The following is a 45,460-nucleotide window of genomic DNA, read 5'->3' on the forward strand; positions in this document are numbered from 1 at the left end:
GGAAGGAGCACGGTGCTCTTGCCTACGTCGAATGCGTCGGCGACGACGTCCCTTATGGCGAGCTCACCTCGTTCCCGCGCGCCGTACAGGCCAAGGACGACGAGGTCGTCATCTTCTCATGGGTGGTCTACGAATCGCGCCAGAGCCGCGACGCGGTGATGGCCAAGGTGATGGCCGACCCGCGCCTCAAGTCGGACTGGGAGACCATGCCGTTCGACGGCAAGCGCATGATCTTTGGCGGTTTTCAGCCCTTCATCGAGCTGTAGGCGCCCCTCGATCAAGTTTGTCGTGCAGCGGCTTCAGCCGGTCGCCATAGCGCTTCCACAGGTCGACCGAGCCCTGATACATCGGCTGGCGCACTTGCGCAGCCGACGCCGTTCGCACCGGCCGGTCGGTCTGGTGGAACGACAGCACGGCGTCGTCCCACGGCAGGCCGAGATGGGCGATCAGCGCCCGCGACTGGCCTTCCTGGTCGGCGACGAAATCCTCGTAGCGAACGTCGTGCACGACATCAGGCAGCACGGCGTGCCAGTGCGCCATGATGTCGGTGTACAGATTGTGGAAATCGGCGAGCTCGTCGAGATCGTAGCCGTAGCGATGGCTGTCGCCTCGGAAGTGCACCTTGTAGATCGACAGGCAGGTCGCCGCCGCATCGCGCGCGCAATGGATGATCTTGGCCTTCGGCAGCATCAAATGGATGAAGCCCACCAAGAGGAAATTGCCGGGCATCTTGTCGGTGACGTGCCGAGAACCCGGATAGCGGGCGTGCAGCATGTCGAGATAGGCCTGGCCGGCCTCGGCATAGGCCTTGTCTGGCATGTCGGCGATGCCCCAGGGAAAGCCGCCCTTCATGCTGAGCGGAAACTGCTTGCCGACCGCCGTCTTCAATATGCTGAGCTCGCCGGCGCCATAGACCTGCGGATGGCTGGCGATGATCTGCTCGACCAGCGTGGTGCCGGAACGCGGCATGCCGACGACGAAGATCGGCGCATCGTCGGCTATCCCGCTCGGCCTGTGCCTTTCAAAAAAGGCCTTGTCGAACACCGCCTTCATCGCCTCGAACTCGCCGCGCGTCTTGCCGGCGTCGTAGTCGATGCCCTGGCGGCGGATCGCGTTGCCTTCGGCGAAATAGTCGAAGGCGCGGCCATACTCCCTGAGATCGTCATTGGCCTTGCCGAGACCGAAGGAAAGCTGCATGCGCGCCAGGCTGCCTTGCGGCGCCTTGGCGTGCTCCGCCTCCATGCGGGCAAGCTCGGCGTCGCGCTCCTTCTGGCGCTTGACCTGGGTAAGCATCAGCCAGGCCCTCGCCATGCCGGGGTCCACAGCCAGCGCCTGCCTGAAAAGATCCGCAGCCTCGTCGAGATTGCCCTTTTCCATCAGCCCGACACCCAGGCCGTGCAAAAGATCGGCATCCTTCGGCCGGATCGTCAGCGCCTCGCGAAAAACAGCCAGTGCCTCATCCAGCCGGCCCGCTTCCTGCAGCGTTTCGGCAAGCCCGACGCGGGCGCGGACATGGAACGGGTTGCGGCCGATCGTGCCGCGATAAATATCCTCGGCGCCTTCGAATTGGCCGAGCTGCTTCAGCGACGAGCCGAGATTGTCACGCGCCGCCAGCTGGTCCGGCCGAATCGCCACCACCTTGCGGAAGAGATCGGCGGCGGCCGCGACCCGGCCGAGGTCGCGCAGCACGGTGCCGAGATTGTTGAGGAAATCCGGATTGTTCGGTTGCAGACGCACCGATTGTTCGATCAGCGCCAGCCCCTCGGCGCTGCGCCCGGTCTGGTGCAGCAGAAGCCCGAGGAAATGCGCAGCAGCCGGGTGGTTGGCCTTTTGCGCCAGCACCTGTCGGTAAAGCGCCTCGGCTTCCTGCCGGCGCCCGGCCTGGTGCAGCTGCAGCGCCTGCTGCACGTGCTGGTCGAGCCCCAGCGGCGGCTGTCCGCCTGAGCCGTAACGTGCGCCTGCCGGTTGTCTCGGATCTCTGTTGATGGGAAACCTGCCGTGTTGTCCGCCTGCCGCGATCTAGGCCATCGCTGCGGCGCGTGCAAGAGCAGACGGCGGTCGCTACGATGCAAAACTTCGAACCCGGGGGAGCCTACCGAAAGTCGGCCGGCGTCAGCACATACATGTTCCTGCGGCCGTGCGAGTAGGCTTGGCGCGCAATCTCGTGGATCGACGAACGCTTGGCATCGAAGGCGCTGAGAAATTCGGCCTCGGCTCCGCTTGCAGCCGGGTTTGCCGCCGAAAGTGCCGCGACCTCGACAAAGAACGGGACTTCGAGCATGCCGTCATGGCCGACGAAACGAATGCGCTTGGCCGCCGGGTCATAGGAGCGGCTGGGATTGGGAAAATTGAGCGTCATGGCTTGCGCGTCAAATCAGGCGGTTGCTTTCGGCAAGCTGGCGCGCCCGCCGCGCCGTGCCGTCGGTGTCGGCAATCCTTCGCCTTGCCGCCTCGTCGCTTCTTATCGTGAGACGCGGCGACAAGACCTTTATCGGCTTTGCGACAGGACTGACTGCAACTGTCGGGACATCCGGTGTTCTTGCGGAGTTCATGACTCTCTTCCTTCCATTGCTAGATAAATACAAATGCCGGAGGAATTTTTTCGGAAGTTCTTCAAACAATTTTTGAGGTGCACCGGGACCGTATCATCGTTCTGCGGATAACTATAGAAAAGTAATTTGGCGTTGGTAGGGGTAAGAGGCCGAAAACTTCTTGAATAAGCCGTATTTTCAGACTAATGGTATGAAACCGTTTTGGGTCATGCTTGGCCCCGCGGTGTCAGGGATTCTCGGCCCGCCAAACTTATCCAAATCGCCGACACCTGGTACCGCAATGCAGGCTCCGCTTCCGGGGCAGGCCGGAAAGAAACTTCAAGGCACGAGAACTTCAAGGCACAAGCGAGAACTTCGAGGCACAAGAATGTCTGCTCGCACCACCCATTCCATAGCGCATTTCGCGGCACCTTTCGTGCTTGGCGGGCTGGATGGCGTGCAGCCGGCCGGCGACTATGACATCGACCACGACGAAGAACTGATCGACGGCATGTCCTGGCCTGCCTGGCGCCGCGTCGCCACTTTCATCCATCTGCCGGCAAGGACAGTGAAAAGCGCGACCAGCCAGCTTGTCGCCATTGACCATGCCGAGCTCGACGCAGCGCTTCGGCACGACCAGGAGAATGTCACATGATCCGCTTCCAGCAGAATGCGCGGCGCACGGACACGCCGGCGCATATCTTCACCGTCGGCCAGACCGTCCGCATGAAGAGCCGCACCGGCCTTGCCCAAAAGACTGCGGAGCTGTTCCAGATCAAGAGCCGGCTGCCGGTCAAGGACGGCTCGCCGCAATATCGCATCCGCAGCGATCAGGAGACCTATGAGCGGGTCACCACGGAAGACAATCTCGAACCGGTCGACAACCCGGCCAACTGAGCCGACGCGCCGCAACGCTGCTTCACATGCTGATGATGCCGCAGATTCGCATCTCCAACGGGAACGGCGCTGAGCTCTACGCCGGCCCCCAGATGGTGCTTATCCGGCCAGGCTGTAGGTCGGTGCGCTAGCAGGGCCCGTCATCGACGACGCGATAATCCGCCGCGCGGGCTTCGCATTCGTTGGGGAATGTGCGCAGTTCGCCATGGCGACGGGCACAGACTGGGCGGTATTCGCGGGTGCAGAATGTCTGCTCCTCACCGCCACCACCACCGCCGCCGCACTCGCCCTCGCGAATGATGCGGTATCCGGCCCGTTCGGCAAGGCAGGCATTGGCAAAGGTCTGGCGGTCGCCGCCGCGCCGGGCACAGACCGGGTCATATTGCCTAGTGCAGAATTGCGGCCCCGGCCGTGGCGGGCGCGGCCCCGGCCCCTCATCATCCACCACGACGGTGCAGGCTGCGAGAATTACCGACAGGAACAGGATGGAAAAAACCTGCCGCGGAAAGATTGCCGCAAGAAACCGCATGAATGTTCCCTCCCTCGAAACTCCTGCCTGCACAAATGGTGCCTGGGTCAGGCCGATCCTCGTCATTCCGCTGCCAGATGCAACCCCTGTTTGCAACTGGCGAGCCAGGGCGGTATGCCGGCGCAAGCCAAGACAGCACCTGCCCCGCTGGCTGGACCATGTCTGGGTGAAGTCTGGCCGATGACCGCGCAGAGAACCGGGACTATCGGTGCGATGCGTCGGGATGCGCCTGTTGGGGCCGCCCGCGGCTGTGTCTTGCAAGCATCACGTTTCCGTGCGATAAATTTTGTGTTCGGGCATTTGCGACCCGGAGAGCGGAACGTTTTGGACGACCTTTCCCCGATACTGTGAATCTCTGACAGCCCCGTTTTCGGCGGGGGGTTTTACCATGCGCCAATGCATGACTGCCGAAGCAACCACCGGGACTTGCCCACGGCGCCAGGCGGCGGGCGGAACCACCAAGACTGACACGGGTGAAGGAGTTTCCCCAATGGCCCAGACCGGCACCGTTAAATTCTTCAACGCTACCAAAGGCTTCGGCTTCATCACGCCCGATGGCGGCGCCAAGGATGTGTTCGTCCACATCTCGGCGATCGAGGCTTCCGGGCTGCGCACGCTCGTCGACGGTCAGAAGGTCACCTTCGATGTCGAGCCCGACCGTATGGGCAAGGGTCCGAAAGCGGTCAATCTCCGCGCTGCCTGAAACCACAGCGTGCCGCGCGTCCTTTCGGGGTGAGGATGCTGCAAGGCTTTTGGAGTGAACTTGAATTCTGTAAAGGCGCGGCGGTTTTCGTCGCGCCTTTTGTGTTCCGGGATGCTTGCCCGCACCCGCAAAACTTTCTCTTGCCGATGGCACTAAAATAAAGGACAAATTTCCGTCCGGGCATTTGCCGGCCCGAGACTGGACTTGTGGGATCAAAGGAGCTTCCCATGCCGCAGACCGGCACCGTCAAATTCTTCAATCACGCCAAGGGCTTCGGCTTCATCACGCCGGACGACGGGGCAAAGGATGTCTTCGTCCATATTTCGGCCGTGCAGGCGTCGGGTCTTCCCGGTCTTGAGGATGGGCAGAAAGTGACATTCGACACCGAGCCGGACAAGCGCGGCAAGGGTCCGAAAGCCGTCAACCTGTCGATCGGCTGAACCACCCCCGGACAGAATGGACGTGGGCCGGTCTGGCCTGCGGTGTTTGCCGCACGCTTGAACCGCCCAGTTAGATGAACCGCCTGGTCAAATTTCGTTCAGCCCCCGTTCAGCCACGGTCGCATATTAATCTTCGTTAAAGCCGGACCGCATCCCCCGAAAACGACCCGGGCCGGCACGAAGGAGACCGACATGAACCGAATTTTCAAGACTGCCATCCTGTCCGCCGCGGTCGTTGCGACCACGCTGGCGACCTTGCCCGCGGCCAATGCCGACGAATGGCGCCATCACCGCCGCCACCACGGCCACGGCGACGCCGTTGCGGCCGGCGTGCTCGGCCTTGCGGCCGGTGCCCTGATCGGCGGTGCGCTCGCCAGCCCGCAGCCCCGCTATTATGACCCGGCCTATGATGATGAATACTACAGGCCTGCCCCGGTGCGCCGTTATTACGTGCAGCCGCGAGTGGCCTATGCCGAAAGCTATGCGGAGCCGTGGACCCGCGGCTGGTACGAATACTGCTCGGACCGCTACCGGAGCTTCAACGCCCGTACCGGCACGTTCACCGGCTATGACGGCGAACAGCATTTCTGCACCGCCAATTAGCGGAGGCAGTTCCCGTCGGAAAAAAGCGCGGTCGCACAGGCCGCGCTTTTTGTTTCCGGCAAGCGGTTTCAGACCAGAAAAGGATTGCTCCGCCGCTCCTCACCAAAACGGCCGCCGGGACCATGGCCGCAGATGAAGCCGATGTCGTCGCCCAACGGCAAAAGCTTCTCCTTGATCGAGGCGATCAGCGCGGCGTGGTCGCCGCCCGGCAGGTCGGTGCGGCCGACCGAACCGCGGAACAGCACGTCGCCGACATGGGCGAACTTCGCCGCCCGGTTATAGTAGACGACGTGGCCGGGTGCGTGGCCCGGACAATGGAGCACCTCGAACTCGTGCGAGCCGAACGAAACGGTCTCGCCTTCGGCAAGGAACCGGTCGGGGACACAGTTGCGCACGGGATCGGTGATGCCGTAGCGCTTTGCCTGGTTCTCGAGATTGGCGAGCAGCGGCCGGTCGGCGGCATGCGGACCGATGATCTCGATACCGAGCGCCTCCTTCAGTTCCATGGCCCCGCCGGCATGGTCGATATGGCCATGCGTAATCCAGATCGCGCCGGCAGTGATCGCATTGTCCTCGAGCGCCGCCAGCACCTTGTCGATGTCACCGCCCGGATCGACGACAACGCCTTGTCTGTCGTCCATGTCGAAGAGGATGGTGCAGTTCTGCTGGAACGGCGTGACCGGCACGATGCCGGCGTTGAGCTGACCCATATTCGTCCTTTCACGCTGTCGGAGTGCTGCGCGTCCCCTCGAACGCGTCAGGAGAGCTCCAACCTTGAACCAGGCCTTGATGTAGAGACACACGCGAACGGCGTCCACCGCTCCCACAAACGGCAAACGAAATGGGCGGCCGAAGCCGCCCATTTGAAAACCTGAAACGTCGAAGCTTATTTCTTCATCGCGTTCATGACCGCACCGATGATGCCGGTCAGGATGGCGCCGCCGCCGGCACCGCCAACGATATTTGAAATGTTCAACGCGCTGCCGGCCCCTGCCGCCGTGGCGGCTGCTGCCGGATCGACCGCGCCACCCAGCAGACTGTTGAGGATGGCCGCACCGCCGACGCCGCCGACAGCGCCACCCAGGATTTTGGTAAGCTGCCCCATCGCCGCAGTCTTGATAGCCGCACCCACCGCCTGGCCACCGATGATACCCGTAATCACCTGAATAATGATCGGAAGAAGCGTGTTCATATCCATATTTCCAGTCCCTCCATAGCTGCCAGCCTCCCAGGCCGACGCCATCATGAGACGCCGAATTGAATGAAAGTCAAATGCGCAAACGCTTAAATAAAAGGGGCGGCCCGAAAACCGCCCCTACTTGATAAAAAACCTGTGACTTTCGTTATTCTGCAGCAATCGCGTGGTTGGGTTGAACCGCCGCAGAATAGTCGTTCATCAATGTCTTGGCGATATCGCCGACCTCGAATCGGTACGGACCGATCTCCGAAACCGGTGTCACCTCGGCCGCCGTCCCGGTGAGGAAGCACTGGTGGAAGCCTTCAAGCTCCTCCGGCATGATGGCGCGCTCGATCACCTCCAAACCGCGGTCCTTGGCAAGGTCGATGACCGTGCGGCGGGTGATGCCGTCGAGGAAGCAATCAGGCTTGGGCGTATGGATCTTGCCGTCTTTGACGAAGAAGATGTTGGCGCCTGTCGCTTCCGCCACCTGGCCACGCCAGTCGAGCATCATGGCGTCGGCATAGCCCTTGGCCTCGGCGGCGTGCTTGGACATGGTGCAGATCATGTAGAGGCCGGCCGCCTTCGATTTCGACGGTGCGGTGCGCGGGTCGGGGCGGCGCCATTCGGCCATGTCGAGCCGGATGCCCTTGAGCTTCTGCGCCGGGTCGAAATAGCTTGGCCACTGCCAGATGGCGATGGCGCAGTTGATCCGGCTGTTCTGTGCGGAAACGCCCATCTGTTCACTGCCGCGCCACGCGATCGGCCGGACATAGGCGTCCTGGAAACCTTGCTTCTTCAACAGCGTGCGGCAGGCGTCGTCGATCTCGGCGACCGAGTAGGGTATCTTGAAGCCAAGCAGGCGCGCCGATTCATGCAGGCGTTCGGTGTGGTCGGTCAGCTTGAAAATTTCGCCGCCATAAGCGCGCTCGCCCTCGAATACCGCGCTGGCGTAGTGCAGCCCGTGGGTCAAGACGTGGATCTTGGCGTCGGCCCATTTGACGAACTCGCCGTTCATCCAGATAAAGCCGTCCAGTTGGTCGAAGGGAACGGATGCCATGGTAACCTCCCGCGGGCGGCGGCCCGCACATCATTGTGTCGTTGCGTGTTTCGTTTCGGCCGCTGTGGGCGGCCATTGTCTCAAAGCGTAGGCGGATATTTAAGGTCTGGCAAACTCAGGAAGTTCCGGAAAAAACGGCTTCGCTTGCCTTTTCGTTCGCAATCCGCCGAAAAGCTTGCCAAAAATTACCATCGCGCGGAAAATACGTCAATAGTGCTGACATAATTTCCTGCCACACACGGAGAAAAGATGACGAGCCATGCAGCCGCAGAACCGATCAGGACGGCGATCACCGACGAGGACGGCATCGATTTCGCCATCATCGAGTTGTTTTTCTTCGCCTATCGCGACTTTACCTCCGATCCGGACCAGATCCTGGCCGAATACGGTTTTGGCCGTGCCCATCACCGGGTTCTGCATTTCGTCAATCGCCGGCCCGGGCTGACGGTCGCCGAGCTCCTCGACGTGCTCAAGATCACCAAGCAGAGCCTGGCGCGCGTGCTCAAGCAACTGATCGACACCGACCATATCGTGCAATTGCAGGGCCCCCGCGACCGCCGCCAGCGCGAACTCTACCCGACGGCCAAGGGCCGTGCCCTGGCGCTGGCGCTGGCGCGGCCACAGTCGCGCCGCATCCATGCTGCATTGGAAGATTCCGGAGCCACCGAACGCGCCGTTATCGAACGGTTCCTTGAAGCGATGGTCAATCCGGAACTAAGGGCGCAGATCGACATTGTGCCCGCAAAGATGTCAGGGAAAAACCATGGAGACCATTGAGAGGGTTGATCATCCGACAGCACCGGAAGACGACGCGCCGCATCTGCTGGTGGTCGACGACGACACCCGTATCCGCAATCTTCTGAAACAGTATCTGACCGAAAACGGCTTTCGCGTCACCGTCGCCGGAAATTCCGGCGAGGCGCGGCGCAAGCTCGCCGGCCTCGACTTCGATCTGATCGTGCTCGACGTCATGATGCCGGGTGAAAGTGGCGTCGACCTCACCAAGGCGCTGCGGGCGGAGAAAAACGTGCCGATCCTGATGCTCACCGCACTGTCCGAAACCGACAGCCGGATCACCGGGCTCGAGGCCGGCGCCGACGACTATCTGCCTAAACCGTTCGACCCGCGCGAGCTGATCCTGCGTATCAACAATATCCTGCGCCGCGGCGGCCCCGCGACAACGCCTAAGGTCGAACAGCTGGTCTTTGGCCCCTATACGTTCCAGATCGCTAGGCGTGAGCTGAAGCGCGGCGGCGAGGCGCTCAAGCTGACCGACCGCGAGCAGGAAATCCTGGCGATCTTCGCTGCGCGTGCCGGCGAAACGATACCGCGGCATGAGCTTGTCGGCGACGAGTCCGAGGTCGGCGAGCGCACGATCGACGTCCAGATCAACCGGCTGCGCCGCAAGATCGAACGCGATCCGTCCAATCCGGTCTGGCTGCAGACCGTGCGCGGTATTGGGTATCGGCTCAGCGTGGAATAGAATGCCGCCGACAGCGGTCCTTTGCCGGGCCGCCGGTGAGCGAAAAGACGAATGGCGACCACGCAACTCGAACGGCCGGAAGATGGCGGCTTGAGCGCTCGCGCGACACGGGCGCTGAAGGCCGTGCCGCGCGCCTGGAACCGTTTCTGGCGCCTGGTGTCGCTTTACATGCCGAAGCGGCTCTATGCCCGCTCGCTGATCATCGTCATCGCGCCAATGATCATGCTGCAGTCGGTCGTCGCCTTTGTCTTCATGGAGCGCCATTGGCAGACCGTGACGCAGCGCCTGTCGCAGGCCACGGTGCGCGACATCGCCGCCATCATCGACCTGATAGAGACCTATCCGCACGACGCCGACTACGCCAACGTCATCCGCATCGCCCAGGATCGCATGCAGCTGAAGGTCGACCTCCTGCCGCCCGACCCGCTGCCGCCACCCGGGCCAAAGCCGTTCTTCTCGATCCTCGACGAGATCCTCTCGTCCGAGATCACCCGCCAGATCAACCGCCCGTTCTGGATCGATACGGTCGGCAATTCCAACATCGTCGAGGTCCGCGTCCAGCTTGAGAACAAGGTGCTGCGCGTCTTCGTGCGCCGCAGCCAGGCCTATGCATCGAACACCCATATTTTCCTGATCTGGATGGTCGGCACCTCGCTGGTGCTGCTGATGATCGCCATTCCCTTCCTGCGCAACCAGATCCGGCCGATTCTGACGCTGGCCGAGGCGGCCGAGAGCTTCGGCAAGGGCCGGCCGATGCCGCGCGATTTTCGCCCGCGCGGCGCCGAGGAAGTCCGCCGCGCCGGTTTTGCCTTCATACAGATGCGCGAACGCATCGAACGCCAGCTCGAGCAGCGTACCGCCATGCTGAGCGGCGTCAGCCACGATCTGAGGACCATCCTCACCCGCTTCAAACTGCAATTGGCGCTTGCCGGGACCAAGGCGGCCGATACCCAGGCACTCGACCAGGACATCGACGACATGCAGTCGATGCTGGAAGGCTACCTTGCCTTTGCACGCGGCGAAGCTTCGGAAGACGCCGGTCAGTTCGATCTCGAAGCCTTCTTCGACAAGCTTCGCGAGGAAGCCGCGCTGCGCAAGCGCAAGTTGTCGACCGTGCTTGTCGGCGATCCGCATGTGCACGTGCGCCCCAATGCCTTTGCCCGGCTGCTGTCCAACGTCGTCGGCAATGCATTCCGCTATGCCAAGACGGTGGAGATCAATGCCAATCATGGGCGCGGTTCGCTGCTCGTCACCATCGACGATGACGGCCCGGGAATTCCGCCCGAAAAGCGAGAGGATGTATTCAAGCCGTTCGTGCGGCTGGACGAGGCCCGCAACCTCGACGCCAGCGGCACCGGCCTTGGCCTCTCCATCGCACGTGACATTGCCCGCAGCCATGGCGGCGACATCGTCCTCGAACGCAGCCCGCTCGGCGGCCTTCGGGCGGTGATCAAGGTCCCCGCTTGACGGCAGCGACACCCGGCCTTCATCGGCCCGTCATGAAACCATGGTGAAGAGCGCCAATGAAGCGCGCGATCCTGATTGATTCGGCCCTGCGGCCTCATTTCGACCCCGCGCCTGCCCGGGTGCGCCGGTGCGACGCCAGAGCTGCGGCGTGGTCGCCGCTCAGGCATCGCGGCGAGGCAATCAAGCTTGCCGCCAAGGGACCGCCATGCGCATCCTGATGGTCACCGACGCCTGGCGCCCGCAAGTCAACGGCGTCGTCCACACGCTGGAGCGCCTCTCGGAGACCCTGAAATCCTTCGATGTCGAGACGGACTTCCTGACGCCGAATATCTTTCGCACCCTGCCTCTGCCGACCTATCCCGATATCAGGCTGGCGCTGACGACACCGCACCGCGTGGCGCAGCTGATCGAGGCACGCAAGGTGGACCACATCCATATCGTCACCGAAGGACCGCTCGGCATTATGGCCCGGCGCTACTGCCGCAACGCCGGCCGCCCGTTCACGACCAGCTATCACACACGTTTTCCGGAATATCTGAGCGCGCGCCTGCCGGTGCCTGAAGCATGGGCCTATCGCTGGCTGCGTGATTTCCACAATTCAGGACAGGGCACGCTGGTTGCCACCCAGTCGCTTGCCGTCGATCTTGCGGCGCGCGGCTTCACCAAGCTCCGGCCGTGGACGCGCGGCGTCGACACCGATCATTTTCGGCCGGACAAACGAAAGGACCTGGGATTTCCCGGACCGATCTTCCTCTGCGTCGGCCGCGTCGCGATCGAAAAGAACCTGCCGGCCTTCCTAGACCTCGACCTGCCCGGCAGCAAGTTGGTCGTAGGCGAAGGGCCGGAATTGGCGAAGCTGAAGGCCAGATATCCCGATGCCCATTTCCTTGGCCATCGTCCGAACGACGAACTGGCCGAGATCTACGCCTCGGCCGATGTTTTCGTCTTCCCCAGCCGTACCGACACGTTCGGCAACGTCATCATCGAGGCGCTGGCCAGCGGCACGCCTGTCGCAGCCTATCCCGTCACTGGACCGATCGATATTGTGGGTGACGGCATCGGCGGCGCGGTGTCGGACGACCTGCGGCAAGCAGCGCTCGCCGCCCTTCACGTCGACCGCGCCGAGGCGCGGCAACGCGCGATGCGCTACAGCTGGAAGGCCTGCGCGGAAATGTTCATGGAAACGGTCGAAGAGGCGCTGGGTACCACGCGTAAACTGGCTGCGTGAACAACAGCGCAGCTAGAACAACCTGCCGCCGTCCGGCACCTTGCGCTCGATCGCGCCAAGGACGACGGCGCCCTCCTCGTCAGGAAAGCCGAGCGTCAGCACTTCCGACATGAATGGCCCGATCTGACGCGGCGGGAAATTGACCACAGCGAACACCTGCCGGCCGATTAGGGTTTCGGGCGTATAATATTTCGTGATCTGGGCCGAGGATTTCTTCACCCCGATCACGGGACCGAAGTTGATTTTCAATTTGATCGCCGGCTTGCGCGCCTCGGGAAAAGGCTCGGCCTCGACGATCGTGCCGGCGCGGATGTCGACGCGGTCGAAATCGGCAAAGCTGATCTCGGGTTTTCGCGCGTTGCTCGAAACCATCGACGGTCAGGCGTTTCCGTAGGTTTCGAACAGCACGCCGGCCAACGCATCCTTGGCCGAAGTTCCCGACCAGACGACGAACTGGAACGCCTGGAAATAGCATTCGCAGGCTTCCAGCGCCGACGACAGCAGCACCTCGACCTGCTGGCTCGACGGCTCGACCCCACCGGCCAGCAGCAGCGACTGGCGGAACATGATGGCGCCTTCCTGCTCCCAGAGGTCGAAATGGCCAAATAGCATCTGCTCGTTGATCAGCGAAAGCAGCCGCATCACCTCGAGCGCGCGCGCCTCCGGGACCTTGATGTCGAAGGCGCAGGCCAGGTGCAGCGCCTCGTAGTCCTCCATCCAGGAGAATGAAACGTGGTAGTCGGTCCAGCTTCCGGCAACCGAGATCGAGATCTCGTCGTCGCCGGCCCGCTCGAAGGACCAATCGTTGTTGTGCGCCACCTGCTCGATAACATCCACCGGATGGATTTCGCGGGAGAATTCGAGTTCGAGAAGTTCCATGAAATGCTTCCTGTCGTTCTGGGAGCGCCACCACACGCTCCGCGGGAGAGGCACACTCGAACAATTCTGCCTAGAACTCGGACGGCCAGGACTTCGTCAACGCAAAGACCCCGGACCGGACCCCACCGCCCGGCGCATGACCCTGCTCCGAATCATGCAACAAATTCAGTCTATTGATCGGGAGTCGCGTGACCAGCCAAATTTTTCGCACTGCGTCATTCGCATGTGGAAAGGCGCTGTCACAAAGATTCACGCAGTACCGGTAAGCGATTCACGACAAAGCGCTTTTTGCGATCCGGCTTTGTGGAAAAGTTTAACAATTTATTTCTTGTTATTTTTTTACACGCGGCTTTGACGCAGCCGCAGGCGCTGCTTGACCGGTCAATTCGGCAAGCCTGGCCTCGAGCGCCTCGATGCGAGCGGCGAGGCGGGTGTTTTCTTCCCTGGCCTTCGCCGCCATGTCGCGAGCGGCCTCGAATTCCTCGCGCTGCACCACGTCCATGGAGTTGAGTATGCGCTCGGCCTGGCCCCTGAAGGCGGTCTCCACCTCGCGCCGCACGCCTTGCGCGGCACCGGCTGCATCGGTCATCAGCTTGGCGAATTCATCGAGAATGCGGTTCGGTCCGGTCGCCATGGCAAATCCTCGCTTGGTCGAATTGACGTAGTGGCGCACGATTCGGAATGCAAGCATATGCTTGCCTTGACCCCGCCAAAAGCCTGCCGCATGGTCCGCGCCCGAACCTGATTGGGAACCCGGAGACCCTGTTGAGCGAATATTTGCTGCCGCTGGCCGCCCTGCCCTTTCCCAACATCGACCCGGTCATCGTCCGGATCGGACCGCTGGCGGTGCATTGGTACGGCGTCGGCTACATCGTCGGCATTCTGTTCGCCTGGTGGTATGCCAAGCGCCTCGTCACCAACCCAAAACTGTGGCCCGACGGCACCCTGCCGATGAAGCCCGTCGACCTCGATGACTTCATCGTCTGGGCAGCCATCGGTGTGGTGCTCGGCGGACGCACCGGCTACGTGCTGTTCTACGACCTGCCGCGCTACATTGCCAATCCGCTCGATATCGTCGCCGTCTGGCAGGGCGGGATGTCGTTTCATGGCGGCCTGATCGGCGTCATTCTCGCCATGACGCTGTTTTCCCGGTCTCGTGGCATCCGCACATGGTCGCTGTTCGACGTGGTTGCCGCCGGCGTGCCGGTGGGGCTTGGCCTCGTTCGCCTGGCAAACTTCATCAATTCCGAACTATGGGGCCGGCCGACCGACGTTCCATGGGCATTCGAATTCCCCAATGGCGGCCCATTTGCACGCCATCCGAGCCAGATCTACGAGGCGCTCCTCGAAGGGCTGGTGTTGTTCCTTGTCCTGCGCTTCCTCACCCATTCGCGGCTCAAGCTGAAGGCGCCGCGCTTCGTCGGCGGCGCGTTCATCGCCGGCTATGGCGCCTCGCGCATCTTCGTCGAATTCTTTCGCGAGCCCGACCAGCAGCTTGGCTACCTCCTTGGCACGAGCTGGCTGACCATGGGAATGGTGCTGTCACTGCCGATGGTGCTGGCCGGCATCTGGGCGATGGCTACAGCCAAGCCGGTGACAAAACCGCAGCCGGCATGACGCGGCTGAAGACCCGCATCGCCGAGCTGATCGGTGCCGTGGGACCGATCCCTATCAGCGAATACATGGCGCTCTGCCTGTTCGATCCGCAGGACGGCTATTATACGACACGCGAGCCGTTCGGCGCCGCCGGCGACTTCGTCACCGCGCCGGAGATCAGCCAGATGTTTGGCGAACTGGTCGCCATCTGGCTCTACCAGGCGTGGCTGGCGATCGACCGGCCGACGCCGGTCGCCATCGCCGAAATAGGCCCCGGCCGCGGCACGCTGATGAGAGATATGCTGCGCACGCTTTCGCGGCTCGATCCGACGCTTACCGCCAGCGCATCGTTCGCCTTGATCGAGACCAGTCCGCGGTTGACCGAGGTCCAGAAACGAACACTTGCCGGGACGTCGGCCACCATCGTCTGGCATGAGGCCGTCGACACACTACCGCAGGCGCCGCTTCTGATTGTTGGTAACGAGCTGTTTGACGCGGTGCCCATCCGCCAGTTCGTCCGCGCCGGAGCCGGCTGGCGCGAGCGGATGATCGGTCTCGACGATGCGAACCGGCTGCGCTTTTTCGTCGGCGCCGGCTCGCTTGACCCGATGCTGCTGCCGGAGGGTGCCGAGAATGCGCCGCAAGGTGCCATCGTCGAGGTGGCGCCAGCCCGCGCCGCCCTGATGGCGGCCATCGCCGGGCGACTTGCCGGATTTGGCGGCGCCGGCCTGTTTCTCGACTACGGTCACCTCCAGCCCGGGATCGGCGACACCTTGCAGGCCTTGCGCAAGCACGGTCATGAGGACGTGCTGGCCAATCCGGGGCAGGCCGATCTCACAGCCCATGTCGATTTCGCTGCCCTCGCGGCAACCGTTCGGGCACACAGCCTCGATGCCCACCTCTCAACGCAAGGTGAATTCCTGCTCACGATGGGGCTTCTCGAACGAGCTGGCCGGCTCGGCGCCAATGCCGATGAGGCAGCTCGCGAAAAGATCGCGGCCGACGTCGAGCGCCTCGCCGGCCCGCTGGCCATGGGCGAACTCTTCAAGGTGCTTGCCGTCCTCCCCGCCGGCATTGCCGTTCCGCCGTTTCCAAGCACGGATTGACTTTTCGCTGCCGCCTCTCCCACTCTCCCGTCTCCGACTAGCGCCCGACATCAACTGCGCCAGCCTTAAACTGACCAGCCTTCAACTGCGCCCTTCAACTCGCTTGACGAAATCGCCCATACGGACAACAAAGCCGCCATGCTGAATCAGACCAAACCGGATCCCGTTCGGTCGCCCTTGCTGGAAACGGCGCAAGGCATCCGCCACGGCTACTTCACGCGCGTCGGCGGCATTTCCAGCGGCATCTACCGGGGCCTCAACATCGGCACCGGCTCGAACGACGACCAGACGCTGGTGCGCGAGAATCGCCGCCGGGTCGCCGAATGGATGGGCGTGCCAGCAAACCATCTGCTGACCGCTCACCAAGTTCATTCGCCGGACGTCGTCATTGCCAGGGAGCCTTTTGCCGGCGAGCGGCCCAAGGCCGACGCCATTGTCACCGACCGGCCGGGCATTGCCGTCGGTGCCTCGACCGCCGACTGCGGACCGGTCCTCTTCGCCGACGCCGAGGCGCGCATTATCGGCGCCGCCCATGCCGGCTGGAAAGGCGCCTTCACCGGAGTGCTGGAAAACACCATCGCGGCAATGGAAAGCCTCGGCGCCCGGCGCGACCGCATCGTCGCAGTGCTCGGTCCTTCGATCGGCCCACGGAATTACGAAGTCGGACCGGAATTCGTCGCCCGTTTCGTCGACGCCGATGCCGGCAGTGCCCGCTATTTCGCGCCCTCCGCAAATGCCGGACACGCGATGTTCGATCTCAACCGCTACACGGTCGACCGGCTGACCAAGGCTGGCGTCAATGCCGAAGGACTTGGCCGCTGCACCTATGCCGAGGAAGAGCTTTTCTACTCCTATCGGCGCAGCACGCATCGCGACGAGCCCGACTACGGGCGGCAGGTTTCGGCAATCGTTTTGGAGGCTGACTGATGGCTCTGCATTTCGAACGCTCGGAATTCGACGCGCGGCGCGATCGACTGATGATCGAGATCGCCGAAAAGAAGCTCGACGCCGTCCTGCTGTTTGCCCAGGAAAGCATGTATTGGCTGACCGGCTACGACACCTTCGGCTTCTGCTTTTTCCAGTGCCTGGTGGTCAAGGCCGACGGCTCGATGGTGCTGCTGACGCGTTCGGCCGACTTGCGCCAGGCGCGCCACACCTCGATCATCGACAACATCGTTTTGTGGACGGACCGCAACGGCGCCAATCCGGCGGTAGACCTGCGCAATCTGCTCAACGAGCTTGACCTGCTCGGCGCCCGGATCGGCGTCGAATACGACACCCACGGCCTGACCGCCTATAATGGCCGGCGCCTCGACGAGCAGTTGCAGACCTTCGGGCAGATCGCGGATGCCTCCGGCATTGTCAGCCGGCTACGGCTGTTCAAGAGCCCGGCAGAAATCGCCAAGGCGGAAAAAGCCGCAAATCTGGCCGACGACGCGCTGGACGCAGCACTGCCGCTGATCAAGCAGGGTGGCGATGAGGCGCTGATCCTCGCCGCCATGCAAGGTGCGATCTTTGCCGGCGGCGGCGACTATCCGGCCAACGAATTCATCATCGGGTCCGGAGTCGACGCCCTGCTTTGCCGCTACAAGGCCGGTCGCCGCAAGCTCACCAAGAACGACCAGCTGACGCTCGAATGGGCCGGTGTCTTCCACCACTACCATGCGGCAATGATGCGCACGGTGTTGACCGGCAAGGTATCGAAACGCCACCAGGAATTGTTCGATGCCGCCCGCGCCGCGCTACTTGCAGTCGAGAAGGCGATGACGCCCGGCAATACGTTCGGCGACGTGTTCGACGCCCATGCCCGCACCCTCGAAGCCCACAACTTGACCAAGCACCGGCTCAATGCCTGCGGCTATTCGCTCGGCGCCCGCTTCACCCCGTCCTGGATGGATATGCCGATGTTCTATCAGGGTAATCCCGAACCGATTGCGCCGAACATGACGCTGTTCGCCCATATGATCATCATGGACTCCGAAACCGAAACCGCGATGACGCTTGGCCGCACCTATCTGACCACCGAATCCCAGCCGAAGCCGCTGTCCCGCCATGATCTCGACTTGATCGTGCAGTGAATCCATAATGGAAAGAGTGTGAGGGGCGTTCGTCGCCAAGGAGTTTTCAGGCTAATGAGACGATCGCATGTGACGACCGTGTCATTGCTCGTGGCGCTGGCACTGGCGGCCTGCACCAATGCGAAGGACGTTCTCGAACCCTCGGCCATTGCCCCGCAATCGACGCAATCGCTCTCCGGAGCCGGAGGGGCCGCAACGCCCCCCGCAACTCCGGCTCAGCCTGCCGGCACCGCGCAAACTGCAGATACAGCGCAGCCTTCCGCTGCAGCAGCCGTGCCGCCCGCCAAAAGCGCGGCTGCCATTGCGCGGACCCGGCTGCAGGTGGCGCCGATCGTCGGCGCCTCGGTAGAAGCCGCGACACCGCTGACCGCCGAGCTTCAGACACGCGCCAGGCAGCGCGGCATCACCTTGGCCGGCAGCACCGACCAGACCCCAACGCATGTGCTCAAGGGCTATTTCTCGACCATGACGGAAGGCAAGGACACTACCGTCATCTATGTCTGGGACATCTATGACCCGGCCGGCAACCGGCTGCATCGCATCAACGGCCAGCAGAAGGCGCCGTCCGTTGGCGGCGGCGAAGGCTGGACGGCGGTCGCGCCGGCGACCATGCAGGCAATTGCCGACCAGACAATCGACCAGTTCGCCACCTGGCTTGGCGGCGGCGCCGGCTGACCTGGAGCATAATTCCGAAAGCGGAATCCGGTTTTCGGAAAAGATCATGCTCAGACTGAAAGTTAGAAGCTGTCCCGATTCCGTCGGCATGGAACTGCCTCTATCGCCGCATGCTCAAGCCGTAAGCGTTTATTGAGATTAGCCGGCGGATTCCCATTCACGACGCTTGCAATACCGGCGCGGGCCGCTAAAAGCCCGACTAAGAGGCTGGAGTGCTATCGGAGTCTCTCAATCCTTCGCCAGGAACGGTGCATGAAGCTCTTCGCGGGCAATTCCAACAGGGTGCTGGCTGAATCAGTCGCCCGCTACCTCAACATTCCGCTGGGCAAGGCCAGCGTCAGGCGCTTCGCCGACCAGGAAATCTTCGTCGAGATCCAGGAGAACGTGCGCGGCGAGGACGTCTTCATCCTGCAGTCCACCTCGTTCCCGACTAACGATCATTTGATGGAACTGCTCATCATGATCGACGCCTTCATGCGCTCCTCGGCCAAGCGCATCACTGCAGTTATTCCTTATTTCGGCTATGCTAGGCAGGATCGCCGCGCCTCGGGCCGCACACCGATCTCGGCCAAGCTGGTCGCCAACATGATCACCAGGGCGGGCGTCAACCGGGTGCTGACCCTGGATCTCCATGCCGGCCAGATTCAAGGCTTCTTCGACATCCCGACCGACAATCTGTTTTCCGTGCCGGTCATGGCCCGCGACGTAAAGGCGAAATACAAGCAGCTTGCCAATGTCATGGTGGTGTCGCCGGATGTCGGCGGCGTGGTCCGCGCCCGCGCGCTCGCCAAGCGCATCGACGCCCAGCTTGCCATCGTCGACAAGCGCCGCGAGCGCCCCGGCGAATCGGAAGTCATGAACGTCATCGGTGACGTGCGCGGCAAGGATTGCCTGTTGATCGACGACATCATCGATTCGGGCGGCACGCTGTGCAATGCGGCCGATGCGCTGCTTGCCGACGGCGCCACCAGTGTCACCGCCTATACTACCCATGGCGTTTTGTCCGGCGGCGCCATCGCCCGCATCGGCGCCTCGAAACTGCAGGAACTGGTCATCACCGATTCCATCCAGCCGACCCAGGCAGTGCTGGACGCCGCCAATATCCGCGTCATCTCCATCGCCGAACTGATGGGCGAGGCGATCTCGCGCACGGCGACCGAGGAATCGGTGTCGAGCCTGTTCGATTAATGCGTGTCGCGCAAAGTGCAGCGGTTTTGCGATAACGACATGCATAAATCAAGAACCCAAAGCGCCTCGCATGAGGCGGGTCGAACGCGACGCACTTCAGGGCTGCGACTCAGGCCGAGCCGGACCGCTTATTCGTCGCACACCTTCGCCAGCATCACGGGCGCCCCGCATGTAACCGCGTGGCGAGGCTCCCAGCATGCGCTTGAACATGGTGATGAACGCCGGCACGCTATCATAGCCGAGATCGAGCGCCACCCTCGTGATCGGCTCCCCGTCGGCCAGCCGTGGCAGCGCCGCGAACAGACAGGCCTGCTGACGCCAGGTCGACAGCGACAATCCGGTCTGGCGGTGGAACGCGCGGGTGAACGAGCGGCGGCTCATGCCGACGATAGCGGCCCACTCGTCGATCGTCGCATGCGGTGACGGTGCCGAGACGAAGCGCCGGCACAGCGTCGCCAGCCTTGCATCGGACGGGAACGGAAGGCCGAGCGGCCGTTCCGGCAGGTTCGGGATTTCGTGCAGCAGGAGCTTCATGATCAGTCCGCCCCGCCCCTCCAGCTCGGCGCCTTGCGGCAGCTTTTCCGATTCCACGATCAGGCTGTGCATCAGGTCGGTGATGCCGACGACACGCAACCCGTCCGGCAGGCCGGGAATGGCCTCCGGCATCACATAGACGGACCGCATGCTGACGTCGCCCAGCATCTCGACGGAATGTTCGGTGCCGGCGGGGATCCACATCGCGTGGTCCGGAGGCACCATCCAGCGCCCATGCCGCGTCGTCACCAGCACGACACCCACCAGCGCGTGCAGCAACTGGCTGCGGCTATGATGGTGCCGTGGCACATGGTAGCCGTCCGGATATTCGGTCGGCAGCGCCACTGCCGGCCCTACGGCCTGCTCCAGCCATAGCCAGCGACGCTCATGCAACAGCCCGAGATCGGTGTCGCCCGCTCTGAACATTTCCCTGCCATGCGGCATCAGCTATGGCCCACTTGCGAAACTATTGGACCAAACCACGAAAGAAGTCGCGTGACAAGCAACGTATAAGGCTGCGGCCTATAACACCGCCTGCGGGAGCGCCCGCCAAAAAGACCACGGAGCCTGCCTTGACCGATACCACAGCAACCGCCGACGCCAAGCCGGCAGCGGCCAGCCACATTTCAGCTCAGGCGACGGCCTTCACCGTCATCCTGGCGGTGAGCTTCTGCCATTGCATCAACGACATCATGCAGTCGCTGCTGTCGGCGATCTATCCGCTGCTGAAGGACAATTACGGTCTCGATTTCTGGCAGATCGGCCTTTTGACTTTCACCTTCCAGGTGACGGCATCCTTGCTGCAGCCGGTGATCGGCATGATTACCGACAAGCGGCCGATGCCTTATTCGCTGCCCTACGGCATGGCTTCTTCGCTGATCGGGCTGGTCGTGCTGGCCTATGCCGGACATTACTCGCTGCTCCTCATCGGCGCCTCGCTGATCGGCATCGGCTCGGCGATCTTCCACCCGGAATCCTCGCGCATCGCCCGCTTCGCCTCTGGTGGCAGGTTCGGTCTGGCACAGTCGCTGTTCCAGGTCGGCGGCAATTTCGGCCAGGCTATGGGTCCGCTGCTGGCAGCTTTCATCGTCGTGCCCTTCGGCCAGACCAGCATTGCCTGGTTCGCCGGCGGCTCGCTGATCGGCATCATCGTGCTGTGGCAGGTCGGCGGCTGGTACAGCCGCCTGCGTGCCGCACAGGGCATCCGCAAGGCGGCAGGTTTCGTCTCGCCCTTCCCGCGCCGCAAGGTGATGGGAGCGCTGCTGGTGCTGACGCTGTTGGTATTGACCAAGAACGCCTATATTTCCAGCCTTGCCAGCTATTACACCTTCTATTCCATCCATAAATTCGGCGTTTCGGTCCAGATGTCGCAAGTCATGCTGTTTCTGTTCCTCGGCGCCTCGGCCCTTGGCATCCTGCTCGGCGGCCCGTTCGGCGACCGCTACGGGCAGAAGGCGATGATCTGGTTCTCGATCGTCGGCGTGCTGCCCTTCACGCTGGCCCTGCCCTATGCCAATTTCGAGTGGACGATGGTTCTCACGGTGCTGATCGGCCTGATCCTGTCCTCGGCCTTCTCGAACATCGTCGTCTTTGCCCAGGAACTGGTGCCCGGCCGCGTCGGCATGATCGCCGGCATCTTTTTCGGCTTCGCCTTCGGCATGGGTGGCATCGCGGCCGCCGTGCTTGGCGTCGTCGCCGACATGAAAGGCATCGATTTCGTCTTCCAGGTCTGCTCGTATTTGCCGCTACTCGGGCTGCTGACGGTTTTTCTTCCCAACATGAAGGAGGCGAGGAAGCTCAAGGCGGGGACCACGATCGGGTGAAGTTTGGGTTGGACTTCGGCTTCCCCGCCCACCGGGCAGCGCGAAATTCGGTTCTCGACATAGACTTCGAGCCGGTCAGGGCCGCCGCGTAGCGACATCGCGGCCATTGGCTGACACGCTCCGTCATCTGAACTTGAAAGCACGCGTCGCCCGCATCAGCCGGAATGCCTGCTCGGCAGCGTTCGCCAGCAGCGTGTCGGCGTCACGGATCGCGTCTTCGAGGGAACACGGTCGGCACAGAATGCTGAAGAAGGCATCGATGCCGATGTCGTGGGTCGCCTCTGCACCTGCTCCGATCGTTCCGGCCAAGGCGATGACAGGCAGATTGTGACGTTTCGCGCGCCGGGCAATCTCGGCTGGTATCTTTCCAAAGCTCGTCTGACCATCCAGGCCACCCTCGGCTGTCATGACGATGTCGGCGTTTGACAGCCGATGATCGAGATCCATATACCGCAGGATCAGGTCGAAGCGCGGATGTAGCCGGGCCCCAGCAAAGGCGTGAAGTCCGGCGCCGAGTCCCCCGGAAGCTCCTCCGCCGACAAGCGGCGTCACGTCGACGCCGAGGTCGCGGCGAACGACGTGAGCGACATTTTCCATGCCCTGCTCGAGCAAAACCACCTGGTCAGGTGTTGCACCCTTTTGCGGGCCGAACACCCGGGCGACGCCTCTCTCGCCGAGCAGCATGTTGTAGGGATTTACCGCGACGTCGACACGAACATTCGAAAGGCGATGATCACGACTGGAAAGATCGACACGAGCTAGCGATGAGAGGGCCGAGCCGCTCCCCGAAATGGGACGGCCGCCGCCATCGAGCAGACGCACGCCTAATGCTTGGGCCATGCCGGTTCCTGCATCGTTGACACCCGAGTCACCGCAGCCGATCAGAATTCTTTCCGCGCCAAGATCGAGCGCAAAACGAATCAACTCACCAACCCCATAACTTGTAGTGCGGGTCGGGTCACGCATGTCCGTGGGGACGAGCCGGAGCCCGGCAGCCGCCGCGATTTCCAGAACTGCTGTCCGTTTCTTTCTTCGCCCGAGAAAACCGACATCGGCCGCCACGGGTTGTCCCACCGGTCCCGTCACTGTGACGGAATGCAGCTCGCCATCAGACAATTCAACAAGGGTCCGCGTAAAATCCTCGCCACCATCCACCATTGGAAGGCCCAGGATCTTTGCTGTCGGAACGGCATTGCGAACGCCCCGCGCCAATGCAGCGATGACATCACGAACGCCGAGGCTCTCCTTAAAGCCGGAGGGTGCGACCAATACTCGAAGCCGTCTTCGTTTCGTCAATCCTTTCTTTTTCGACATTCTACGGCTCTCCAGCAAGTTGCAGATGGAGCGTGTTGAGCAGGGCTCCGGTGGCTGGCCACACGGCGACCGCGAACACGACGATGAGGATGAACTGCATCGGCAGCAGGATTGAGCTGAGCAAGGCGAGGTCTTTCGGGCCGTAGCCTTCCTCGTCGACCCCCGCGAAAAGCGCCACCGGTTTCGCGCAGATCGCGAGGGTTTGGCAAAAGCCAGTCGCCGAGACGAGGACAAACATTGCAAGGAGAGGGTCGAGCCGCGCTGTTGATGCGAGCATCAGCGCCGGGGGCAGCAGCACCGAGACACGCGCCGTGCGACTGTGGATCACGAGATGACTGAAAAGCCCAAGCAAGGCTAATAAGGAGATAAGCGCCAACGGGCCCAAGCCGGTGCCGCGCAGTGGATCGACAGTGGTCTCGATCAACCACCGATTGAGGCCTGATGCCGTCAGGCCGTCTGCCAAGCAGATCGTCGCCGCCAGAAACAAGAGCAGCTTCCACTCCGCACTCTTGATTGCATCGCCAAACGCCACGGAGCCGACTCCAGGAAGCGTGGCCAAGAGAGCGCCGCCAAGAGCGATAACGGTGGCATCAAGTCCGTGGACAGGTTCGGTCAGCCACGCGATGACAACCCCGCCGGCGATCCAGAGTATCGGCTGCCGTGCCAATCCGGCACCGCCACTAGTCACCGTCGTTGGCTGCAAAAGGGTCATCCGCCGTTCGACCGGCGACAGGAAAAGCCGGAGCAGGCATTCGACCGAAAGGAAGGTGCTCACGGCCGCAAACGGCAGGCCGAAAGCGATCCATTCCAGATAGCTTACTTTCACACCCGAGAGGCGGCCGACCATTTCGATCGCCAGCAGATGGGCACCGGCGCCGACGGGCGATGCAATGGCCGAGAGCAGGATAACAGTGGGGAACAGCAGCGCGAAGGCCCTTCGCAACCGGGCGCTTCCACAGCGTCCCGCGATCGCCTGATAGGCGGGGATCATCAAAGCTGCGCGACCTGAGGTCGACGGAATGACGAAGGCTGTGGCGATCATGACGGCCGTCAAAGAATAGGCGATTGTGCGAACCGATCGCATGCGCCCCGTCACGAGGCCGAGAACGCGATCTGCGACCCCACTCGCCTTGAAGGTGGCCGCCAATATGAAGGAGGCAAGCAATAGCCAGATCAACTCATCGCCGAGCGCATGAAACAGCGCGCCTGGATCACGGTTGACCAGCAGCGCCATTGCCAATCCGGCGGCGATTGCAACGAAGGCATCGTCGAACCGCGTTAAGGTCCACCCGATGATCGCGACAAGCAGGATCTCGAGCGCTCGCCGGGCGTCGGACGGGAGCGCGGGGAGGCCGAATTCAATGATGGCCACACACAGGGATGCACAGGTTCCGATCAGTGCGGCTCGCCATATCGGCCAGAGCACCGGCGGTGTCCTTTCCCGAAGGGTGGCGTCACTGTCGGTCCGAAAATCTACTTGTGCCAACCGAAACCTCGTCTAGTTCGTCGCCAACGTGGCGATGAGGGCGTCGCACACCCTCCGCTCGAACTTAGGAGGTTCCGATTAGACGCTTGGGAGGGCTCCGGTTAGAATTTGGTGAGAGGCATTATCCGATCGCCGGCAGGATTACCGCATGACCGTTCGAGGCCGCATCTTCCTATTTCAAATCGTCATTCTCGCCCTTGTCGGACTGATTTCAGGACTGGCATTCGCAACACTCCAGCTGACAGAGGAATTCGTCCGCCGAATCGACAGCGTCCACGGGCGGTTCGAGGCGCTCGCCGAACTCAATGGGCATGCCAACAATTACACCGAGCAACTCGCTGAAGTCTTGCTGCTTGGGCCCGAGCAAATGCCGGATTTCGAAGCGGCACGAGAAGCAGTGAAATCCGGATTCTACAAGCTGGAGGGCGCCACTCGCGAGGAACTCGGCGCTCTCGGATATTGGAGCGATAGACGCCAGGAGGAGGCCGAACTCAGATTCGTCGGCCGCATCAAGGCGCTGTTTAAGGCGATCGATCGGGCCGCCCAGCGACTGTTTAGCCAGCGAACAAAGGGGGATCCAAAGGGCATCGTAGACGCCTTCCGCAACGATGTGGAGCATCGACTAGAGAGCGATCTCGAAGAAATGATCGAAGCCGCTTTGCACGATGAGCGCAGGGAGGTTGGAGAGGAACTCGCCCGCGTCCGTGGCGCACAATGGCGACTGCTGCTGCTGACCGGCGGCTTCGCTGCGTTGCTCATGCTGGGCAGTCTAGGGTTCGGCCTCGTCCTGCGACGATCAATCGCCACACCTGTGCGTGAACTGAACGAAAGCGCCAAAGCCATCGCTGCAGGCAAGCTCGACCATCGCGTTTCCGCGACCGGACGCGACGAGTTCGCTTCCCTCTCGCGAAGTTTCAACAGCATGGCCGAGGCCCTCGAGATCGAACGTGCTGCTCTGATTTCGGTACAGGACCGCTTGGAGGCGGAGGTTCAGTTGCGCACCCGTGAACTGCGGAAAGCCAATGAGCAACTGAGAGCTATCGATAGCCGACGCACACAATTTTTTGCGGAGGCAAGCCACGAACTCCGCACGCCGTTGACGATTCTCCGCGGAGAGGCCGACGTTGCCCTCCGCGGCCAACCGCGTGTTCGACCTTACCGCGAAGCTCTGAGCCGAATCCGCAATTACGCTGAAGATATGGCTCGCAACCTGGGGGACCTTCTGGCATTCGCCCGCTCCGAAGCCGAAAATTTCAGGTTCTCCTTGCACAACATCGATACCGGTGAGGTGGTGAAGGCGGCCGTTCAGGAGGCTTCCGTACTCGCAGGTCCCAAGCAGATTTCCGTTGATCTGTCGCTCAACCCAGACCATTGCCTCATTCGGGGTGACGCCCAGCGCCTAAAGCAAGCGCTGCTGATCGGCTTCGACAACGCCATAAAGTACTCAAAGCCATATCAGACGATAGCAGTCGAGATGGCTGAGCGTCATGGAATGGTTGAGATCGCCATCCGCGACAACGGTTCAGGGATCGATGTCAACGATCTCCCGTTCGTGTTTGACCGTTATTATCGCGGGCGTGTCGGCGGGAGGTCCGCAGCCGACGGCCTTGGTGTTGGCCTCGCGATCGCCAAGGAGATTATAGACGGGCACAATGGCACAATCGGCCTTGAAGGAATTGAACCTTCGGGAACCCTCCTCAGAATCAGACTGCCGCTGGTACATCGCACCCATGATTCGAATCCTGATCGTTGAAGACGACCGGCGTGTCTCCGACTTTCTCCGCCGGGGGTTGGAGGCCGAAGGCTTCCACGTGAGTGTCGCGGAGGACGGTCGCGAGGGATTAGCCATTATTCGTACGGATCCATTCGATCTCGTGATCCTGGACCGTCTGCTTCCCTACCTGGACGGCCTTGAGCTGTGCCGGATCGTGCGATTGGAGCAGTGGCCGGTTCTCATCCTGATGCTGACCGCGAAGGAGACAATTCAGGATCGCGTAGATGGGCTCAAGGGCGGTGCCGACGATTACCTGACGAAACCGTTTGCGTTTGATGAACTAGTGGCCAGGATTGACGCGCTGCGCCGACGCCGTCAGGGTGCAGTGGATCGGCAGTTGCTTCGAGTGAGCCGCCTCAATCTCGACACGAGCGCTCGTCGTTTTGCGGACGGCGACCGGGAAATCAGCCTTACCCGACGTGAATTCGACCTTCTGCATTTTCTCATGCTCAATGCGGGGAAAGTGGTTAGCCGCGAGCGCATCCTCAACAATGTCTGGTCATACAGCTTCGAACCCGGGACGAAGATCGTGGAGGTATACATTCGCTATCTGCGTGCGAAGCTCGGGCCGGATGCATCGGCCAGCATTCAGACGGTTCGTGGGATCGGCTACATGCTGGTCGAGCGGAAGCCATAGAAGGTAGAGCGAAACTCTTTATCGCACCGTTCTCGCCACTCGCTGGAAACCTTCCCTTCCGCAACGCCGGTTCCACCGCTTGTTTCCGAATAGGTGTTCATTGGCTCCCTTCCATGCTGCCGGCGCGCGCCGTCCACCCGCCGTGGGCATTGCCCCGCCGCGGTCCCACCTTTCCATTTGTGTTCGGGCTTGGCCGGCGACGCCGATTTGGCGGCCGTTAACCGCTTTCGTAATTCACGCCCTCTACCCCCAGGCCTGCAGCCACCCAGTCGGGGAAGCCGCCTTCGAACCGGCGCGAGGCCCAGCCTCGTGCCCTGAGGATTGCCAAGGCGTCGGCCGACAGAACGCACTGGACTCCACGACAATAGGCGACAACGACCTTTTCCCGTGGGAGCGCCGCAAGCCGCTGCTCCAACTCGTCAGCGGGAATGTTGATCGCACCCGGCAAATGCCCCGCTACGAATTCGTTCTGCGGCCTGACATCGAGCAGCACGACTTCGTCGTTTCGCATGCGGCGCACGAGTTCCTCGCGCGAGATGTTTTCCAACCTGTCCGGCTGGCTGATGCTATCGTTGATAAACTCACGGATCTGCTGGCGTCTGTGGTTTGCAAGATTTCGCAGCGCCGCAAGCACGTTTTCGATTGGGCCATCTGCAAGCCGGTACAGAACGCGTTTTCCGTCTCGCCGGGTCTGCACCAAGCCCGCTCGCTTGAGGTGCTGAAGATGCTGCGACGTATTCGCTAACGCGATCCCGGAAAGTTGCGTCAGTTGTTCGACGGCCAGTTCGCCATCGGCAATGTGACGCAACAGAACCAGCCGGTGGGCATGCCCCAAGGTGCGGGCGAGATCCGCTATTTCGTCGAAGATTGGGTGGTGAACGTCCGCGCTTTTCATATGACATAGCTAGCATCACTCAATCAATCAATCAATATGTTGAATGATTGATTCTTTTTGGTTAGTGTCTGACAGGTGAAACAGGAGATGCCAAAATGTTGGAGTTCGTTGTCCGTGCGGCCGTCATTGGAATCGGCGCGACAGCCCTGATAGATCTCTGGGGATGGTTTCTGAAGCGAATGTTCGCGATTCCACCGCTTGATTACGCCTGGGTCGGCCGCTGGATCGGGCACTTTCCACATGGACGTTTTGCACATGCGAATATCGCACAAGCTGCCCGCGTTCGCGGCGAAACCGCCATTGGATGGAGTGCGCATTACGCGACCGGCATCGTATTTGCCGCAGCGCTGATTGGAGTGTGGGGCCTCGACTGGGCACGGCACCCGACAGTGCTTCCGGCCCTGTTGATCGGCGTCTGCACCATCGTCGCCCCGTTCTTCGTGATGCAACCGGCTTTTGGGATCGGCATCGCGGCTTCGAAAGTTCCCAATCCGCGCACTGCGCGCCTGCGCAGCCTTATGGCCCATCTGTCTTTCGGGGTTGGGCTGTACGTTGCAGGATTGCTTTCGGCACTGCTACTTCCAGCCTGATGGGACACGGTCCATCCCTGGCGCCCTTCCGCCCGCTTGCACCTCGCGCCACCTTCCGCTATAGAGCCGCCACCCGCGTAGACACCCTTGGAGGCAACGCGGCGGAAGGCCGCCTTCCCGCATGATTCCGAAAAGTGGATTCCGGTTTTCGGACCAGGTCATGCGTTAGCTATGTCGGCTTTCGACGTTTACGGCCCAGCCACGCTGACCGTGAGCGCTCCAGAACAACGCGAAAGGAAATGCCATGAGCCACGATACTTACGAGCTCAAGGCCGAAGCGCGCGAACAGGTCGGTAAGGGGTCCGCCCGTGCAGTTCGCCGCAACGGTAAAGTGCCTGCAGTGATTTACGGCGACAAGCAGCCTCCCCTGGCGATTGCGCTGACCTACAAGGACATCTACTACAAGATCCATGGCGGCGGGTTTCTGACCACGGTCGCCACGATCGATGTCGACGGCAACAAGATCCAGGTTCTGCCCAAGGATTTCCAGCTCGACCCGGTCAAGGATTTCCCTGTCCATGTCGATTTCCTGCGCATCGGCAAGGATACCGAAGTCAATGTCGACGTGCCCGTGCACTTCATCAATGAAGACAAGTCGCCCGGCATCAAGCGCGGCGGCGTGCTCAACATCGTGCGCCACGAGGTCGAGTTCCACTGCCCGGCCAATGCGATCCCGGATTTCATCACCATCGATCTCACCGGTACCGATATCGGCGATTCGATCCACATTTCGGCCATCACCTTGCCGGCCGGCGTCAAGCCGGTGATCTCCGACCGCGACTTCACCATCGCGACCATTGCCGGCTCCTCGGCGATGAAGCCGGAGGCCGCGGAAGAGACGACTGAAGCGGCTGAGCCCGAAGCGGCTCCTGCCGCCGAAGAGAAGTAACCCCTTCCCGCCCGGAGGCGACGATGCTTGTCTTTGCAGGCCTCGGCAATCCGGGCGCGAAATACGCCAACAACCGGCACAATGTCGGCTTCATGGCGGCGGACGCGATCGCCCGCCGCCATTCCTTTTCGCCCTGGTCGAAGAAATTCCAGAGCCTGATCGCCGAAGGCACGCTTGCCGGCGAAAAAGTGATCCTGATCAAGCCGCAGTCCTTCATGAACCTGTCCGGCCAGTCGGTCGGCGAAGCCTTGCGCTTCTACAAGCTCGGCCCTTCGGCGCTGACTGTCTTTTATGACGAGATCGACCTTGCCGCCGGCAAGGTGCGGGTCAAGGTCGGTGGCGGTTCCGGCGGCCACAACGGCATCCGCTCGCTCGACCAGCACGTCGGCAAGGATTTTCGCCGTGTGCGCATCGGCGTCGGCCATCCCGGCGTCAAGGAAATGGTGCACGGCCATGTGCTTGGCGATTTCGCCAAGGGCGACCGCGAATGGCTGGACGTGCTGCTCGACGCAATCGCCGATAGTGCCGGATTGCTTGCCAAGGGCGACGACAATTCGTTCATGAACCGCGTGACGCTGGCGCTGCGCGACAAGCTCACGCCGACGGACGACGACGATCGCCCGCCGCCCAAGGCGCCAAAGGCGCAAAGCCACGTCCGCCAGGCGCGGCCGCAGCAGCCGGCGGCCAAGCTGCCCGAAACCGGCCCGATGGCGGCCATGCTGAAGAAGCTTTTTGGCGGCAAGGACTGAGCCATGGATCTGGATGACATTCAGGAATTGGTCCGTCTCATCAGACAGAAGTATGTTGATTATTTCGTCGCCGCTGCCGGCGAACTTGCTCGCAGCAGCCAAGGATCGCATGCGACCGAAATCAAGTTTTCGAACGTCGATTCCTTCTATCGAAATTTCATCGCGGTTGATTTCGTCAGTAATGACGGACAGCCAAATCCGCAATTCATCAACAGCGATTCCTATGTGAAATTCTCTCCGGATATTCACGCCGGGATGGGTGGAATGGATGTCCTCATCTCACCTTTCAGGTGGGATGAGGTTCATTTTAAATTCCCTATAAATGAGCTCGACGGCGATCTCTTCGACGAATGGTTTCGCGGCTGGTTCGATATCGATGGCGAGCGTGAAACATCGGAGACCGTCGGAAACGTCATTCACAGTGCGCAATTGCTCGACGGGCAACTGACCATCGATTTCGGAACCGCTGAGGTCGACGCGTTCTGGCATCTTCTGCAAATACTGAGCAGGTCCGGCGTTCGTTCGTTGGCGATAGGCACCGATGACATCTCGCAGCGTCTGAATTGAATTGCGCCTTGACGATCATCGGCGCTTTCGCCCATAGCCCTGATCAAATTTCGATTTCCCGATAGGACCAGACAAAAATGGGTTTCAAATGCGGCATCGTTGGCTTGCCCAATGTCGGCAAGTCGACGCTCTTCAATGCGTTGACCAGGACGGCGGCGGCGCAGGCCGCCAATTATCCGTTCTGCACCATCGAACCGAATACCGGCGAGGTGGCGGTGCCCGACCCGCGCCTGCAGAAGATCGCCGCGATCGGCAAGTCGAAGGAGATCATCCCGACCCGCATCTCGTTCGTCGACATTGCCGGCCTGGTGCGTGGCGCCTCCAAAGGCGAAGGGCTTGGCAACCAATTCCTCGCCAACATCCGTGAGGTCGACGCCATCGTCCATGTGCTGCGCTGCTTCGAGGATGACGACGTCACCCATGTCGAGGGCCGCATCGATCCTGTCGCTGATGCCGAGACCGTCGAGACCGAATTGATGCTTGCCGACCTCGACAGCCTTGAGCGCCGCATCGTGCAGATCCGCAAGCGTGCCGCCGGCAAGGACAAGGAAGCAGCGACCGTACTTCCGATGATGGAAGCGGCGCTTGAACTGCTGCAGGCCGGCAAGCCCGCCCGCATCCTGCTCAACGGCATCTCGGCTGAGGATCTGCGCATCCTGCAGGGGCTGAATCTCTTGACCTCACACCCGGTGCTTTACGTCTGCAACGTCGCGGAAGCCGATGCCGCCACCGGCAACGCGCATACCAGGGCGGTCGAGAAGATGGCCGCCGCGCAAGGTGCCCGCACCGTTGTGATTTCCGCGGCGATCGAGGCCGAGGTCGCCCAGCTCTCGGACGAAGAGGAAATGGAATTCCTGGCAACGCTCGGTCTGGACGAACCCGGCCTGAACAAGGTCATCCGCGCCGGCTACGAGCTGCTCCAGCTCATCACCTACTTTACCGTTGGCCCCAAGGAGACACGCGCCTGGACCGTGCACAAGGGCGCCAAGGCGCCGCAGGCGGCAGGCGTCATCCACACCGATTTCGAGCGCGGCTTCATCCGCGCCCAGACCATCGCCTATGAGGACTTCGTCAGGCTGGGCGGCGAAGTCGCGGCCAAGGAGGCCGGCAAGGCGCGCGACGAAGGCAAGGAGTATGTCGTCCAGGACGGCGACATCATGCTGTTCAAGTTCAACACCTGACCTGGCGAGGGAGCCCAATGGTCACCATTGCCGTCGCTCGATGACAAACTTCAAAGCAGGGTGTCGCAGTGCCTCTTGCGCTGCTTGACGGGCCATCGTGCGGGGTCTAAGGGGCCTCTGCACCGGCCTCGCGCCTCGCCTGCCCGCGTCCGTGCGATGTGACTGACGCGCCCCGTCCAAACGAACGCTCTTTGGCAACAGCAAGGGAGACCCGGCGATGATCAAGGCCTTCGTCGTCGACAATGATCGCCTGCGCCTGGTCGACGATCTCCTGCAAAACAGCGACACTGTCGTCTGGGTCGACCTCTTCAACCCGACAAAGGAAGAAGAGACGACAATCGAGACCTGGCTCGGCATCGCCGTTCCGACCCGCGAAGAGATGGAAGAGATCGAGATCTCGAGCCGTCTCTACGTCGAGGACGGCGCTTACTTCATGACCGCCATCCTGCCTGCGCAGACCGAGCTGGACGATCCCTTGATGTCGCCGGTCACCTTCGTGCTCGCCGGCAAAAGGCTGATCACCGTGCGGTACCACGAACCGAAGGCGTTCAAGACCTTTCCGCTGCGCGCCGAGAAGGTGGCGACCGGTTGCACCAGCGGCGACACCATCCTGATCGGACTGCTGGAGGCGATCGTCGACCGCCTCGCCGACATTCTGGAGCGCGCCGGCCGCGACGTCGAGGCGATCTCGCGCGACATCTTCGAGGCACGCTCGACCAAGGTTTCCAAGCGCAACCGCGACTTCCAGGAGCTGTTGAAAGGCATTGGCCGCAAGGAGGACCTCGCCTCCTCGATCCGCGACAGCCTGATCTCGCTGCAGCGCCTTGCCGGCTTTCTCGCCCATGCCTCCACGCAAAGCAGGATGAGCAAGGACAGCCGCGCTCGCATCAAGACCTTGTCACGCGACGTCCTGTCGCTCGCCGACCACGCCACCTTCCTGTCGCAGAAGATCAGCTTCCTGCTCGACGCGACGCTCGGCATGATCTCGATCGAGCAGAACGCCATCATCAAGATCTTCTCCGTCGCCGCTGTCATCTTCCTGCCGCCGACGCTTGTCGCTTCGATCTACGGCATGAATTTCGACATCATCCCTGAGCTCAAATGGCACTTTGGCTATCCCTTCGCCATCGGCATGATGGTGCTTTCGGCAATCCTGCCCTTCTGGTATTTCCGCCGCCGCGGCTGGCTATAGGGTCGTCAATACCGCGCTGCGGCTTGGGCGCAGCGGGCTGGCGCAATAGAAATTGCTTGACCAAATGCCACGCTGCCTGCATCCGGGACCCGGACCCGTAGCGATCGTACAATCCTGAACAGGATTTCCAGATCATGACCGCAAAGACCTGGGCTTATGAGGATTTTGTCGAGGGCGCTTCGCTCGACCTCGGCACCAAGCTGGTAAGTGCCGCCGAAATCATAGAATTCGCCGGTGAATTCGATGCCCAGCCGATGCATCTCGACGAGGCCGCGGGCCAGGCCAGCATTCTCGGCGGGCTGGCGGCTTCGGGCTGGCACACCTGCGCCATGTTCATGCGCATGCTGTGCGATGCCTTCCTGCTCGACTCGACCTCCCAGGGCGCGCCGGGCGTCGACCAGGTCAAATGGAAACGGCCAGTCCTGGCCGGCGACCTGTTGACCGGCAGCACCACCGTCCTTGCCAAGCGACTGTCCAGATCGAAGCCCCGGCTTGGCCTGGTGACCATGCGCAGCGAGTTGTTCAACCAGCGTGGCGAAGGTGTTTTCGAGCTCGAAAACACCGTCATGTTCCTCACCCGCGAGGGCCGTGCGTGAGCCTCGACGAATTCTTCTGCATCGGTATCACCGTCACGCTCGGTTCACATCGATTCGAACCGGAGGTGATCAAGGCGTTCGCCCGCAAATACGACCCGCAGATATTCCATATCGACGAAGAGGCGGCGAGGAACAGCATATTCGGCGGGCTCTGCGCCTCGGGCTGGCACACCGCCGCCACCTGGATGAAATTGAACCTCGAGGCTGGCATAGAGGCAGAGGTCGCCCGCTGGCCCGGTCCTGGGCCGGTGCCGGAATTCGGCCCCTCGCCCGGCTTCAAGAACCTCAAATGGCCCAAACCTGTCTATGCCGGGGAAACCGTGACTTTCACCCGCACCGCGCTGGCCCATCGCCCCATTGCCTCGCGACCGGGCTGGCGGCTGCTGACGCTCCGCTCGGAGGCCTTCGATTCGACCGGCGACAAGGTCATCGAATTCGAAAGTGCCGTGCTGGTGAAGGTGGAATGAGCGGAGTTCTTTCCCTCTCCCACAGGAGAGAAGGAAGAAACGCTCAATGCCCCTCAAACCCGATCAGCGTCCTCACCGGTACGCCGAGCGCCTCTAACCTCTCTCGGCCGCCAAGGTCCGGCAGGTCGATGACGAAGCAGGCGGCGAGGATGTCGGCGCCGATCTGCCGCAATAGCTTGACGGCCGCCTCGGCCGTGCCGCCGGTGGCGATCAAATCGTCGACGAGGATTACCTTCTCGCCTGGAGAAACACCGTCTTTGTGCATCTCCATCTCGTCCAGCCCGTATTCCAGGCTGTAGGCGACGCGCACCGTCTCGTAAGGCAACTTGCCCTTCTTGCGGATCGGCACGAAGCCGGCCGAAAGCTGGTGGGCGATGGCGCCGCCGAGGATGAAGCCGCGCGCCTCGATGCCGGCGATCTTGTCGATCTTCAGGCCGGCATAGGGATGCACCAGCTCGTCGATCGCCCGGCGGAAGGCCCGCGCATTGCCGAGCAGTGTCGTAATGTCGCGAAACAGGATGCCGGGTCTGGGATAATCCGGAATGGTGCGGATCGCGGCAAGCAGCGTGTCTTCGAGCGAGGATTTCATCAAGCGGCTCTCCGGACCTTTCGTCGGATTCGACTGAAGACGTGAAAGGAATTGGCCAATCGTAACCCGGGGCAGCCAAGTCCGGCTACCGCCATGTGACGCCTGACGGAAAATTGTCCGGCAAAGGGGGTGCTCAGCGACGGCTGCAATGAATCGAAATGCCTGCAATGAAAAGGGCGCCTTTCGACGCCCTCCCGGTCTCGTGTGTTGCAGCGGTCAGTGCGCCACGCCGGCCCACACCTTGCGTTTTGTCAGGTAGACCAGCGCACCGAACAGAAGCAGAAAGACCAGCACGCGAAAGCCGGTCTTCTTGCGGTCCTCGAGGTGCGGCTCGGCCGCCCACATCAGGAAGGCCGACACGTCGCGCGAATACTGGTCGACCGTCTGCGGCGCGCCGTCATCATAGGTAACCTGGCCGTCGGAGAGCGGCTTCGGCATCTTCAGCGACACGCCGGACAGGAAGTACGGATTGTAGTGCGTGCCTTCCGGTATGACCATGCCCGCCGGCGGCTGCTGGTCGTAGCCGGTCAGCAGCGAGTGGATGTAGTCGGGACCGCCCTGGGCATATTGCGTGAAGATGTCGAAGACGAAGCGCGGGAAGCCGCGTTCAACGCCGCGCGCCTTGGCCAGCAGCGACATGTCGGGCGGTGCTGCGCCGCCATTGGCCGCCGCCGCCGCTTCCGCATTGGGGAACGGCGCCGGGAAATGGTCGGACGGCTTGCCGGGGCGATCGAACATGTCGCCGGCATCGTTCGGGCCGTCGTGGATCGTGTATTCGGCCGCCAGCGTCTTGATCTGCGCATCCGAATAGCCAAGGCCTTCCAGCGTGCGGAACGCCACCAAATTCATCGAATGACAGGCTGAGCAGACTTCCTTGTAGACCTTCAGCCCGCGCTGCAGCTGGGCCTTGTCGTAGGTGCCGAACGGCCCGGCGAAGCTCCAGTCCATTTCCTTTGGTTCGTGTATTGGGAAATGCGTCGGCGCCGCCTCGTTGTGCGCCTCTTCCTGGGCGCGCGCTCCAGTGCCTGTGGCCCCAATGCCCGCGGCCACAAGGCCAAGCAGCGCCAGCGAGGTGAGAATCTTCTTCATGCAAATCCCCTTGAGATTCTCTGACGCGCTGTCATCGTCTCGAGCATGATCTTGTCCGAAAACCGGTTTCCACTTTTCGGGATCATGCTCAGCCTTTGGTTTCCGGCGCGGCCGTGGCGCCGGCAGGATGTCCACCGCCACCCTTGTTCTTCCCGAGCACCGCCTCGGTGATCGAATTCGGCAGCCGCCGCGGCGTCTCGATCAGCCCAAGTACCGGCAGCGCTACCAGGAAGAAGGCGAAGTAGAACAGCGTCGCCATCTGCGCCATGAACACATAGCTGCCCTCGGCCGGCTGCGAGCCCAGCCAGCCGAGCAGGATGGCGTCGGCCACGAACAGCCAGAAGAACAGCTTGTACCAGGGCCGGTAGACTGCCGAGCGCACCTTCGAGGTGTCGAGCCACGGCACCAGGAACAGCATGACAATCGCGCCGAACATGCAGAGCACGCCGCCGAGTTTGGAATTGATGGGCCCGATATTGAAGGTGATAGCGCGCAGGATCGCGTAGAACGGCAGGAAGTACCATTCCGGCACAATGTGGGCCGGCGTCTTCAGCGGGTTGGCCACGGTGTAATTATCCGGATGGCCGAGATAGTTCGGCAGATAAAAGACGAAATAGGCGAAGACGAACAGGAACACGATCATGCCGAACCCGTCCTTGATGGTCGCGTAAGGCGTGAAGGCGAGCGTGTCGGTCTTCGATTTGACCTCGATGCCGGTCGGATTGTTCTGGCCGACGACGTGAAGCGCCCAGATGTGCAGCACGACGACGCCGGCGATCATGAACGGTAATAGGTAATGCAGCGCAAAGAAACGGTTCAGCGTCGGATTGTCGACCGCGAAGCCGCCGAGCAAAAGCTGCTGGATCCAGTCGCCGACCAGCGGGATGGCGGTGAAGAAGCCGGTGATGACGGTGGCGCCCCAGAAGCTCATCTGGCCCCAGGGCAGCACATAGCCCATGAACCCGGTCGCCATCATCAAGAGGTAGATGATGCAGCCGAGGATCCACAGCAGCTCGCGCGGCGCCTTGTAGGAGCCGTAGTAGAGCCCGCGGAAGATATGGATGTAGACCGCGATGAAGAAGAACGACGCGCCGTTCGAATGCAGGTAGCGCAGCAGCCAGCCGGAATTGACGTCGCGCATGATCTTCTCGACCGAATCGAAGGCGAGAGTGCTGTCGGCCGCGTAATGCATGGCCAGCACGATGCCGGTCAGGATCTGCGCCGCCAGCATGAGCGCGAGGATGCCGCCGAAGGTCCAGGCGTAATTCAAATTGCGCGGCACCGGATAGGCGATGAAGCTGTCATAGACCAGCCGCGGCAGCGGCATGCGCGAATCGAACCAGCGTCCGATGCCGGTCTTGGGCGTATAGGTCGAGTGTCCCTCGCTCATGGAAAATATCCCTTGCCTCAGCCGATACGGATCTTGGTGTCGGAAATGAATTGAAACACCGGCACCGCCATGTTCTCGGGCGCCGGCCCCTTCCGGATGCGGCCGGCCGTATCGTATTGCGAACCGTGGCATGGGCAGAACCAGCCGCCGAAATCGCCTTCCTGGCCGAGCGGGATGCAGCCAAGATGGGTGCAGACCTGGACCATCACCATCCAGGCTTCCTTGCCCGGCGTGGTTCGGTTGGCGTCGGTTGCCGGCGCGTCGGTCGGCAGGTTGGCATTGCGGGCAATTGGATCCTTGAGCTCGGCGAGATTGACCGCCTCGGCGTCCTTCATCTCTTTTTCGGTGCGGTTGCGCACGACAACCGGCTTGCCGCGCCACTTCACGACGAGCGACATTCCCGGCGTCAGCGAGGAGACGTCGACCTCGACCGAGGCGAGCGCCAGCGTCGAGGCATCCGGGCGCATCTGGTCGATGAATGGCCAGGCAACGGCGCCCGCGCCGACCACCGCCGCCATGCCAGTGGCGACGTAGAGAAAATCACGACGGTTGGGATCCTGGGTGTCGGTTGCGCTCACGGGTGCCTGATCCTTTCGCCTCTTCCGTGCCGGCGGCCGAGCCTTGTTCCCCGCTCAATCGCGCCGGCCCGACTGCGCATGGCGAACAGGCTAGCGAATTCCTCCGGCATTTGGGACTTGGGTTTATGCGTGAAGCCTGTTTTTGTCCAGACGGGTGAAGGCACAAGGGCAGATTGTCGCGGGGGCGTAATTCGCACGGCGGAACGATTGGAAAACAGCAGCAAAACCAAATGGCTGCGTTCGCCTCGACAGCTGGCGCTGGCCCGGTTTATCCTCGGCCTATGGCGCATGTCATAGACCGCGACAAATGGGCCGAAGCGCCCGACCGCTGGCCCGACCATTGGCAGGGCGAGCTGCAAGGCGGAGCTTACGGCTCCCGCAGCTGCCTGATCTTCAACTACCTGCCCGAGATCGGCGGCGGCCCCAGGCTGCACAGCCATCCCTATTGCGAGATTTTTATCATCCGGACCGGGACCGGTCTGTTCACCGTCGGCGACCGGCAGATCGAGGCCACAGCCGGCCAGATCCTGGTCGTACCGCCGAACACGCCGCACAAATTCACCAATCTCGGGCCAGGCCCGCTGGAAACCACCGACATACACGAGAACGGCAGCTTCATCACCGAGTGGCTGGAATAACGCTTCCCAAACCGATTCCGGTTCGGATCATGCGCTGGCGCCGAGCCTGGCCAGCACGGCCTTGGGAATGTTGTATTCCCGGATCACCGCGTCGTGCTTGCGCAGGCCGCAGAGTTCGCGCTGGATGAAATACCCGTGCACCGCTTCGGCTGCATCCCTGAGCAGCCGGGCTCGATCGTCGCTGTCGCCATTCTCGCGCAGCCTCGTCAATGTTTCCTCGACGCGCCGGCCGGCGCGGCCGAGCGCGGCCGCCTTCTCGCCGAGGATTTCATGGCCAAGCAGGTCCAACGCGCTCTCCTGCGCGCCGGACCGTCCGAAATTCGATGGCATTCTCACCGCCATGGTCTACTCCGGTTTTTAGAAACTACTCCGCCGGCCGGGTCTCGGCCAGCGCGTTCTCCTCGTTGAACAGGAAGCCGCCGGACTGCCGCTTCCACAGCCTGGCATAGAGCCCGTCGAGCCCGACCAGCTCGTCATGCGTGCCTTGCTCGACGATGCGGCCCTCGTCGAGCACCACCAGCCGGTCGAGTGCCGCAATGGTCGACAGCCGATGCGCGATGGCGATGACCGTCTTGCCTTCCATCAGCCTTGCCAGATTTTCCTGGATCGCCGCCTCGATGTCGGAATCGAGCGCCGAGGTCGCCTCATCGAGCACCAAGATCGGTGCATCCTTGAGGAAGACGCGGGCGATCGCCACGCGCTGGCGCTGGCCGCCGGAGAGCTTGACGCCGCGCTCGCCGACATAGGCCTCGTAGCCGATACGATCGCGATTATCGCGCAGGCCGAGGATGAACTCGTGCGCCTCGGCCTTCTTCGCTGCCGCGACCACCTCGGCGTCGGTCGCTTCCGGCATGCCGAGCTTGATGTTGTCGCGCAGCGAGCGGTGGAAAAGTGCCGTATCCTGGCTGACGACGCCGATATTGGCGCGCAGCGAATTCTGCGTGACCCTGGAGACGTCCTGCCCGTCAATGGTGATCTTGCCGCTCTCGAGGTCGTAGAGGCGCAGGATCAGATTGACCAAGGTCGTCTTGCCGGCGCCGGACGGGCCGACCAGGCCGACCTTTTCGCCCGGCCGCACGACGAGGTCGATGCCGTCGAGCACACCGGACCCCTTGCCGTAGTGGAACTCGACATTGCTGACGTCGATACGCCCGCCGCCGACGACAATCTCTTTCGCGTCCGGCGCATCGGTCAGGCCGAGCGGCTGTGAGATCAGCGCCTTGGAGTTTTCCAGCACGCCGAGGTTCCGCAAGATGCCGTTGAGCTGCATCATCAGCCGGCCGAGCAGCATGTTCAGCCGCAGCACCAAAGACAGCGTGAAAGCCACGGCGCCGACTGTGATCGAACCCTCGACCCAGAGATAAACGGCAAAGCAGGCGATCGCCGTGATCATAATGCCCGACAGCATCGTCAGTGCCATGCGCACGCCGGTCAGCCTGCGGGTGAACGGGCGCAGCGCGTCGAGATAGATGTCGAAGCCGTTCCTGATGTAGCGGTCGTCGCCATCGGCCGAGAACAGTTTCAGCGTCTGGACGTTCGAATAGGAATCGACAAGGCGGCCGGTGATCATCGAGCCGGCTTCGGCGGTGGCTTCGGCATGCTTGCGGATCGCCGGCAAATAGCGCCTGGCCAGCAAGCCGAAGGCGGTAATCCAGATCACCACCAGCACCGCCAGCCGGAGATCGAGCCCGGCGACCAGCGCCAGCGTCGTTACCGTATAGACGACCATGAACCAGACGACCTCGATGAAGCTTTCCATCAGATCGCCGGTCGCCTGTCCCGCCTGCCAGACCTTGGTCGCGATACGTCCGGCAAAGTCGTTCTGGAAGAAGGCGTAGGATTGGCGCGAGACATGGCGATGCGCCTGCCAGCGCACCAGATTATAGAAACCCGGCGTGATCGTCTGCTCGTCGACCAGCGCCGACAGGCCGACGACGATGGTGCGGATGACCAGCACCACGGCGATCATGAAGACAAGTTCCGGGCCGGCGGCAGTCCACAGCGCGTGCCAGCTGCGTTCGCCGGGAAGCTGGTCGAGGATGTCGACCAGCCGCCCGACAAAGTAGAACAGTCCGGCTTCGACCAGCGGCGCGATGCCGCCGATCACCAGCATGGCGAAGAAGGCGATCTTCGCCTGCCCGACATAATGCCAGAGGAAACCCCTGACGCCGGCAGGTGGCCGAAGGTCCGCGGGCTCCCGGAATGGATAGACCCAGTTCTCGAACCAGCGGTAGATGGCAGTCATCATTCGGCGGCTTCACCCTTGGCGATTGCATCGTTGGCGGCTGCATCGTTGGCGGAGGGGCCGTCGTCGAGCAGGAAGCCGCCCGACTGGCGTTGCCAGAGCTGGGCGTAGAGCCCGCCGCTGGCAACGAGTTCCTCATGCGAACCTTCCTCGATGACTCGGCCCTTGTCCATGACGACGAGCCGGTCCATGGCGGCGATCGTCGACAGCCGGTGCGCAATGGCGATGACGGTCTTGCCTTGCATCAGTCTGTAGAGGTTCTCCTGGATGGCCGCCTCGGCCTCGGAATCGAGCGCGGAGGTCGCCTCGTCTAGAATGAGGATCGGCGCGTCCTTCAGCATGACACGGGCTATGGCGATGCGTTGCCGCTGGCCGCCGGACAATTTGACGCCGCGATCGCCGACATGCGCGTCGAAACCCTTGCGACCGTTAGAATCCGACAATCCGGCGATGAAATCCAGCGCCTCGGCGCGCCGCGCCGCCTCGATCAGCATCTGGTCACTGGCGTCCGGCCGGCCATAGAGGATATTCTCGCGCACCGAGCGATGCAGCAGCGAGGTGTCCTGCGTGACCATGCCGATCTGGGCGCGCAGCGAGTCCTGCGTCACCGCCGCAATGTCCTGGCCGTCGATCAGGACCTTGCCGCTTTCGAGGTCATAGAAGCGCAACAGAAGATTGACCAGCGTCGACTTGCCGGCACCCGAACGGCCAACGATGCCGACCTTCTCGCCCGGCTTCACCGTCAGCGACAGGCTTTCGATCACGCCCTTCTGCTTGCCATAATGGAAGCGGATGTCCTCAAAACGGATCTCCCCCTTGGTCACGGCAATATCCTTGGCGCCAGGCCGGTCTTCGACGAGGCGCGGCAGCGAGATCGAGGCGATGCCGTCCTGCACCGTGCCGATATTCTCGAACAGCGTGGACATCTCCCACATGATCCATTGCGACATGCCCCAGAGCCGAAGCACGAGGCCGATGACCAGGGCGACGGCGCCGATCGTCACGGCTTGGCCGAGCCACAGCCATAGCGAGATTGCGGTGACCGAAAACAACAGCAGCGAATTCAGGACGTAGAGCAGGCCGTAGAGCTGTGTCACCAGCCGCATCGACCGGTAGACTGTATCGAGAAAGCCGGCCATACCGTCCTTGGCGAAGGATGCCTCGCGCCGCGCATGCGAGAACAGCTTGACCGTCTGGATGTTGGAGTAGCTGTCGACGACACGGCCGGTCATGGTTGAGCGCGCATTGGCCTGCTCCTCGCCGACCTTGCCCAGCCGCGGGATGAAATAGCGCAACAGCAGGACATATCCGGCAAGCCAGACGGCAAGCGGCGCAGCCAGCCGCCAGTCTGCCGAGCCGACAATGAACAGCATGCCGAGAAAATAGACGACGATATAGTTGAGCACATCGATGAGCTTGATGACGCACTCGCGCACCGCGAGCGCGGTCTGCATCAGCTTGGTCGCGATGCGCCCGGCAAACTCGTCCTGATAGAAGCTCATCGACTGCTTGAGCAGGTATCGATGCACCTGCCAGCGGATACGCATCGGATAATTACCCATCAGCGTCTGCTGGTTGAGCAGCGAATGGAACCAGACCGTCGCCGGCAGCGCGAAAACCACGATGAATGCCATGCCGACCAGCTTCAAGCCTTCGGTCTGCAGGAACGTCTCGCGATTCTGTCCGGACAGCCAGTCGACGATCCGGCCCATGAAGCCGAACATCCACACCTCGGCAAGGGCGATGGCCGTCACCAGTACCGCATCGAGAGCGATGTAGGGCCACGCGCCGCGCGTATAATGCACGCAGAAGGCGATCAGTGTCCGCGGCGGCTCGACCGGCTCCTTGGCAGGGAATGGATCGAGCTTTTTTTCAAACCAGCTAAACATAGAGATGCTCACAATACTGTTTCCGCTCACGCGGCACGCGAACGGACGAGGTGCCCAGACCGCATGGCGTCAAGGACCGGCGATACGGAATCGTCCGCCTCGCCGGTCCTGCTTCGCGCTATATAGGTTGTCGCGGGCCTTTCGCCGACAGTCTCGTTTGACGATGCTGACGACGTTTTGACGATCCGGATTTTCGCGCCGGTTTTTGCACCAGGCCGGATCAGCCTGATGATCCGGCGCACCAGCGACGGCCGGCTATAGTCCGGAACGGCGCGCGAGAAATCGACGTCCGGCAGCATGCCGCGATGCGGACGCCGGCGGGTCTCGGCGTGAACCGCCGACGAGTAGGTCTCGCCGATCAAAAGCGCCCAGGTCGCAGTCTTGCGCTCGTGCAGGCTTCTTGAGCCGGGTATTCTACAGGGATCGAACATCGGTCCGTCCTCCAGTTGAAGATGCAGGTAGAAGGGTGAACCAACCCAGGCCGCGGGCACGCGCGGCGCGGCAAAGGTGGCATCGGTCGAAGCGTGTTCAGGTGGGGCGTTCAGCCCCTTCCACAGCTTGAAAAACATCGCAGGATTCCTTCAAAGGCCGAAAAGGTTTCGGCGGGAATCGGTGCGATTGAAGTCTAGAAGGTCAGGAGAATCGTCGTACCGAAACCGCCGTCGGGCTGGTAAGCCCACGAGAGGGGTGGTGGATGTGCATGGCCATCATGAATTACCCCTCCATCGGTTCGGGTTGACAATGCTGGCCGTATAACCGACTTCGCAGAAAATGACCACCCGCCAGTCCAGGAATTTCCAAAACCGCGAGAGCTCTGTGGCTGATCTGCCACTTATTAGAAAGACGCGGAAATGAACGACCGTCTCCGCATCGCGCTCTACCAGCCTGATATCGCCGGCAACACCGGGACAATCCTGCGCTTCGCCGCTTGCCTCGGTCTCGGCGTCGATATCATCGAACCGGCGGGCTTCCCGCTCGGTGACCGGGCGCTGAAACGGGCCGGCATGGACTACCTCGAAATGGCGGCGCTCACCCGGCATGTCGACTGGCACGCCTTCGAGGACTGGCGCAAGCTTGCCAAGCGGCGGCTGGTGCTGCTGTCGACCAAAGCAGCTGCCGCCTACACGGATTTCGCCTTTGCCGGCGACGACATTCTCTTGTTCGGCCGTGAATCCGCAGGCGTGCCGGACGCCGTTCATGAGGCGGCGGATGCGCGACTGATCATCCCGATGCAGCCCGGCGCGCGCAGCATCAACGTCGCGCTTTCCGTTGCGATGGTGGCGGCCGAGGCGATCCGGCAGCTCCGCTAGGATGTGTACGCGATCGCCGGCCGCAGCGACCAAGGCGTCGTCCTCACGCAACACTGCGTCCTCTCCGGTCATTCTCATCCAGACGCCCATCGCCTTCTCCTGCCGTTTGCATCTTCGAGGCTTCTTCGCTACAAGCTCAACTTAACTTGAGGTCAAGCGGAAAATCGGAGATGGCTGCGGCAACGGAATTAACAGTCGGCCAGGTGGCGATGCGCAGCGGCGTGGCGGTGTCGGCGCTGCATTTCTACGAAGCGCGCGGGCTGATCCGCAGCCACCGCACATCAGGCAACCAGCGGCGTTACGGCCGCGACGTGCTGCGACGGGTGGCGATCATCAAGGTAGCGCAGGAGGTCGGCATTTCGCTGGCCGAGATCGGCACAGCCCTTCGATCATTGCCTGAAGGCCGGACGCCGACGCGCGAGGATTGGAACCTGCTTTCGACGGCTTGGCGCGACGACCTCGACCAGAAAATTAGTCAGCTCAAGAAGCTGCGCGACGGGCTGAGCGACTGCATCGGCTGCGGCTGCATGTCGATCGACAAATGTCCGCTGCGGAATAAGAACGACAGGCTGGCAAGGGACGGCGCGGGCGCCCGCAGGCTGGTCGTGCGTTGAAGCCATGACGGTCTGGACGGGTTCAGCGAACTTATCCTGTCCGTTAGTCACTATACAGTCTTGTGAAGTTCATGTGCCCGTGCTTGATACGCCCCTGCAACTAACCTTGGGGGGCAGAATTGAAATTTGCATACAAGACTTACGCCGCGTTGCTTGGCGCCATTGTGTTGGCTGGATGCATGCCGAGCGAAGGTGAATGGAATACGGCAAGGACTTTGGTTCAGGGCAGTCCTGCCATGTATAAGAAAGTGCTTACGGAATGCATCAGGCATTCGGAGCAATCGCCTCTCAGTTCGAAGCAGGAAGCTGGCAAGATCATGAATGTCAGCGCAGCCGCGGCGCCACGTGTCTGGTGCGGAAGAACCGTGCGGGCCTTCGCGAATGGGCGGCTGACGTATGCCGAGATGAAAAGAGCGCATCTTGGAACGGGCGACAGAAGCGTGTTTATCAAGATCGTTCAGGGCAGATGAACTAGCCCTGATACGTTCAGCCTCGAGACCGGAGCGTTAATCGGCCGCCGGCAGCCGCCTGATGGTGAATTCGATGACGTCGCCCGGCCGCTCGAACCAGCTTTCGATCTCGGTCCAATAGGCCTGCTTGGGAAAGCGCTCGAACCATTCCTTCGCCTTGAGACGAGCATCGGAGCGCGGCAGCACGAACGTCTCGCGCAGGAAGCCGTCGCGCGGCATGCGCGCGTTCTCGGCGCGCGAACGGTCGAGCCTCTTCTTCAGGCCATCCAGCGGCGGTCTTGCCGGGGTGCGCACGAAAGAACTCCATTCACACT

Annotated in this window: 54 protein-coding genes (1 of these 54 only partly in view); 31 read left to right on the top strand and 23 right to left on the bottom strand. The window is 62.0% G+C overall.

The window, feature by feature from the left end:
• Nucleotides 1-266, top strand: partial view of a DUF1428 domain-containing protein gene (locus tag NKI97_RS22140; RefSeq protein ID WP_023678403.1) — the 3' portion only. 88 nt of this gene lie to the left of the window's left edge; 266 of the gene's 354 nt are visible here — the last part of the coding sequence; its start codon lies beyond the left edge, outside the window; it ends in the stop codon at nucleotides 264-266.
• On the opposite strand, the gene NKI97_RS22145 is transcribed toward NKI97_RS22140, so the two are convergent.
• From NKI97_RS22145 to NKI97_RS22155, 3 genes are all read right to left on the bottom strand, one after another.
• Nucleotides 253-1,908 carry a tetratricopeptide repeat-containing sulfotransferase family protein gene (locus NKI97_RS22145; protein WP_352836610.1) on the bottom strand — a complete coding sequence of 552 codons (1,656 nt, stop codon included), beginning with the start codon at nucleotides 1,906-1,908 and terminating at the stop codon, nucleotides 253-255. The two genes, NKI97_RS22140 and NKI97_RS22145, sit on opposite strands and share 14 nt — an antisense overlap.
• A 184-nt stretch (nucleotides 1,909-2,092) precedes the next feature.
• Nucleotides 2,093-2,359: a DUF1488 family protein gene (locus tag NKI97_RS22150; protein ID WP_352683477.1), complete on the bottom strand. Its 267-nt coding sequence runs from the start codon at nucleotides 2,357-2,359 to the stop codon at nucleotides 2,093-2,095.
• 10 nt (nucleotides 2,360-2,369) lie between these two features.
• Complete coding sequence (locus tag NKI97_RS22155; RefSeq protein ID WP_023678406.1) at nucleotides 2,370-2,552, bottom strand: hypothetical protein; 183 nt, start codon at nucleotides 2,550-2,552, stop codon at nucleotides 2,370-2,372.
• A gap of 367 nt (nucleotides 2,553-2,919) precedes the next feature.
• Here NKI97_RS22155 and NKI97_RS22160 point away from each other — a divergent pair, with 367 nt between their 5' ends.
• Entirely contained in the window at nucleotides 2,920-3,186 is a 267-nt protein-coding gene (locus NKI97_RS22160) for a hypothetical protein (protein ID WP_023678407.1), read from the top strand.
• Entirely contained in the window at nucleotides 3,183-3,428 is a 246-nt protein-coding gene (locus NKI97_RS22165; RefSeq protein ID WP_023678408.1) for a hypothetical protein, read from the top strand. Before NKI97_RS22160 ends, NKI97_RS22165 begins: the two co-directional genes overlap by 4 nt.
• Nucleotides 3,429-3,555: 127 nt before the next feature.
• Here NKI97_RS22165 and NKI97_RS22170 read toward each other — a convergent pair whose 3' ends face one another.
• Entirely contained in the window at nucleotides 3,556-3,957 is a 402-nt protein-coding gene (locus NKI97_RS22170) for a Kazal-type serine protease inhibitor family protein (protein ID WP_352836613.1), read from the bottom strand.
• Between the two features lie 490 nt (nucleotides 3,958-4,447).
• On the opposite strand from NKI97_RS22170, the gene NKI97_RS22175 reads away from it, so the two are divergent.
• The 3 genes from NKI97_RS22175 to NKI97_RS22185 all read left to right on the top strand — a co-directional run bounded on the left by NKI97_RS22175 (nucleotide 4,448) and on the right by NKI97_RS22185 (nucleotide 5,703).
• Complete coding sequence (locus NKI97_RS22175) at nucleotides 4,448-4,660, top strand: cold-shock protein (RefSeq protein WP_006202520.1); 213 nt, start codon at nucleotides 4,448-4,450, stop codon at nucleotides 4,658-4,660.
• 227 nt (nucleotides 4,661-4,887) lie between these two features.
• Nucleotides 4,888-5,100, top strand: a complete 213-nt coding sequence (locus tag NKI97_RS22180; protein WP_006202521.1) for a cold-shock protein — start codon at nucleotides 4,888-4,890, stop codon at nucleotides 5,098-5,100.
• A 192-nt stretch (nucleotides 5,101-5,292) separates the two neighbouring features.
• Complete coding sequence (locus NKI97_RS22185) at nucleotides 5,293-5,703, top strand: BA14K family protein (protein WP_023678410.1); 411 nt, start codon at nucleotides 5,293-5,295, stop codon at nucleotides 5,701-5,703.
• Nucleotides 5,704-5,771: 68 nt separating this feature from the next.
• On the opposite strand, the gene NKI97_RS22190 is transcribed toward NKI97_RS22185, so the two are convergent.
• The 3 genes from NKI97_RS22190 to NKI97_RS22200 all read right to left on the bottom strand — a co-directional run bounded on the left by NKI97_RS22190 (nucleotide 5,772) and on the right by NKI97_RS22200 (nucleotide 7,940).
• Nucleotides 5,772-6,413, bottom strand: coding sequence for an MBL fold metallo-hydrolase (locus tag NKI97_RS22190; RefSeq protein ID WP_352568000.1), 642 nt, complete (start codon nucleotides 6,411-6,413; stop codon nucleotides 5,772-5,774).
• A 176-nt stretch (nucleotides 6,414-6,589) separates the two neighbouring features.
• A complete protein-coding gene (locus NKI97_RS22195; protein WP_352615707.1) occupies nucleotides 6,590-6,901 on the bottom strand; it encodes a hypothetical protein in 312 nt (103 codons plus the stop codon).
• A gap of 145 nt (nucleotides 6,902-7,046) precedes the next feature.
• The gene (locus tag NKI97_RS22200; RefSeq protein WP_352568001.1) at nucleotides 7,047-7,940 is read right to left on the bottom strand and encodes a branched-chain amino acid aminotransferase; all 894 of its coding nucleotides are present in this window, start codon (nucleotides 7,938-7,940) and stop codon (nucleotides 7,047-7,049) included.
• 249 nt (nucleotides 7,941-8,189) lie between these two features.
• Between NKI97_RS22200 and NKI97_RS22205 the strand changes: the two genes are divergently transcribed.
• From NKI97_RS22205 to NKI97_RS22220, 4 genes are all read left to right on the top strand, one after another.
• Entirely contained in the window at nucleotides 8,190-8,717 is a 528-nt protein-coding gene (locus tag NKI97_RS22205) for a MarR family winged helix-turn-helix transcriptional regulator (protein ID WP_023678414.1), read from the top strand.
• A complete protein-coding gene (locus NKI97_RS22210) occupies nucleotides 8,704-9,423 on the top strand; it encodes a response regulator (RefSeq protein ID WP_023678415.1) in 720 nt (239 codons plus the stop codon). The genes NKI97_RS22205 and NKI97_RS22210 overlap by 14 nt, the downstream gene beginning before the upstream one ends.
• Nucleotides 9,424-9,474: 51 nt before the next feature.
• The gene (locus NKI97_RS22215; RefSeq protein ID WP_352836614.1) at nucleotides 9,475-10,890 is read left to right on the top strand and encodes an ATP-binding protein; all 1,416 of its coding nucleotides are present in this window, start codon (nucleotides 9,475-9,477) and stop codon (nucleotides 10,888-10,890) included.
• A 205-nt stretch (nucleotides 10,891-11,095) separates the two neighbouring features.
• Nucleotides 11,096-12,118, top strand: coding sequence for a glycosyltransferase family 4 protein (locus NKI97_RS22220; protein ID WP_352836617.1), 1,023 nt, complete (start codon nucleotides 11,096-11,098; stop codon nucleotides 12,116-12,118).
• A 12-nt stretch (nucleotides 12,119-12,130) separates the two neighbouring features.
• Here the strand turns inward: NKI97_RS22220 and NKI97_RS22225 are convergent, their stop codons facing one another.
• The 3 genes from NKI97_RS22225 to NKI97_RS22235 all read right to left on the bottom strand — a co-directional run bounded on the left by NKI97_RS22225 (nucleotide 12,131) and on the right by NKI97_RS22235 (nucleotide 13,631).
• A complete protein-coding gene (locus tag NKI97_RS22225; protein WP_352450496.1) occupies nucleotides 12,131-12,490 on the bottom strand; it encodes a tRNA-binding protein in 360 nt (119 codons plus the stop codon).
• Nucleotides 12,491-12,496: 6 nt separating this feature from the next.
• The gene (locus NKI97_RS22230) at nucleotides 12,497-12,997 is read right to left on the bottom strand and encodes a type III secretion system chaperone family protein (RefSeq protein ID WP_023678420.1); all 501 of its coding nucleotides are present in this window, start codon (nucleotides 12,995-12,997) and stop codon (nucleotides 12,497-12,499) included.
• A gap of 331 nt (nucleotides 12,998-13,328) precedes the next feature.
• Nucleotides 13,329-13,631, bottom strand: coding sequence for an accessory factor UbiK family protein (locus tag NKI97_RS22235; protein WP_352450558.1), 303 nt, complete (start codon nucleotides 13,629-13,631; stop codon nucleotides 13,329-13,331).
• A 131-nt stretch (nucleotides 13,632-13,762) separates the two neighbouring features.
• Here NKI97_RS22235 and lgt point away from each other — a divergent pair, with 131 nt between their 5' ends.
• The 6 genes from lgt (at nucleotide 13,763) to NKI97_RS22265 (ending at nucleotide 19,640) form a co-directional block, all read left to right on the top strand.
• Entirely contained in the window at nucleotides 13,763-14,614 is an 852-nt protein-coding gene (gene lgt / locus NKI97_RS22240; RefSeq protein WP_352450498.1) for a prolipoprotein diacylglyceryl transferase, read from the top strand.
• Nucleotides 14,611-15,699, top strand: coding sequence for a class I SAM-dependent methyltransferase (locus NKI97_RS22245; RefSeq protein WP_352836620.1), 1,089 nt, complete (start codon nucleotides 14,611-14,613; stop codon nucleotides 15,697-15,699). The genes lgt and NKI97_RS22245 overlap by 4 nt, the downstream gene beginning before the upstream one ends.
• A 138-nt stretch (nucleotides 15,700-15,837) precedes the next feature.
• On the top strand, nucleotides 15,838-16,626 hold the full coding sequence (gene pgeF / locus NKI97_RS22250; protein ID WP_352836623.1) for a peptidoglycan editing factor PgeF: 789 nt from the start codon (nucleotides 15,838-15,840) through the stop codon (nucleotides 16,624-16,626).
• A complete protein-coding gene (locus tag NKI97_RS22255; protein WP_023678425.1) occupies nucleotides 16,626-17,777 on the top strand; it encodes a M24 family metallopeptidase in 1,152 nt (383 codons plus the stop codon). Before pgeF ends, NKI97_RS22255 begins: the two co-directional genes overlap by 1 nt.
• Nucleotides 17,778-17,831: 54 nt before the next feature.
• The gene (locus NKI97_RS22260) at nucleotides 17,832-18,452 is read left to right on the top strand and encodes a hypothetical protein (RefSeq protein ID WP_023678426.1); all 621 of its coding nucleotides are present in this window, start codon (nucleotides 17,832-17,834) and stop codon (nucleotides 18,450-18,452) included.
• Nucleotides 18,453-18,704: 252 nt separating this feature from the next.
• A complete protein-coding gene (locus NKI97_RS22265) occupies nucleotides 18,705-19,640 on the top strand; it encodes a ribose-phosphate pyrophosphokinase (protein ID WP_023678427.1) in 936 nt (311 codons plus the stop codon).
• 96 nt (nucleotides 19,641-19,736) lie between these two features.
• Here the strand turns inward: NKI97_RS22265 and NKI97_RS22270 are convergent, their stop codons facing one another.
• Entirely contained in the window at nucleotides 19,737-20,618 is an 882-nt protein-coding gene (locus NKI97_RS22270; protein ID WP_352836626.1) for an AraC family transcriptional regulator, read from the bottom strand.
• Between the two features lie 128 nt (nucleotides 20,619-20,746).
• Here NKI97_RS22270 and NKI97_RS22275 point away from each other — a divergent pair, with 128 nt between their 5' ends.
• Nucleotides 20,747-21,997 (top strand): MFS transporter, encoded by a 1,251-nt coding sequence (locus tag NKI97_RS22275; protein ID WP_352836629.1) that lies wholly within the window; start codon nucleotides 20,747-20,749, stop codon nucleotides 21,995-21,997.
• Nucleotides 21,998-22,120: 123 nt separating this feature from the next.
• On the opposite strand, the gene NKI97_RS22280 is transcribed toward NKI97_RS22275, so the two are convergent.
• A complete protein-coding gene (locus NKI97_RS22280; protein ID WP_352836632.1) occupies nucleotides 22,121-23,311 on the bottom strand; it encodes a glycerate kinase family protein in 1,191 nt (396 codons plus the stop codon).
• A 1-nt stretch (nucleotide 23,312) separates the two neighbouring features.
• Nucleotides 23,313-24,683 carry an SLC13 family permease gene (locus tag NKI97_RS22285; RefSeq protein WP_352836635.1) on the bottom strand — a complete coding sequence of 457 codons (1,371 nt, stop codon included), beginning with the start codon at nucleotides 24,681-24,683 and terminating at the stop codon, nucleotides 23,313-23,315.
• Nucleotides 24,684-24,945: 262 nt separating this feature from the next.
• Between NKI97_RS22285 and NKI97_RS22290 the strand changes: the two genes are divergently transcribed.
• Both NKI97_RS22290 and NKI97_RS22295 read left to right on the top strand, forming a co-directional pair.
• On the top strand, nucleotides 24,946-26,550 hold the full coding sequence (locus NKI97_RS22290) for a sensor histidine kinase (RefSeq protein WP_352450506.1): 1,605 nt from the start codon (nucleotides 24,946-24,948) through the stop codon (nucleotides 26,548-26,550).
• Nucleotides 26,528-27,208, top strand: coding sequence for a response regulator transcription factor (locus NKI97_RS22295; protein ID WP_352450507.1), 681 nt, complete (start codon nucleotides 26,528-26,530; stop codon nucleotides 27,206-27,208). Before NKI97_RS22290 ends, NKI97_RS22295 begins: the two co-directional genes overlap by 23 nt.
• A gap of 217 nt (nucleotides 27,209-27,425) precedes the next feature.
• Here the strand turns inward: NKI97_RS22295 and NKI97_RS22300 are convergent, their stop codons facing one another.
• A complete protein-coding gene (locus NKI97_RS22300; RefSeq protein WP_352450508.1) occupies nucleotides 27,426-28,103 on the bottom strand; it encodes an ArsR/SmtB family transcription factor in 678 nt (225 codons plus the stop codon).
• A 95-nt stretch (nucleotides 28,104-28,198) separates the two neighbouring features.
• Between NKI97_RS22300 and NKI97_RS22305 the strand changes: the two genes are divergently transcribed.
• The 8 genes from NKI97_RS22305 (at nucleotide 28,199) to NKI97_RS22340 (ending at nucleotide 34,334) form a co-directional block, all read left to right on the top strand.
• Entirely contained in the window at nucleotides 28,199-28,693 is a 495-nt protein-coding gene (locus NKI97_RS22305) for a DUF2938 domain-containing protein (protein WP_352836638.1), read from the top strand.
• A gap of 244 nt (nucleotides 28,694-28,937) precedes the next feature.
• Complete coding sequence (locus NKI97_RS22310) at nucleotides 28,938-29,582, top strand: 50S ribosomal protein L25/general stress protein Ctc (protein WP_023678438.1); 645 nt, start codon at nucleotides 28,938-28,940, stop codon at nucleotides 29,580-29,582.
• Nucleotides 29,583-29,605: 23 nt separating this feature from the next.
• Nucleotides 29,606-30,331 carry an aminoacyl-tRNA hydrolase gene (gene pth / locus NKI97_RS22315; RefSeq protein ID WP_352450510.1) on the top strand — a complete coding sequence of 242 codons (726 nt, stop codon included), beginning with the start codon at nucleotides 29,606-29,608 and terminating at the stop codon, nucleotides 30,329-30,331.
• 3 nt (nucleotides 30,332-30,334) lie between these two features.
• Entirely contained in the window at nucleotides 30,335-30,898 is a 564-nt protein-coding gene (locus tag NKI97_RS22320; protein ID WP_352450511.1) for a hypothetical protein, read from the top strand.
• A gap of 77 nt (nucleotides 30,899-30,975) precedes the next feature.
• On the top strand, nucleotides 30,976-32,079 hold the full coding sequence (ychF, locus tag NKI97_RS22325) for a redox-regulated ATPase YchF (RefSeq protein ID WP_352450512.1): 1,104 nt from the start codon (nucleotides 30,976-30,978) through the stop codon (nucleotides 32,077-32,079).
• Between the two features lie 217 nt (nucleotides 32,080-32,296).
• Nucleotides 32,297-33,271 (top strand): magnesium/cobalt transporter CorA, encoded by a 975-nt coding sequence (gene corA, locus NKI97_RS22330; RefSeq protein ID WP_352450513.1) that lies wholly within the window; start codon nucleotides 32,297-32,299, stop codon nucleotides 33,269-33,271.
• A gap of 134 nt (nucleotides 33,272-33,405) precedes the next feature.
• Nucleotides 33,406-33,867 carry a MaoC family dehydratase gene (locus tag NKI97_RS22335; protein ID WP_023678443.1) on the top strand — a complete coding sequence of 154 codons (462 nt, stop codon included), beginning with the start codon at nucleotides 33,406-33,408 and terminating at the stop codon, nucleotides 33,865-33,867.
• Nucleotides 33,864-34,334, top strand: a complete 471-nt coding sequence (locus tag NKI97_RS22340; protein ID WP_352836642.1) for a MaoC family dehydratase — start codon at nucleotides 33,864-33,866, stop codon at nucleotides 34,332-34,334. Before NKI97_RS22335 ends, NKI97_RS22340 begins: the two co-directional genes overlap by 4 nt.
• Before the next feature lie 43 nt (nucleotides 34,335-34,377).
• Here the strand turns inward: NKI97_RS22340 and NKI97_RS22345 are convergent, their stop codons facing one another.
• The 4 genes from NKI97_RS22345 to petA all read right to left on the bottom strand — a co-directional run bounded on the left by NKI97_RS22345 (nucleotide 34,378) and on the right by petA (nucleotide 37,980).
• On the bottom strand, nucleotides 34,378-34,923 hold the full coding sequence (locus NKI97_RS22345; RefSeq protein WP_352450514.1) for an adenine phosphoribosyltransferase: 546 nt from the start codon (nucleotides 34,921-34,923) through the stop codon (nucleotides 34,378-34,380).
• 216 nt (nucleotides 34,924-35,139) lie between these two features.
• Entirely contained in the window at nucleotides 35,140-36,012 is an 873-nt protein-coding gene (locus NKI97_RS22350) for a cytochrome c1 (RefSeq protein WP_023679477.1), read from the bottom strand.
• Between the two features lie 88 nt (nucleotides 36,013-36,100).
• Nucleotides 36,101-37,402: a cytochrome b gene (locus tag NKI97_RS22355; RefSeq protein ID WP_352450515.1), complete on the bottom strand. Its 1,302-nt coding sequence runs from the start codon at nucleotides 37,400-37,402 to the stop codon at nucleotides 36,101-36,103.
• 17 nt (nucleotides 37,403-37,419) lie between these two features.
• On the bottom strand, nucleotides 37,420-37,980 hold the full coding sequence (gene petA / locus NKI97_RS22360; RefSeq protein ID WP_352836644.1) for a ubiquinol-cytochrome c reductase iron-sulfur subunit: 561 nt from the start codon (nucleotides 37,978-37,980) through the stop codon (nucleotides 37,420-37,422).
• Nucleotides 37,981-38,261: 281 nt separating this feature from the next.
• Here petA and NKI97_RS22365 point away from each other — a divergent pair, with 281 nt between their 5' ends.
• Entirely contained in the window at nucleotides 38,262-38,618 is a 357-nt protein-coding gene (locus NKI97_RS22365) for a cupin domain-containing protein (protein WP_352450559.1), read from the top strand.
• Nucleotides 38,619-38,645: 27 nt separating this feature from the next.
• On the opposite strand, the gene NKI97_RS22370 is transcribed toward NKI97_RS22365, so the two are convergent.
• Genes NKI97_RS22370 through NKI97_RS22385 form a run of 4 tightly spaced genes read right to left on the bottom strand, consistent with a single transcriptional unit; the run spans nucleotide 38,646 to nucleotide 43,321 of the window.
• Entirely contained in the window at nucleotides 38,646-38,960 is a 315-nt protein-coding gene (locus NKI97_RS22370; protein WP_352744354.1) for a DUF6665 family protein, read from the bottom strand.
• A gap of 22 nt (nucleotides 38,961-38,982) precedes the next feature.
• Nucleotides 38,983-40,866 carry an ABC transporter ATP-binding protein gene (locus tag NKI97_RS22375; RefSeq protein WP_352836647.1) on the bottom strand — a complete coding sequence of 628 codons (1,884 nt, stop codon included), beginning with the start codon at nucleotides 40,864-40,866 and terminating at the stop codon, nucleotides 38,983-38,985.
• Complete coding sequence (locus NKI97_RS22380; protein ID WP_352744349.1) at nucleotides 40,863-42,752, bottom strand: ABC transporter ATP-binding protein; 1,890 nt, start codon at nucleotides 42,750-42,752, stop codon at nucleotides 40,863-40,865. The genes NKI97_RS22375 and NKI97_RS22380 overlap by 4 nt, the downstream gene beginning before the upstream one ends.
• 26 nt (nucleotides 42,753-42,778) lie before the next feature.
• Nucleotides 42,779-43,321, bottom strand: a complete 543-nt coding sequence (locus NKI97_RS22385; protein WP_352456905.1) for a hypothetical protein — start codon at nucleotides 43,319-43,321, stop codon at nucleotides 42,779-42,781.
• Between the two features lie 282 nt (nucleotides 43,322-43,603).
• On the opposite strand from NKI97_RS22385, the gene NKI97_RS22390 reads away from it, so the two are divergent.
• From NKI97_RS22390 to NKI97_RS22400, 3 genes are all read left to right on the top strand, one after another.
• Nucleotides 43,604-44,062: a tRNA (cytidine(34)-2'-O)-methyltransferase gene (locus NKI97_RS22390; RefSeq protein WP_352450521.1), complete on the top strand. Its 459-nt coding sequence runs from the start codon at nucleotides 43,604-43,606 to the stop codon at nucleotides 44,060-44,062.
• A gap of 170 nt (nucleotides 44,063-44,232) precedes the next feature.
• Nucleotides 44,233-44,676, top strand: coding sequence for a redox-sensitive transcriptional activator SoxR (gene soxR / locus NKI97_RS22395; protein ID WP_023679485.1), 444 nt, complete (start codon nucleotides 44,233-44,235; stop codon nucleotides 44,674-44,676).
• Between the two features lie 119 nt (nucleotides 44,677-44,795).
• Nucleotides 44,796-45,146 (top strand): hypothetical protein, encoded by a 351-nt coding sequence (locus NKI97_RS22400; protein ID WP_156937440.1) that lies wholly within the window; start codon nucleotides 44,796-44,798, stop codon nucleotides 45,144-45,146.
• A 36-nt stretch (nucleotides 45,147-45,182) separates the two neighbouring features.
• Here NKI97_RS22400 and NKI97_RS22405 read toward each other — a convergent pair whose 3' ends face one another.
• Entirely contained in the window at nucleotides 45,183-45,440 is a 258-nt protein-coding gene (locus NKI97_RS22405) for a hypothetical protein (RefSeq protein ID WP_023679487.1), read from the bottom strand.
• Nucleotides 45,441-45,460: the final 20 nt, after the last annotated feature.

The organism is Mesorhizobium sp. M0296 (assembly GCF_040321675.1).
GTDB lineage: Bacteria > Pseudomonadota > Alphaproteobacteria > Rhizobiales > Rhizobiaceae > Mesorhizobium.

What these genes read in the sequence shown, in the direction of transcription:
- NKI97_RS22260 (WP_023678426.1), top strand. Translation starts at nt 17,832, where the DNA reads ATGAGACGATCGCATGTGACGACCGTGTCATTGCTCGTGGCGCTGGCA.
- NKI97_RS22230 (WP_023678420.1), bottom strand. Translation starts at nt 12,997, where the DNA reads ATGGAACTTCTCGAACTCGAATTCTCCCGCGAAATCCATCCGGTGGAT.
- NKI97_RS22300 (WP_352450508.1), bottom strand. Translation starts at nt 28,103, where the DNA reads ATGAAAAGCGCGGACGTTCACCACCCAATCTTCGACGAAATAGCGGAT.
- NKI97_RS22185 (WP_023678410.1), top strand. Translation starts at nt 5,293, where the DNA reads ATGAACCGAATTTTCAAGACTGCCATCCTGTCCGCCGCGGTCGTTGCG.
- NKI97_RS22280 (WP_352836632.1), bottom strand. Translation starts at nt 23,311, where the DNA reads ATGTCGAAAAAGAAAGGATTGACGAAACGAAGACGGCTTCGAGTATTG.
- NKI97_RS22165 (WP_023678408.1), top strand. Translation starts at nt 3,183, where the DNA reads ATGATCCGCTTCCAGCAGAATGCGCGGCGCACGGACACGCCGGCGCAT.
- pgeF (WP_352836623.1), top strand. Translation starts at nt 15,838, where the DNA reads ATGCTGAATCAGACCAAACCGGATCCCGTTCGGTCGCCCTTGCTGGAA.
- NKI97_RS22170 (WP_352836613.1), bottom strand. Translation starts at nt 3,957, where the DNA reads ATGCGGTTTCTTGCGGCAATCTTTCCGCGGCAGGTTTTTTCCATCCTG.
- NKI97_RS22235 (WP_352450558.1), bottom strand. Translation starts at nt 13,631, where the DNA reads ATGGCGACCGGACCGAACCGCATTCTCGATGAATTCGCCAAGCTGATG.
- NKI97_RS22370 (WP_352744354.1), bottom strand. Translation starts at nt 38,960, where the DNA reads ATGGCGGTGAGAATGCCATCGAATTTCGGACGGTCCGGCGCGCAGGAG.
- NKI97_RS22390 (WP_352450521.1), top strand. Translation starts at nt 43,604, where the DNA reads ATGAACGACCGTCTCCGCATCGCGCTCTACCAGCCTGATATCGCCGGC.
- NKI97_RS22320 (WP_352450511.1), top strand. Translation starts at nt 30,335, where the DNA reads ATGGATCTGGATGACATTCAGGAATTGGTCCGTCTCATCAGACAGAAG.
- NKI97_RS22160 (WP_023678407.1), top strand. Translation starts at nt 2,920, where the DNA reads ATGTCTGCTCGCACCACCCATTCCATAGCGCATTTCGCGGCACCTTTC.
- NKI97_RS22290 (WP_352450506.1), top strand. Translation starts at nt 24,946, where the DNA reads ATGACCGTTCGAGGCCGCATCTTCCTATTTCAAATCGTCATTCTCGCC.
- NKI97_RS22195 (WP_352615707.1), bottom strand. Translation starts at nt 6,901, where the DNA reads ATGGATATGAACACGCTTCTTCCGATCATTATTCAGGTGATTACGGGT.
- NKI97_RS22310 (WP_023678438.1), top strand. Translation starts at nt 28,938, where the DNA reads ATGAGCCACGATACTTACGAGCTCAAGGCCGAAGCGCGCGAACAGGTC.
- NKI97_RS22205 (WP_023678414.1), top strand. Translation starts at nt 8,190, where the DNA reads ATGACGAGCCATGCAGCCGCAGAACCGATCAGGACGGCGATCACCGAC.
- NKI97_RS22355 (WP_352450515.1), bottom strand. Translation starts at nt 37,402, where the DNA reads ATGAGCGAGGGACACTCGACCTATACGCCCAAGACCGGCATCGGACGC.
- NKI97_RS22200 (WP_352568001.1), bottom strand. Translation starts at nt 7,940, where the DNA reads ATGGCATCCGTTCCCTTCGACCAACTGGACGGCTTTATCTGGATGAAC.
- NKI97_RS22180 (WP_006202521.1), top strand. Translation starts at nt 4,888, where the DNA reads ATGCCGCAGACCGGCACCGTCAAATTCTTCAATCACGCCAAGGGCTTC.
- NKI97_RS22375 (WP_352836647.1), bottom strand. Translation starts at nt 40,866, where the DNA reads ATGATGACTGCCATCTACCGCTGGTTCGAGAACTGGGTCTATCCATTC.
- NKI97_RS22305 (WP_352836638.1), top strand. Translation starts at nt 28,199, where the DNA reads ATGTTGGAGTTCGTTGTCCGTGCGGCCGTCATTGGAATCGGCGCGACA.
- NKI97_RS22385 (WP_352456905.1), bottom strand. Translation starts at nt 43,321, where the DNA reads ATGTTTTTCAAGCTGTGGAAGGGGCTGAACGCCCCACCTGAACACGCT.
- NKI97_RS22270 (WP_352836626.1), bottom strand. Translation starts at nt 20,618, where the DNA reads ATGCCGCATGGCAGGGAAATGTTCAGAGCGGGCGACACCGATCTCGGG.
- NKI97_RS22265 (WP_023678427.1), top strand. Translation starts at nt 18,705, where the DNA reads ATGAAGCTCTTCGCGGGCAATTCCAACAGGGTGCTGGCTGAATCAGTC.
- NKI97_RS22175 (WP_006202520.1), top strand. Translation starts at nt 4,448, where the DNA reads ATGGCCCAGACCGGCACCGTTAAATTCTTCAACGCTACCAAAGGCTTC.
- NKI97_RS22365 (WP_352450559.1), top strand. Translation starts at nt 38,262, where the DNA reads ATGGCGCATGTCATAGACCGCGACAAATGGGCCGAAGCGCCCGACCGC.
- NKI97_RS22225 (WP_352450496.1), bottom strand. Translation starts at nt 12,490, where the DNA reads ATGGTTTCGAGCAACGCGCGAAAACCCGAGATCAGCTTTGCCGATTTC.
- pth (WP_352450510.1), top strand. Translation starts at nt 29,606, where the DNA reads ATGCTTGTCTTTGCAGGCCTCGGCAATCCGGGCGCGAAATACGCCAAC.
- NKI97_RS22380 (WP_352744349.1), bottom strand. Translation starts at nt 42,752, where the DNA reads ATGTTTAGCTGGTTTGAAAAAAAGCTCGATCCATTCCCTGCCAAGGAG.
- ychF (WP_352450512.1), top strand. Translation starts at nt 30,976, where the DNA reads ATGGGTTTCAAATGCGGCATCGTTGGCTTGCCCAATGTCGGCAAGTCG.
- NKI97_RS22155 (WP_023678406.1), bottom strand. Translation starts at nt 2,552, where the DNA reads ATGAACTCCGCAAGAACACCGGATGTCCCGACAGTTGCAGTCAGTCCT.
- NKI97_RS22350 (WP_023679477.1), bottom strand. Translation starts at nt 36,012, where the DNA reads ATGAAGAAGATTCTCACCTCGCTGGCGCTGCTTGGCCTTGTGGCCGCG.
- NKI97_RS22255 (WP_023678425.1), top strand. Translation starts at nt 16,626, where the DNA reads ATGGCTCTGCATTTCGAACGCTCGGAATTCGACGCGCGGCGCGATCGA.
- NKI97_RS22210 (WP_023678415.1), top strand. Translation starts at nt 8,704, where the DNA reads ATGGAGACCATTGAGAGGGTTGATCATCCGACAGCACCGGAAGACGAC.
- soxR (WP_023679485.1), top strand. Translation starts at nt 44,233, where the DNA reads ATGGCTGCGGCAACGGAATTAACAGTCGGCCAGGTGGCGATGCGCAGC.
- NKI97_RS22190 (WP_352568000.1), bottom strand. Translation starts at nt 6,413, where the DNA reads ATGGGTCAGCTCAACGCCGGCATCGTGCCGGTCACGCCGTTCCAGCAG.
- NKI97_RS22335 (WP_023678443.1), top strand. Translation starts at nt 33,406, where the DNA reads ATGACCGCAAAGACCTGGGCTTATGAGGATTTTGTCGAGGGCGCTTCG.
- corA (WP_352450513.1), top strand. Translation starts at nt 32,297, where the DNA reads ATGATCAAGGCCTTCGTCGTCGACAATGATCGCCTGCGCCTGGTCGAC.
- NKI97_RS22220 (WP_352836617.1), top strand. Translation starts at nt 11,096, where the DNA reads ATGCGCATCCTGATGGTCACCGACGCCTGGCGCCCGCAAGTCAACGGC.
- NKI97_RS22150 (WP_352683477.1), bottom strand. Translation starts at nt 2,359, where the DNA reads ATGACGCTCAATTTTCCCAATCCCAGCCGCTCCTATGACCCGGCGGCC.
- NKI97_RS22245 (WP_352836620.1), top strand. Translation starts at nt 14,611, where the DNA reads ATGACGCGGCTGAAGACCCGCATCGCCGAGCTGATCGGTGCCGTGGGA.
- NKI97_RS22295 (WP_352450507.1), top strand. Translation starts at nt 26,528, where the DNA reads ATGATTCGAATCCTGATCGTTGAAGACGACCGGCGTGTCTCCGACTTT.
- NKI97_RS22215 (WP_352836614.1), top strand. Translation starts at nt 9,475, where the DNA reads ATGGCGACCACGCAACTCGAACGGCCGGAAGATGGCGGCTTGAGCGCT.
- NKI97_RS22345 (WP_352450514.1), bottom strand. Translation starts at nt 34,923, where the DNA reads ATGAAATCCTCGCTCGAAGACACGCTGCTTGCCGCGATCCGCACCATT.